The following is a 53,829-nucleotide window of genomic DNA, read 5'->3' as shown; positions in this document are numbered from 1 at the left end:
GAGCAACAGCACGCGCTGCTGCGGATCTGCCGACAGTCGATTGGCCAGCAAACACCCGGCAGGGCCGGCACCGACCACGATGTAGTCGTATTCATCAAGGGAAGTCTGCATTCCCTGACCTCGCTTTTTGTTTTTATTGTCGGACACTCTAGTTGTTAGCTTTCGTTAAAAGAATGTTAGTTTTTGCGCAGCCGCTGTGCGTTTTTAAACAGCCTGCATTGACCATAGCCGACAAGGACACGCCATGTTCGACTGGAACGACCTGCGGTTTTTTCTCGAACTGCAACGCAGCGGCCGCCTGCTCACCGCCGCCCGCCGTCTCAACACTACCCACGCCACTGTTGCCCGCCATATCGAAGCCATCGAAAAAAGCCTCGGCACCGCGCTGTTCGTCCAGCACGCCCAAGGCTACGAAATGACCCCGGCAGGGGAGGCGCTGCTTAAACACGCTGAAGCGATGGAAAACGTTGCGTTGCTGGCGCAGGAGGAAATCACCCAATCCACTGCGCCGTTGGGCAAGATTCGTGTTGGCGTCACCGAAGGGCTAGGCATCAAGTTTCTCGCCAGCCGCATGATCGGCTTGTTCGAGCGCTATCCGGGATTGGAAGTGGAACTGGTCGCGGTGCCGCGCTTTGTCAGCATCCTCAACCGTGAAGCGGAAATCAGTATTCATCTGGAGCGCCCGGCTGCGGACATGCTGGTCACGCGCAAGCTCACGGACTATCGCTTGGCGCTGTACGCCAGCCAGCGCTATCTCGATAAAGCCCCGCCCCTGCACAGCCGCGAGGACCTTGGGCGGCATGCGTGGATCGGTTATGTCGACGATTTGCTGTTCAGCCAGGAATTGATGTTTCTCAACAGTTTCTGTCGCAGCCCTCGGGTTGTGTTTCACAGCACCAGCGTCATCGCGCAGCAGGAGGCGGCGCGGTCGGGATTGGGCATTGCGGTGTTGCCTTGCTACATGGCCGAGTCGGATCCCGATCTGGTGCCGTTGCTGCCGGATGAAAGCATCGAGCGCAGCTACTGGATCAGTACGCGGCGCGAGTTGCACAAGTCGGTGCGGCTGCGGGTGGTCTGGGATTATGTGGTGGGGTTATGTGAGGCGGAGCAGGGGTTGCTGCTGGGCAGATCGCAGGTTGGCTCCTCTTTTGCTTGAAAGCGCCAAGGCCTTTTAACAATGGAGAGCAGCAATGAGGGAATGGCTTACCGTTCGCGACATCAATGCGGACACCTTGAAGGCCATCAGTGACGGCGTCTTGCGGCATGGCCGAGCCTTGTCTGAGGCTCGCGGCGGGCACGCTGAAGCCATCGCCTGTGCGCTGATGGAGGAGGGAACACTGATCGGCGGCGCTACCGGCAGAACCGAATTCCGGCGCCTGTTTGTCAATTACCTGTGGATCGACGCGCAATGGCGCGGAACCGGGCTGGGTACTCAGGCGTTGCACAAGCTTGAGGCGTTAGCGGTTGAAAGGGCGTGCGTGGATGCGTTGATCGAAACGCTGGATGACGACGTCGCCCGTTGGTACACCCGCTGCGGCTACCGATTGATCGCGCACGTGCCTGAATACTGCGGCCCGTGGAGTCGTCATACGCTGTTGAAAACCCTTGGTGCAACCCCAGGAAATGCCGCCGATGATCAGTAGCGATCTGGGCAGTACACCCAAAACCGGCAGGCTTCATCACGTTGAAATCAATGTCTCATCGCTGGAAGTCTCGCTGCGCTTTTGGCAGCCGTTGCTCTTGATGCTGGGTTATACGCAGCATCAAAACTGGCCCGCCGGGCGCAGCTTTATGCTCAACGGCACCTACCTGGTGTTCGTTCAGGCAAGCGATCTGCAACAGGGCTTTAACCGCCGGGGCGTGGGCTTGAATCATCTGGCGTTCCAGGCGGGTTCACAGGCGCAAGTGGATGAAATGGCGGATTGGCTGCGAACGTCCGGTTTTCGTCTTCTCTACGAGAGCGCCTATCCGCACGCCGGCGGCCCGGAGCACTACGCCCTCTACTGTGAGGATCCGGACAAGATCAAAGTAGAGATCGTCGCGCCGGTGGACACGCACCTGTAGTCCCGTTTGCAGGGCTGGCAGGAATGACGTTGCGTGCGGCATTGAAGACTGTGCCTTCTACAGCGCTTTGGCAAAAAGGAAATTCTTGGGGTTGATTAATATATGGATATCCGTATATTCGAATTTCCATATGTGCAGAGCCCATTCCATGATCACTCCCACCGAAGTCTTCAAGAGCCTCGCTGACGAAACCCGTGTCCGCGCCATGCTGCTCATTTCCGATCAAGGTGAACTCTGCGTCTGCGAGCTGATGTGTGCGCTCGACGACAGCCAACCGAAAATCAGCCGCCACCTCGCGCAACTGCGCAGCAATGGCTTGCTGCTCGATCGCCGTCAGGGCCAGTGGGTCTATTACCGGCTCAATCCGCAGCTGCCGACGTGGGTGCGCGAGATTCTGCAAGTGACGTCCAAAGCCAACGCCGATTGGCTCAAGGACAACGCCGCCCGCCTGCAGAACATGGACGGGCGTCCGGTGCGCGAAGCCGCCTGCTGCTGAATCCGGATTTAGAGAGTTCTGACATGTTGCTGGCTTTCGCTGTTTTCGTCTTCACCCTCGTACTCGTCATCTGGCAACCCAAAGGATTAGGCGTCGGTTGGAGCGCCACGTTCGGTGCCCTGATCGCCCTGGCTGTCGGTGCCGTTTCGCTGCAGGACATTCCCACAGTGTGGGCCATCGTCTGGAACGCCACCGCCACGTTTATCGCGGTGATCATCATCAGCCTGCTGCTGGATGAAGCCGGCTTCTTTGAATGGGCGGCACTCCACGTTGCACGATGGGCAAAGGGCAGTGGTTATCGATTGTTCGCGTTCTGCGTGTTGCTCGGCGCGGCGGTGGCGGCGGTGTTCGCCAACGACGGTGCGGCGCTGATCCTCACACCCATTGTCATGTCGATGTTGCTGGCGCTGCGCTTTTCACCGGCGGCGACGTTGGCATTCGTCATGGCCGCCGGGTTTATTGCCGACACGGCCAGCCTGCCGCTGGTGGTATCAAATCTGGTCAACATCGTCTCCGCCGACTACTTCGGCTTGGGCTTTGCCGAATACGCATCGGTGATGGTGCCGGTGAGTCTGGTCAGTGTCGCGGCGACGTTGCTGGTGCTGTTTGTGTACTTCCGGCGCGATGTGCCACAGCGCTACCCGGTTGAGGCGCTTCAGGAACCCAAAGCAGCGATTCGCGACCACGCCACCTTTGTGGTCGGCGGCTGGACACTGCTGATATTGCTGGTCGGACTGTTCGCTCTGGAACCGCTGGGGATTCCTGTCAGTGCCGTTGCGGCAGTGTGTGCGGCGATCCTTTTTGCGGTCGCTGCCAAGGGCCACAAGATCGCTACCCGACGGGTTTTGCGCGATGCACCGTGGCAGATCGTGGTGTTCTCGCTGGGCATGTATCTGGTGGTGTATGGCCTGAAGAATGCCGGGTTGACTGACCTGCTGGCCGTCGTCCTCGACCGCTTGGCCGAGCAAGGTTTATGGAGTGCCACCCTCGGCACTGGCCTGCTGTCCGCGCTGTTGTCATCGGTGATGAACAACATGCCCAGCGTGCTGATCGGTGCGCTGTCGATCCAGGCCAGCGACGCCCAAGGGCTCGTTCGCGAAGCGATGATCTACGCCAACATCATTGGCTGCGACCTTGGCCCGAAAATCACCCCCATCGGTAGCCTCGCCACGTTGCTCTGGCTGCATGTGCTGGAACGCAAAGGTCTGCGCATCACCTGGGGCTACTACTTCAAGGTCGGCATTCTGCTGACCCTTCCTGTTCTTTTGATCACTCTTTCGGCGCTAGCACTGCGCCTGAGCCTTTGATGTCCGCCAAAAGCGGTAGGAGCAATCCATGCGAGTTCTGTTCATGTGCACGGCCAACAGCTGCCGCAGCATCCTCTCTGAAGCCATGTTCAATCATCTGGCGCCAGCGGGATTCGAAGCGGTGAGTGCCGGCAGTTTTCCCAAAGGTCAGGTCTTGCCGCGCAGCCTGTCGACGCTGCAACAGGCCGGCATCGCCATCGATGGTTTGCACAGCAAGGGCAACGACGCTTTTGAAAGCAACCCGCCAGATATCGTCATCACCGTGTGCGACAAAGCCGCTGGCGAAACTTGCCCGGTGTATTTCGGCCCGGCGCTGAAATCCCACTGGGGGCTGGAAGATCCCTCCGAAGTGAAGGGCGACGAAGCCACTGTCGACGCGGCTTTTCACGCCACCCTTATGCGCATCGGCCAACGCTGTCAGGCCTTCCTCGATCTGCCTTTCCACTCGCTCAGCCGCGATCAACTCAAGGCTGAGCTCGACCGCATCGGCACGCTTTAAGGAGGATTTATGTCCGAACTGCCCAACCTCGATCTCAATCTGTTCGATAACGCCAAACCGTCGCAAGCGGACGCGCACAAACCGCGCATCCTGCTGCTCTACGGCTCGACCCGCGAACGCTCGTTCAGCCGTTTGCTGGTAGAAGAGGCCGCGCGCCTGCTCGAACACTTTGGCGCCGAAACGCGGATCTTCAACCCATCCGGTCTGCCACTGCCCGACGACGCTCCGGTCGACCATCCCAAGGTGCAGGAACTGCGCGAGCTGGTGCTTTGGTCGGAAGGTCAGGTCTGGTGTTCGCCAGAACGGCACGGCGCGATGTCCGCCGTGTTCAAGGCGCAGATCGACTGGATCCCGCTGGAACTCGGCGCCGTGCGCCCGACTCAGGGCAAAACCCTGGCGGTGATGCAGGTCTGCGGCGGTTCGCAGTCGTTCAACGTGGTCAACCAATTGCGCGTGTTGGGCCGCTGGATGCGCATGTTCACCATCCCCAACCAATCCTCGGTGCCGAAGGCCTACATGGAATTCGACGACGCCGGGCGGATGAAGGCGTCGCCGTTCTACGATCGTGTGGTCGATGTGATGGAAGAACTGGTGAAGTTCACCGTGCTGCTGCGTGATCAACAGGCGCATCTGGTCGACCGTTACTCCGAGCGCAAGGAAAGTGCCGAGCAATTGATGGCGCGGGTCAATCAGCGCTCGATCTGAGGCCGTCCCTCGGCGAGGGACGGCTGCGTTCAGTCGACCAGTACTTGCGGTGACACCACCCAGACGCTGCAGGGCATTTTGTACAGCAACTGTTCCACCGTGCTACCGATCAACCGACCGAGGCCGCGATGACCGATCCGGCCCATGACGATCACGTCGATGTCATAGGCATCGGCGTAGCTGCACAGCACGTTGGCCGGATTGCCCATGATCATGTGCTGGCGTTCCGGCGCGATGCCGTTGCGCTCGGCCAGTTCGCGGAACGCATCACCTTGCGCATCGAACAGGGTTTTCGCCTTGCCCGGGGTAAAAAACGTCGAGGCGTTGCCAAAACCGAACTCGTCGGCGCTGATCGATGACAGGTCGTAGGCGTAGATCACATCCAGTTCGGCATCGCAGAGGCTGGCCAGTTTCGCGGCCTCGCGCAGGATGCGGTCGTTGAAGTCAGCGTATTGCTCGTCGCGATGAAACGGATCAATCGCCGCGACGATCCGCCGAGGCCGGGCATGCTGAACATGGCTGACAAAGTGCAGCGGCACCCGGCATTCACGCAGCAAATGAACATCGAGCGGGGTGAACATCAATCGCGACATGAACGAGGCGTGCTGCAGATCCTTGATCAGCAGGGCCATCGGCTGCTCCTTGAGATGAATCTGAATCTCGCGCAACGGATTGTCGACCCACACCACTTCCGTGGTCACGGTCACGCCGAGGTGGCGCATCGGCCTGGCCTGATCCTCCAGCCATTGGTGGTGGCGCTCGACATAACCCAGGCGCATCTGTTCCAGGGCCTGCTCGTTGACCAATCCGGCGGTCGCCAGCCCTTCGAGGTAATCGAATGCCACGATATGCAGCGCCGCACCCGATGCCTTGGCCAGGGCAGCGGCCCGATCGAACGCAGGGCTGTGTTTCATCAGCGGTGAAGCTACCAGCATGAAACGTGCTTGCTCGGACATGACGAATCTCCTGTGGGTAGCGGCATTGGCCGGCCAGACGCAACGGCGTCAGTTCATGTTGCTCCGTGCCGCCGGGCGTGGCTTGATCTTTGTCAATGACGCAGCTGAGCAACGCCCGCGCCCGACGGGCGGTAACGGCGGGCGCAATCCTGCATTGATTGATCGTTATCAACCTTGTGTCGGTCAGTTCGGCGCAGCCTTGGAAAGGTGCTGAACTCACTGCAAACACCTGCACAGGAATCTTGATCATGACCATGATGAAAGCGGCGATATTCGTCGAAAAGAATCGCATCGTGCTGGATGACAAACCGATCCCCGAGGTTGGCCCGCTGGACGCGCTGGTGCGCATCACCACCACGACAATCTGCGGCACCGACGTACATATCCTGCGTGGCGAGTATCCGGTGGCCAAAGGTTTGACCGTCGGTCACGAACCGGTGGGCGTGATCGAGAAACTTGGCTCACAGGTGCGCGGATTTTTCGAGGGCCAACGGGTGATTGCCGGCGCGATTACCCCCAGCGGCCAAAGCTACGCCTGTCTGTGCGGCTGCGGCTCCCAGGACGGGCCGGACACTCGCCACGGCTTTCGCGCCACCGGCGGCTGGAAATTCGGCAACATCATCGATGGCTGCCAGGCGGAGTACGTCTTGGTGCCCGATGCTTTGGCCAACCTGTGTCCGATCCCCGACGGGCTCAGCGACGAACAGGTGCTGATGTGCCCGGACATCATGTCCACCGGGTTCTCCGGCGCCGAACGTGGTGAAGTCAGTATCGGCGACAGCGTTGCGGTATTCGCGCTGGGGCCGATCGGTCTGTGCGCGGTGGCCGGGGCGCGGCTCAAGGGCGCGAGCGTGATCATTGGCGTCGACGCGGTGGCCGAGCGCATGAGCGTCGCGCGGCAGTTGGGCGCGACCCATGTGGTCAACTTCAAGGATGGCGACGTGGTCGAGCAAATCATGGCGTTGACCGATGGGCGCGGCGTGGATGTGTCCATCGAAGCCTTGGGCACCCAAGGCACGTTCGAGTCTGCCTTGCGGGTGTTACGCCCGGGCGGACGCTTGTCGAGCCTCGGGGTTTACGCGTCGGACCTGCGCATTCCCTACGCTGCCTTCGCGGCGGGGCTGGGCGATTACAGCATCGTCAGCACCCTGTGCCCCGGCGGCAAGGAACGCATGCGCCGGCTGATGGCGGTGGTGCAAAGCGGTGGCGTCGATCTGTCGCCGCTAGTGACCCACCACTTCAAACTGGACGATATCGAAGCGGCCTATGAACTGTTCGCGCATCAGCGCGATGGGGTGATGAAGGTGGCGATCACGCCTTGATCGGCAATGCGCTCCGCACCTTTGGCGGGTACGGGGCGCAGGAATGTCGCTACAGACTCAGGCGATGAATGACCTGGTGGGCATCGTCAGGATCGCTGTGGGTTTCAAAGCCCAGTGATCGGGCGAGGTCGCGCATGTCCGTATTGCTGGCCGAATCCACCGAATACATATGCTTGAAACCGTTGTGCCGGGCGGTCTTGATCAGGTGTTCCATCAGCAGCGTGGCCAGGCCCAGATGCATCCATTCATCGGCGACCGTCACAGCGCATTCGCAGTCCTGTTCGCCCGTGGCGGCGTAGCGGCTGATGCCGATCTCGATCAATTCGCCATTTTCGTGAGCCAGTGCGATGAAGGCCGCGCGTTGTTTGTAATCGACGTCCATCAACTGATCGAGCAACGCGGTGCCCGGTTCACTGATCTGCGCGAGAAAACGCAGGTGTCGGGACTCGGGCGACAAGCGCTTGATAAACGCGTACTCGCGTTCGCGATCCGTGGCGGCCAGGGCACGGATCAAGACGTGGCGGCCATCCTTGAGCGACTCGATCCAGTATTCACCTTGGTGCGCGGCATAGGCCGGCGCCGCGCGGTCATTGTGGTCTTTGACAGTGAGCATGAGATGAGCCTCCATCGGGGCTGAACGAGCAACGCGCAGGAGAGTGCGCTGAGTCTGTTCTACACCGATGTCAGCCCCGGAAGCTGATCTGGATCAGATTCCGACGCGCGGCCACTGTTTTTTAGCGGGCGATGGTGCTTCTGTTTCCGCAACAGGCTCAGCCCTGAGGTGGTTCGCGGGTGCTGCGTTGCGATGCGGGGCGCGGTTGCCCGTCGGGAATCGACAAGGTCGCGCGCAGGCCGCCCTCAGCGCGGTTGACCAAAGTGATCCGTCCGCCCAACTGCGTGGCGATGGTGTTGACGATGGTCAGTCCCAGCCCCGCGCCGTGGGCATTGCCGCGACTGTAGAAGCGTTCGAACAAGCGCGCCCGGTCGGTTTCATCGATGCCCGGCCCCTGATCTTCAACGCTCAAGTGATAGAAACCCTCAGCCTGGCTGAGCAGCACGGTGATCACGCCGTGTTCCGGGGAGAAGTTCGCAGCATTGGTGATCAGGTTGTTCAGGGCAATGTCGATCGTGCCGGGGCTGGCCATGATGTTGAACGGCTGGGCGCTGTCTTCAAAGGCCAGTTCCAGGTGTTTGCTCAGCAACCATGGCGTCAATTGCACCAGGCTGTTGCGCACGGTTTCGCTGAGGTCGATGGGTTGCAGCGGCGGCGGATTGGGTTTCGGCTCCAGACGCGCCATGGTCAGCAACTGGTTGACCAGGCGACTGGTGCGGTCGACCCCGGCGATCAGAAACGCCAGCGATTCGCGGCGTTCCTGTTCGGTGCCGGCCTCCTGCAGGTTCTGCGCATGCACCCGCAGCACCGCCAGCGGCGTACGCATTTCGTGGGCGGCGTCGGCGATAAAGCGCCGCTCGCGGCCGAGCACTTCCTGGATCTGCGCGAGCATACGGTTGAGCGCCGCCTGCATCGGTTCCAGCTCACTGGGCAGCGGCGCCAATTGCAACGGTTCCAGCGAACCGCTGTGGCGGGCGCGCAAGGTTTCGGCCATGTTCGCCAAAGGTTTGAGGCCCCAGCCAATCGCCAGCCAGACCATCGCTGCCAGCAGCAGGCTGCCGACCACGTTCGGCCACAGCGTGTGACGGACGATGCGGTCGACCAGATCGGCGCGCACATCGTCGCGCTCACCGACCCAGATGCGCAGGCCGTTCTGTTTGTCTTCAAGGAGAAAGGCGCGCCAGTGCCGATTGTTCAGATCCACCACATCGCTGAAACCCGGCTGAGTCGGCGGCGCCTTGAAGGACGGTGCGCTGGCGGTGTGCACCAACACATCACCGGCAGGATTCCACACCTGAAAGGCGATTTTGCGTTCGTAAGGATGACCCTCGCCGCGCGGCACCGCTTCGCCCAGCGCCGAGTTGAACGCCTGGTAAAGCTCTGCGTGCTGTTTGCTGGCCAGGGGCATGCGCATCACCCCTTGCAACAAGCGCGCGTTCTGCGCCAATTGTGCGTCGTAGACTTCGGCGATTTCGTGGTTGCTGTCGTGCAGGTTGAAGGTGCTGAGCACCGCGAGGCCGGCCAGCAACAGGCCGATGATCAAGGTCAGCGTGCGGCGGCGGATCGAGGTCATCGACGCTCCTCCACCAGATAACCGACACCACGGATGGTGCGGATCAGGTCGGTGGAAAACTTCTTGCGCAAGTGATGAATGTGCACTTCGAGGGTGTTGCTTTCGGCTTCTTCATTCCAGCCGTAGAGCAGTTGCATCAGTTGATCGCGGGTCATCACCCGGCCCGGTGGCGACAGCAGCTCGTGCAGCAACTGATATTCCTTGGGCGTCAGGGCCACAGGCTGGCCCTGATAGCTGACTTGCTGGGTGCCGGGGTTAAGGCTGATGCCGGCATGCTCGATCAACGCCTGGGCGCGCCCGGCACTGCGCCGCAACAGGGCGCGCAAGCGTGCCTTGAGCTCGTCCAGGTCGAACGGTTTGATCAGGTAGTCGTCGGCCCCGGCGTCGAGCCCGGCGATGCGATCTTCGGTAGCGTCGCGCGCGGTAAGAATCAGCACCGGCAGATTCGAACCGCTGTCGCGCAGGCGGCGCAGCACTTGCAGGCCGTCCATGCGCGGCAGACCGAGATCCAACACGGCGACATCGAAGGTTTCACTGAGCAGCGCATGCAACGCGCTGCTGCCGTCCTTGAGCCAGTCGACGGTGTAACCCTCGCGGCCCAGCGCCTGATGAATGCCTTCACCCAGCGCCACGTCATCCTCAACCAGTAATAAACGCACGCGGACTCCTGTCAGTCGAGTTTCTTGTTCACGTCCACCAGCAGGGCGGCGATCTCTTTGCGACGCCCGGCATCGGCACTTTCCCGGCCCGGACGCGGCGCCGCTTGTTGGGCTTTGAGCAGGGCTGCTTTGGCTTCAGCGTAGCGCTTCTGACGGTAGAGGTGATCGCCCCAGAAGTACAGGCTGTCGATGCCGTTGGGGTTGAGTTGCAAGGCTTGCTTGAGCAGTTGCTCGGCCTTGTCGCTGTCGCCGAAACCGATGGGCCAGCCGGGCACGCGGTCATACAGCGCGGCGAGGCTGGTGTAAGCCGAGCCTTGCAGGGCTTTGGGGTCGAGGGTCAGGGATTTTTCCAGATCGGCCTTGGCGTCCTTGGTTTTGCCCAAGGCACCGAGACCGCCCTCGGCACCGGCCCAACTGCTGGTGACGATGCCTTTCCAGATCCACGCTTCGGCCAGCGCCGGGCGCTGGGTGGTGAACGCGTTGGCCTCGCTGGCCAATTGTTCGAACGCGGCGGCGCGCTGTTTTTCCGCCACTTCATATTGGATGTGCGCCCAGCTCTGCTGGATGCCCTCGAGACGTTGCTGGTCGGCCGGTTCCAGCGCCCAGACGCTTTGACTCAGGGCGGCGAGCAACAGGCATGCGGATAGTTTTTTCATGGCTTTGGCAACTCGTGGTCAGGTTTTTCACTGAGGCGGCGGATCAGCGGCAATTGCTTGCGCAGGCCTCGATCCACCAGATGCGGGAGCAGATTGTTCAGGCGGACGAAGAAGCGTTCCGGCCAGCCCAGGTAGAGGTCGCGACGATCACCGGCAATCGCATGGATCACCGCCGAAGCCACGGTTTGCGGATCGTCGACGTTGGCCTTGAGTGCGTCGTTCAACGCTTGTGCGGCGGCGCTGTTCATCGAGGTGCGCGTGGCGCGGGGCGCGACGTACAGCACGCTGACCCGGGTGTCAGCGAGCTCCCGGCGCAGTGCCTCGGAAAATCCGCGCAAAGCAAACTTGGTCGCGCAATAACTGGCGTAACCCGGATAGCCGATCGAGCCGTAGGTCGAGCCGACGTTGACCACCATGGCGCTGTCAGCCTGCTTGAGCAGCGGCAACAGCAGTTTGGTCAGGCACATCGGCGCACTGATATTCACCGCCAGCATCGCGTTGATATCGCTGTCATCGAGCTGTTCGAGCATGGCGAAGTGATTGACCCCGGCGGCATTGATCAACAGGTTGATGCCGCCGATGGCTTCGGCGGCGACCAGCACTTTGCGCCGATCGCTGAGGAAGGTCAGGTCAGCCGCGACCCAGCACAACGAGTCGGGGTAGCGCTTGAGCAACGGCAGCAGAGCCTCCTGATGCCGTGCCACGGCCAGCACGCGGGCGCCGGCAGCACACAAGGTTTCGGCGATGGCCAGGCCGATGCCGCCACTGGCACCGGTCAACACCACCCGCGCATCACGCAGCTGCATGTTGAGCCTCCGCGTCACGCGGCAAGCCACGGAACATGTCGGTGTACAGGCGATAGACGACCTTCGAGGCATGGATCACGGCGGCTTGATCGGCAGGATCTTCCAGCTGATTCATCAGGCGCCGATAGGTTTGCATGTGCTCGATGTCGAGCGAACCGTGGGAACTCAGGTAACTGAACGCCGTTTCCGGCAACGCCAGACGTTCGCGAATGCTGCCCGCCGCGTGGGTGGCCAGGGCGATGCTGGTGCCTTCGAGCACGTTGACCATGCCGAACAGACCGACTGGATTACCCCGGGCGATCAGGTCGTAAAGGAAGCTGACCATCAACTCGATCGACAACGACGGCTGACCGTCGCGCACTGCATCACGATCACCGCCACACGCGGCGATGTCGTTGAGCACCCACTGTTCGTGGCCGTATTCATCCTCGATGTACTCGCACACCGCTTTGCGCAGCCATTCCAGGCGCGACGGCAGCCGCGTACCGCAAGCCATCATCAGCGGCACGGTGTGGCGCACGTGGTAATACGCCTGAGCCAGAAACGCCCGATAACTGTCGAGACTGACCTTGCCTTGCAGGGCATCGACGATGATCGGCAGGTTGAACAGTTCGTGGCGTTCCTGTTGCGTGGCTTCTTGCAGGGTGTCAAAAAAACTCATGATGCGGACTCCTCGGAAACAGCGGATTCGGTCAATTGGGCGTGGTACTGCGCGACGATGGCGTCGCGGCGCGGGCGGCCATTGGCGGTGAGCAAACCATTGGCGGCGCTGAAGGGTTGCGGCAAGCGCATCCACTGATGCACCTGGGCGTAATCGGGCAAAGCGTCGTTGGCTTCGGCGACGGCAGCGGCCAGTTCGGCGTCGGTGCAGTCCGGGCGATGCGGCCAGAGCAGGGCGTGATTGCGCGGCAAGGCCTCGCCGTAAACGAACGCCTGGGCAATGTGGCGACGCTGGGTCAGCTCGGACTCGACCCATTCCGGGTTGACGTTGCGCCCGAAACTGGTGACGAACTGGTGCTTCTTGCGGCCCTTGAGATAGAGAAAACCTTCCGGGTCGAACTCGCCCAGATCGCCGCTCGGCCACCATTCCTCGGCGTACGGCGCGTCGCCCAGATAACCGAGCAATGTGGAACCCTTGATCAGCACCTCGCCGTCCTCGGCCAGGCGCACTTCAACATGTGGCAGCGGTCGGCCGACGCTGCCGGGGCGGCGTGCGCCGGGGCGATTGAGGCACACCACCGAGGCGCATTCGGACAAGCCGTAACCTTCATAAACCGGCAGCCCGACCCGTTGCGCGCGATGCAGCAGATCCTCCGAGACCCGCGCACCGCCGACAGCGGCAAAGCACAGGGTTTGCGGGTCGAAGGCTTTCTGTTCGGCGGCGCTGACCAGCAACAGCAGCAACTGCGGCACCAGGATCAGACTCTCCGGCGCACGGCTGGCCAGATAACCGAGCAAGCGCGGAATCTCGACGCCGCTGGCACCCTGAATGCCGAGGGTTTTCTGGCTCGGCAAACTCAACATGGCGCCGGCATACAGCGCGGCGTAACAGCCGAGGTTCTCCAACAGGATCGCCAACGGCAACAGCGCCAAGTGATGCTGCGGGCCGGTGGCTTCGCTGGCCTGATCCAGTTCCCGAGCAACGCGCAGCAGGCTTTCGGCGCTCAGGCACACACCTTTCGGCGTGCCGGTGGTGCCGGACGTGAAAGTGAGTTTCGCGGTGCCGGCCGGCATGCGACTGGGGCCACTGAACGAGCGGCGCCAGAACTCGCCACGTTGTTCATAACCAGCCGCGAGCAGTTCGGCGCCCAGTTCTGGCTCGGCGATCACCCGTTCGGCTTGGCTTTGTTGCAGACAATGAGCACGTTGCGCCGCACTGAAAAACGGCGGCAGCGTCACACAGGTCAGGCCTTCAAACAGCACGGCCAGGTCCCAGAGCATCGCGTCGACGCCGTTGTCCAACGCCAGCGCAATCACCCGCGCCTGCTCGTCGCGCAAACGCTCCTGGCGATACAACACCTCGGCATACAGCGTGGCGTAATCGAGTTTCAGCGTGTCGCCCCACAGGGCAGTGGCGTTGTCATTGCGCCGGGCATGGTCGCGCAGGGCTTCCTGGAAGCGTTGCAGTTCAAGCGACATGACAGGCTCCTTCAATCGAGCCGGGCAAACCCAGGCGAGTAAACAGGCCGATATCGCGCAAATGGACGAACCCGGCGCGGATGTTGCCGACGTGCACCCAAGGTTTACTTTCGTAATAACTGCCCCAGTGTTGACGCTCGTCACCCAATCGATCCGGGTCAGCGGCGCACAATGTCACTGGCTTCAAACCCAGGCGATGGAAGCTGTTGACCAGGCCGATGTTGCCGGTGAACGTCACCCATTCCAGGCCGCCCATGGCCAGCAGGTAGGTGATGGCGATGATGCTCAGGCGCGCGCTGCCGGTGTCGCTGGCGGCGAGGTTGCCGACTTCGACGATGGCGCTGCGCTCGACCGCACGATCTGCCGCCGCGCTGATCAACGGCTCGATCGGCTCATCCAGATAGCGCTCGAGAAACAGTGGCTGCCGATGCGCGCGACGCACCCCGGCCACGGCGCACAACTCGCCATCGCCGTTGTGCATGCCGAACAGCTCGGGCATGAAATGGCGAATGTCGGCGCCGTGGGCCTTGCGAAAGCGTTGCTGGATAAAGCTTTCAAACGTCGCTCGCAGAGTGTCGTCGGGCAGCGCGCCGGTCAGTGTCATCTGCGGCGTTTCGGCTTGACCGAAGCGCAGGGGCAGGGGGATGTTCCAGTCAAATTCGGGCATGGGCAGAACGCCTCCCTCAATAGGTTTGAGGCGAGTATCGGAGGCATTTCTTAACGAAGTCTGAAGGTGAAAAAAGGTTAACCTGAGGGTCTGTCTTCAGACTCTCTTAAGACTGGGCGGGCAGGGTAACGCCGTCGGTTCGCCCAACAACCGGAGCGAGGCGGTCGAACGAATCGGCCGTCACTCATGACAATCACGAGGCGCAGCTTATGACCCGCGACACCGCCGTAACCCGTTATGGAAAACTCTCAATCACCCTGCACTGGCTGATGCTGGCGCTGTTTGTCGGCGTCTACGCCTGCGTCGAAATCAAGGGCTACCTGCCCAAGGGCAGCGAAGCACGCGGCTTGCTGATGGGCTTCCACGGCCTGTTCGGCGCGAGCATCTTCGCCCTCGTCTGGATCCGCCTGCTCGGCCGCCTCAGCCCACGCCCGCCGATCACGCCCAAACCACCCGCGTGGCAGACCGGCATCGCACACCTGACACACCTGGCGCTGTACGTGCTGATGATCGCCACGCCGATCCTCGCCTGGCTGATGCTCGCCGCCGCCGACAAACCGTTCCCGTACTTCGGCTTCCACGTCCCGGCACCCGTGGCCATCGATCCGGACTTCGGCAAACAACTGAAGTACTGGCATGAACTGATTGGCAGCACCGGTTACTGGCTGATCGGGCTGCATGCGCTGGCGGGGTTGTTCCACCATTATTGGGTGCGGGATAACACTCTCGTGCGGATGCTGCCGGGCCGCACCGAATAACGCAGATATCACTGTAGGAGTGAGCCTGCTCGCGATTGCGGTAGTCCAGTCAATGTAAGTGTTGACTGAAAAAACGCCATCGCGAGCAGGCTCACTCCCACAGGTTTTTGTGGTGTCTGGCAGAGCGGGGCAGTTGCCGGAACCGCACTTCGCGTCCACTCTATGACCTGCCGACAAGGAGCGTCCGCCGACCCTCCGTCGTGACCACAGGGAGCTTGCAGCATGAGCGAAGACAACAAGGTAAAAGGCCCGGCGTCGTACTTCCCCTCCATCGAGAAAAAATACGGCCAGCCCATCGATCACTGGCTAAACCTGCTCGCCGGCATCAGCGACAAGAAACACATGGAACTGGTGGCATGGCTCAAGGAAGAACACGGCATGGGCCACGGCCATGCCAACGCCTTGGTGGCGCATCATCTGGCGGGTAAAAAGTGAGGGCAGGGCAGCGATGAACTTCACCCACCGGCCAGTGACCGCCGACGACGTCAACACCCTCTGCAGCTTTCCCCAAGGCGAACAAGAGCTGTTCTTCATGTTCCCGAAAGCCAACTTCCCGCTGACGGAAGAACAGATGCACAGCGCAATCAGCCAGCGCTTCGACTCCACGGCTTTTCTGGCCAACGGCGAGTTCGTTGGCTTCGCCAATTTCTACCGCGCTGAGCACGATGGTATCTGCTGCATCGGCAACGTCATCGTCGCGCCATACGCTCGTGGCCAGGGTGTGGCGCGGTACATCGTCGAGACCATGACCTCAGTGGGTTTCGAAAAATACCAGGCCAAGGAAGTGCAACTGTCCTGCTTCAACGAAAACACCGCAGGCCTGCTGCTCTACCCAAAACTCGGCTTCGTGCCGTACTCCATCGAAGAGCGCCCGGCACCGGGTGGTGGACGATCCGCCCTCATCAACATGACACGCCACCGCCCCTAACCATCCCCCAATCCCTGTGGGAGCCGGGCTTGCCCGCGATGACGCCAGCCCGCCCGCCGCGAACCCCGAGCCCAACACAAAACCTGTGGGAGTGAGCCTGCTCGCGAAGACGCCAGCCCAATCACCCCAAATCCCAAGCCAGACTCAATCCCCTGTAGGAGTGAGCCTGCTCGCGAAGACGCCAGCCCAATCACCCCAAATCCCAAGCCAGACTCAATCCCCTGTAGGAGTGAGCCTGCTCGCGATAACGCCAGCCCAGCCACCGCAAGTCTCACGCCAACCACAACCCCCCTGTGGGAGCGAGCCTGCTCGCGAAGACGCCCACCCAGTCACCCCATCAACCACTGACCGAAATAAACAGTAAAACCACCACTGTTTAAACCAAGCCTCAAGTAACCACCTAAACCCTACAACGCCTTGCGCCGTTACCTACGACTAAGCCAGAATCCGCCGGCTTGTGCGTCTAGGTCGCGGGTTCTATCGTCTGTCGGTCACTGAAAAACAGTGATCGGGTTTGGTAGCCCTGAGTTTTCGTAGATTGCATAAGCATCATGATTCGCAGTGTCTGTTCGACACGGCTTTATGGTGGTCATGCACAGGGCGTCTTCGGGCGCGCCGGTTTTCTACGTCCCGGTCTACCAACCTGCGCATGGCCGCCACCCTCGTTTGGTAGCGAGAGTGATGGCTCCTTTTTTTGACGTAGGAGCTTCATCAATGATCAAACCAACACCCAACCCACCAGAAACCGACCCCACATCCCCCTACGAATCCCCCGACTCCAAGCGATTCCACGAAGCCGCCGAACGCGCCCTCGACCACTACCTCAAACCCGCCAGCCAAATCATGGCCAGCACCCAACAGCCCGAACGCATGTACCTCGCCAACCCGAAGTACAACAGCGAATCCCTGCTCGCCAACGCCAGCGAAACCCTCGGCTCCGCCAGCGAAATGCTCCTCAACTTCGCCGCCATGCTCGACACCCCGCACCGCAAAACCGCACTGGGCATCGCCCAGGTTGTGATGCTCGGCGAAATCGCCGTCAACCAAGCGCTGGATAACGTCGAAATAGCCAGCTAACCCCCACCCCGACGAGGGGAAACCCTCGTCGAACCCCGCTGTCACAACCCGGCTGGCACACGGCCACGGCTTGCGCCCCAAAGTCGCGGCTGTCACCCTTCGGGCCGTTCTCAAGGATCAGAACCAGGAATCACGGATGAGTGGCTACGTACCCAACCCCCCGAAAAAATACCGCTACGAAGAAGCCAAACCCGTCGATATTCACGCCCAGCGTTGGGCGGAGTATGAGAAACATGGGAAAGAACCTGCGCGCGAACCTGAGAAAATCGGGATCGCGTTGAGGATTGGGGTTTTCTTTGATGGCACTGGGAATAATGCGAATAACACGGCGGCGGGATTGCTGTGTGGGGCGCAGCATCCGATTGCGCCGGAAGATATTCCTGCTAGTTGTCAGCCCTATATGAAGGATCCGGACAGCAGCTACGCCAATAGCACCACCAATGTTCAGAAACTGAGCGAACTGTACTTCGCACCTCAAAGGGCCGAAGGGGATAGTTCGCAGAAGCAAGCGTTCCGGATGATTTACATCGAGGGAATAGGAACTGAGTCAGGCAAAAAGGACAGTACGTTAGGTGGTGGTACTGGCCGAGGCGAAACAGGCGTGGCGGGCCGTGTTCAGTTGTCGTTTGCAGAGATCAAAACGCGTATCAAGGACGTGTTGGACAACAATCCCAATAGTGAAATTACGTCCCTGACCTTTGATGCATTCGGCTTCAGCCGCGGTGCTGCTGCAGCAAGACACTTTGCCAACGAGGTCGTACGTGGAAAGCAGGGGCCACTCGGGGAAGTGTTGCGCAGCAACGCCTACGCCCTCAGCCGGACCTTCATCGAAGAGTACAAAAGCAGCATCAACATGGGTTTTATTGGCCTTTTTGATACGGTGCCATCCATTGCTGGCTGGTCGAATCTGGGGGATATCAAAAGTCCCATCGCAACAGGAATCAAACTTTACCTCGACCGTCGCTTCTTCACAGATGTCGTGCAGCTATCCGCACGTGACGAATATCGGGCCAACTTCGCTCTGAGCCGCGTTAAAGCGGATCACTTGGAAATAACTCTGCCCGGGGTTCATTCCGACATCGGCGGTGGCTACCGCGATGAGGTCGAAGAGTGCGTGCTCGTCAGTCCGATGCAAACGCTTGAAGTGTCGCAATTTACCGATGTCTCCACTACGTCGATCTACCGTGATGCCGTGACGGTGAAGGCGCAGTGGCTTGCCAAAGGATGGCCAGAAGAGATGTTGGAGATCGTCACGCCTGACGCCCTTCCTCTGCCAATTGATCGGCAGGATCGGCTCAGCCCACGTATGAAGCGCGTGTATGCCGCAGTGCAACTCAAGCGTCCTGTGAGTGGCTTGCTCTCCAGGGTATATCTACGAGTGATGCACCGATTGGCAAAAGAGAAGGGCGTTCGGTTTCAAGACATTCCCGATACGCCTGAGTTGGCAGTGCCCGCAGAGCTTCAATCGCTGTGTGATCGATTTCTGGCGGGTAGTTACGACACCTCAATGCAAGAAGACCAACTGCTGAAGCTGAAGTACATTCACATGTCTGCAAATTGGAACCATCCTCTCGGGCGCAGAGATGGCACTGGCGTCCGCGCCGTTTACATCAATGCCCCGACGCCGGACTCGATACGTGTACAACACCCCCATGTAGCTGACTGGAAACTTTGGTGATGAAAGTACTTTTTACCCTTCTATGCGCGCTGTTCATTACTGGGTGCCAGTCTGCGGATCCACTTTCAGCAAAAAATGACCCGAAATCCGAGTGGTGGGAGTTGGCGTTTACCGAGCCGGACTACATGAAGGTCTGGGTAGAGAACAGTTCTGTTCAAGACATCAACGGCAGGATTTTCTACAAAACCGGCGGCGGCACTGCTGCGGGGGGAGAACCTGAAGATGGCACGGAGTCCGCCCGAGGTTGGACAGGTGGGGTAGGCGGCAGCGGAAGGAGAGTGGTGGGAGCAGATTTACCTGTTCGCATCTGGGTCCGTTGGCAATCGATTGTCGAACAGAAAACGTGGCAGGCATGGGTAGAAATCCCAGAGGAAGCCAGGCAGTTGATGGTGGCGTCCGTCAATCAACGTTGCCCGCAGACCCCTGATCAGGAAGCGAGATTTATGGCGTCGGTTTATCTAGGGTTGGCCCCCGGTGGTGTTGTGCAGGTTTGGGTAAGAGACTCTTGCCACCACCCGGTCAAAGTCGCTCGAGCGCAGGCAGAAATTGAGCCGCTAGGGCCGAGCCAAGGTAAGAACGAAGGGCGTTACGCTTATCCGGTGAGTGAAAAGGCAAAGCGGTATATCGATAAATATGGCATTCCATACGGAAGTTGGTAGTCGTGACACTTAACTGAATGGATCTTTTGTAATGAACGCAAGGATTGCGCTGCTGGGCGCTTTATTGATATCTGGCTGCCAAATCGGAGGCCCCGAAACCGGCGAAAATGACCCTAAATATCCATGGTGGGAGTTAGTGTTCGTTGAGCCGAATTACATGAAGGTCTGGGTAGAAGACAGCTCCGTTCAAGACATCAATAACAGAATTTTCTTTCGCGCTGGCAAGAGCACTGCTGCTAGCGGTGAGCCCGATATCCGCACAGAGTCTGCTCGTGGTTGGGGGAAAGTATCGGGTACCGGGAGACCTGTGACGGGCGCTGATCTTCCAAAACAGATCTTTGTCCGCTGGCAATCCATAACAGAGCAAAAAACTTACAAAGGTTTCATCGAGATTCCGGAAGAGGGCAGGCAACTGATGGTGAGGTCAACACACCAGCGTTGCCCGGAAACGCCGGAGAAAACCGCGCGGTTTATGGCGTCAGTCTACGTAGGGCTCGCTCCGGGCGGCGTACTCCAAGCATGGGTCAGAGATTCATGTCGAAATCCGGTTGAGATTTCTCGCGGTCAAGGAGAGATAGAGCCTCTGGGGCCGGAACAAGGGAAGCACGGTGGTCGTTATGCCTATCCGGTAAGTGAGAAGGCTAAACGATACGTCGAAAAGTACGGCATTCCGTATGGAAGTTGGTAGGAAAGAGGTAGGAGTCAATTCTCTTGCCTGCTTTCAGTGGTGTTGTCTGGAGTGAATCACCTTTGACCGCCACCGCGTCAATGCTGAGCTCAACGAAGGTCCGCTTTCGGCCAGAAGCTGCCGTTCACCACAAGAAGCTTCCGGTCAAACGCAACGGTCGACACAGTAGTGGCAATATGGTATTTCTCGGGGTGAAAAATTTTCACTGGCGTTTATTGTTGGGTGAGGTTCTGCATGTTGACGAGGCTTATCAGCGCAAGAGTAATTTGATCATGCCCTTGTTTGAGTACAAGGTTCAGTGAGGTTTAAATATTTCCTAGTCCGTTTAAATTCTATGAGATAGGCTGCGCTTGTTATCTCAGATAAACCAGAAAACCATGCGCGGGTGCGCACTCAGCGACCCCATGACGGCTTCAGCAAGGAGGCAAAATGAACTATACGGACTTAAAGTTAGAGTTCGAGAGCAAGAACATCCCTATCGATACACCATCATTCTACGACCATGAGAATTTTTTGGCTGCGGAAAGGGCGGATAGCAACTATCTCAACAACTACGCCTTGTTTGTCGCAGCAAAACCATATACTGAAGAATATTTGCATGAAGCAAAATTGAAAATAGTAAAAATCATTGAAACGCTACATACTCACCTAGTCAACAACGGGAGACAAGGTGCCTGTATCGACATCTCTTCAATTCTTATGCGATGCATGGAACTGGAAGGTATTTGGTGTGTATGCTTGAAGGGAAGCGTAACGCTAAATTTTCCGACGCATAGCGGCGAAGGCGACGTTCACTTCTACTCTATTACGAAAGACCAAAACTGCACTACAGGCCATTACTGGGTGTATGCCCCGCCATTTAATATTATTGATATTACTATAAAAGAACAGCAATATGGCGACTCAAAAAAACGCTTCATACCCTCTTTTGTCCTCGTTGAGGATGCTGAAACTGCAAATCCGGAGGTTGAAGATATTTTCAGCCCCGAGGCTACCCGCGAAATCTCTCGTACTTACGGAATCCCCAAGGAAAAACAAATAAAACAATACTGCAAGTCATTGAAGATGATAGAGCATTATTTTCCAGTTCGGAAAATTAATACAGAGCCTGGCGTCGTAATTAAATATATTCCATTAGCCGCTCACGCTTCAGTAGAGAAACTTAACGACTTTGGAAACTTTGACTTTAATGGTCTTACGCCTTACGAGTTTTACCAAAAATTTATTAAGGTATAGCCACAGCCTCATGTGTTCGAATGAGTTTTCCTATAAAATAGCCGCGCTCATACGACACAGTAGCCAGCATACAATCAGAGGCGGCAGATACCTGCCCACCTCTAACACTCAGGAATCTTGAGTGGTTTTGCGAGTCAACATCTTAAATATTACCTCTTAAAGATTTAAGCAGAAAAATGAAACGTGTAGAAATTATCGAATACCAGTTTAATTGGGGGGAGGCGTTTGTCTTGGAGGCTCAGTCAATAAGAAACAGACTACAGGATCTCTCTTTTTTTATCGATCATGTCGGGTCAACATCGATCCAAGGGCTATCTGCAAAACCAATTGTTGATATTTTGATATCTGTTGAAGAATGGGGTTCCGCTTGCTATATAGTTGAGGCACTGCAGAGCTTAGGCTATGATACGCGGGAAAATCTTCCAGATGTACCACGTTACTTCCTTGTAAAATATTCCTCGCTCAACAGCATAGGTTATCATGTGCACATCTGTAAGCCACATAGTGAGTGGGCACAAGATATGATAAATTTCAGGGACGAATTATATTCGAACGCAAAACTCTCAAAGGACTATGCAAATCTCAAGGCAGACCTAGCACGAACTTACCGTAACGATGTGGACGCTTACGCGTTAGGAAAAAAAGAATTTATAGAGCAGGCACTAAAGAGTCGCTCACCTAGATTCAGTGTGAATCGGCTTCTCGCACATCAAGAAGCAGAACTAAACAGAGCCGACAAATGTGGAAAGCACATGCTGCTTCTACAGTTCATTGTGGCGATAATCGCGGCCTTATCGGTATATGTAACATTAGGCTGGGGGCTCTTATTTATAGCTCTATTAGGCTTGGTGCTACTAACTAAATGGTTGTCATTAAATCAATCTCAACAAACGCATCGAGCAGCAGGGGATCAAGCGCGGCGAGCTTTATTGTTTATGAGTGGCCTCAACAAATATCCCTCTATAGAAGAGCAGCAGAGAATTCTAAAAAAATTTATCCTCCCCCTTCCTGATTCTGTTTTGAGTCTAGAGGAAAATCGCTTTGCCAGTCGAAAGTTTCCTGGCTACCCTCGTTTAGCTGAGCTTATTGAAGAGTCGGCATTTTGGACTGGCGGCTTTCACCATGCGAGCGCCGCATGGATGGGGAAATTTCTTTCTTGCTGTGTGCTACTTTGTTTTATTGGGAGTATTGCTGCAATAATTCTTGCTCCGCAAGATGACTTGATATCATTTAATAGGGCGCTCATAGCAGTGCTTGTATTCTTCATGTCGTCAGATATGCTTGGGTTGTATTTTTCTTACAAAAGATCAGCCGCTTCTTTCGATGAGATTTTTCACCGGGTAGAGATCGCCTCCTTGAGGGGGTATCTAGATGAAGATGTCTCACTTCTTGTTTCTGACTACAACGCCATTATCGAAAACTCTCCCCCTCCGGTACCCTTTCTTCCTAAATCCAAGTCGGAAGACCTAGGTCAAAGATGGGCTATTTACAAAGCAATGAAACGTATTGACTCTGCGTGCAATACAGAAAGTCGCCGTTCTTATTAAGAGATAAAAATCTGATATCGTATTGCAAATAAACTCTCTGACTGTATGGGGTTAGTCCATAAGCCAATAAGAGCAGCATTTTGGCCCGCTGCCCGAACGAGCCCATCCGTGACCAGCGTTGTACTGTGGCCTGGTCAGATGGCGCTAAAACGAATGGAGCGGCTGGCTTGGCCATGTGCACTACTGCTCAGTGACGTCGAAGTCTGGTCAGTCGACATGCTTTTCAATAAAATAATTACACGCTCAGGACGCTATGGGCGAGTCACCAGTAGCGTCATTCCAGGCTCAATGCCTACCTCTTTCAAACTTCTCATATCGGGGCAAGGAGTTCCTTTTTCAGTTCCTGTAATCATTCTTGAGTTTTTGATTGTCTCATGATTTGTGCCGAATTTTAAAACCCAAGAGTGACCATATTCAAAGGGTTTTACATGATCATTAATTAGAAAATATATTTCATCCGTTAGATTGTTGAGAGATGGAAATGCAACGAATGGCAGCTCATAAATGCAGCTATCATTTCCTGTCAGTGGGCGGGCATCTATTGTGATAAACGAGCTTTTCTTTATTGAGCTCTTAATTGCATCAGCAATTCTTGCTCTCTCCCCTGGGTCTTTTTCATTTTCTTTAAGTGCCGAGCCTAAGGCTGATTCAATATCGTGATCGATAGTCTCTTCTAAGTGCGATACTTCAGGGCGTGGGGATTTTGAACTTCTTATCCCCTCTAGGAAAGAAGCATCGCTGTTGTAGTCTGAAGGAGCATAAAGAGCTTTGTGGTTCCAGTTTAAGGTTGCGAAAAACAATATAACCAAGGCGAATGGGAATGACATCAAAAACCAAATATATTGACTTTGATTTTCTGGAGTTATGAATGGCAAAATTCCAGTCCCACTTATCTCAGCAATACCTGCAAATATTGCGATTACCGACAATGGGTTTTTGACGACTCCTGTCATGTTCATTTTTCTTCCTAGGTTATCTACGGTTAAGGCCTGATTACAGCATCAATCCTATTTTATTAAGACATTTCTACTAGGTCGGCACTTGTCGCTGAAACTTTAGCCTGCTATGGCGTCGTTGCATGGGGTGGATCATTCCTGATTTTCCAGGGGGCTGAGAGGCAGCTTTTGGCCGAAAGCAGTCGCTAACAAACGACGTTTCCGGCCACAAGCTGACGTTACAGTTCCAGTATCGTACCAGAACAGCGCAGATGGTAATCAGTACCGAAACCCAAGCAGGCTGCCACTCGGATCGGTATCGGTTAAACGCAGTCTCACTACCGCTGCATAGTCAAACTCCGCGGAAAAATCGCTTACAGGCAGCATGTCGGTATTGAGTGTGCAGATATATTGAAATCCATACTTCTTCGACATCTCGGCCGCTAGTTCCAACGCATGTGCTCTTTGTCGGGGATCGACGCCATCAAAGATCGTGCTGTCGTGGATGAGGAAATCGATACCGAGGCCCCGATGACGTGCGAAGCAAATGAGCATGAGGTCATAACAGAAGATCTTCATCTTGCTTATGCCCTCACTCGGGCTGCCAGCGATCTCCACGTCAAATTTGTAGCCAGTGTCGTCGATGTCAATGACCAGTCGTCCCGGGCTTTTGTAAAGGTGCTCAGAGAAGTCTGAAAACAAACTCAGCGCCTGGGACCACAATGGGCGGCGCTCATCATAGTCGAGGGTCGCTGCTCTCTTTAGCTCAACCGTTTCAACCTTTATCGTGTCAGCCTTGGTCGTCATTTGCCGTAGCTGTGTGATGCGGTTCGTAAGACCATCAACTTTCAACTTTGTAGCTGCGCGCAGCTCTTGGAGATGTGTAAGTTCCTCTAGCGCCCCATGACCCGCAAGTGCGTTCAGATAGGCTGCGCGCCGTTCTGTGAGGACGGCAATCTCGTCGCTTCTTTTCTCCAAAGCAGCCTCAAGTACGACGATCTCATTTGCTATGAATTCGCGCCGATTCACAACGATCTGTTCGTTGAAAGCCCGAGCATCTGCCAATGTCTTGAGGACCACACCCGGCAGTACCACCTTCGCTTCACTATATAAAGCTTCTAGGCGGTTATCCGAGGGTGTCTCCTCGGCCAACAGGGTTTTTCTGTATCGCTCTAATCTGCGCTTGTCGGTGATGTTGGCATTCACTCGCGAGTGGATCTCAGCGGTTAGTGCGTTGGCCTGAGTTTCAATCTCCCGATATTGCGGGAGGACTTCGAAAGTGTTAAGAGCCGACTGCTCACGATCAAGCTGTGCCAAAAGCTGAAGTCGTTCTGCTTCAAGCTCGCCGAGAGACGCTAATTCGCCATCGACAGCGCCGGTCTTGATTGCTTGCTTTAGTGCGTCCAGCGCGTTCTTTTGATCTTTTAGCTGTTGCCAAAGCGCCGCCTTCTCCCAGTCCAAACCGAGGAGGAAAGCGTTATGGAGTTGGATGTCCCAGACTTTTTGATTATCGAAATACTTAAAGGGGTTGTTGTAAGCCGCGGGTTGATTGCGGCAGAAGTAGGATAGAAGTGACCTGGCCGATGGCCTATAGCCGCGCTCTGCCAAACCTTCGGCACCTCCGAACATCGCCCATGCGAGTACGGTCTTCCACGACTTTGCATCAAAGCCGGTTACGCCTTCCTTATTTTCTGTTGGCTGGACTGGCCAACGTTCTGTTGGACCTTCAATCGAGAAGAAAGAGGGAGTGTCCGTTGCGCGGGTGACTGACACCTCGTGTCCACTGATACATAGGTCGAGACTGAATGCCCAACCCTTTAGTGCTTCTATGCGAAGTCCATGATTTGGCTTGGTGTTGCTTGCTAGGCAGAAATCGATGATGGCAATCAGCGCAGATTTTCCGAGTGCGTTTGTCGTGTCCTTATCGCCCGAGCCCTTCGATCGATCGGCGAGCACGAGATTGACTCCCGGAGTAAAACTGACGCTTCTGAAGCTCCGGTGGTTAGCGCGTACACCTTTGATCATGTATTGACCTTCACTATCATCCCATCCTTCAGATCGATGGCACCGATCATGTATAAGAGGTTTGCTGCCAAGACAAACCGCTCAAACGTCCCCACATTGGGCTTATGCTTAAGACGGGCCCATAGCCCAGACACTGTCATTGGCGCCACGAGCTGGGTTAGAAGCGTCGCTCCCACGCCGATTAGTGCCTCATTTTGAGCAATATGTTTAGTGGGCAGGATCATTTTTCAAACACGTCGCAAATCTCAAAAAGATAAATCAGGACCGCCACTCCAGCCGTTCGATCAGCGGTTTTTCGAAGCCCTCGCTGCGCAAACGAACACATCAGCTCGAACAGTTCATCTCCCTTATGCCCCTTGGCTCGGAGCGCGTAATATTCGGCTAAAAAACCAGCCTTGAGCCGCTCAGGAAAGTCGGAGTCTAGCTGCGTCTCAGTCTCGACATAGGCCGCGACTGTGGCACGTGACATCAGTCCGGCAGCAATGATGTGCCGAGAACCATTAGACAGGTCATTCTTTTTGATCTTTTCGTCTGGCGGAATAAGATCAAACGAACCGTTTGCTGCGGGCACCTGCAATGTCACCCAAGAAATTGCCCGCTCGAGCTCAGGAAATTCAACGTCCACAAATGCCTTTTCCATAGCTTCACGAACTTGCACTTCATGGGATGTCTTAAGAGTCTGAAGTGTAGCTGTAGACCAGTCTGCCTCAACTTTGTCGATGATGGTGTGGTGATCGGTGCACAAGAAAATCAGATTATGAACGCTGTCTCGCTCCTCGTCGGTCATTGAGGCGTCATAGCGAGCAGCGTTCGGTTTTTCCCCGCGGATGTGTGCCGCCTCGGCGACATAAGTGTCGTCACCGAGTTTCGCCTGATAAGAGAGGTTTTTTCCGCATTTTGGATAGGCGCAGATGCCGCCACTTCGAAAGGCCAAAAGTACCTTGGTTGGATAGGTGGCCGCCATGACTAGCTCAACTCCCGATTAGGCCTGACCTCGATGTTGAAAAAATCAGCTTCATCGTCTGGGAAGAACTCACACTCGATTACTTCTCCGACCACCTCAACAACAGTGGTGAAGGTATTAGGATGCAGCCAAATCGATTTACCCTCAGCATAGAAGGGAAATGGCTTGGTGATGTTGCAGATATCCATATCGAGTATGCAGGGCATATGAGATCAACTTAATCCTTTTATCACTAGGGAAAGCCACTCAAAAAGTCTAGCGTTGGGAGACGTTTAATCGTAAGCAGTGTCACGATGCCACGAAAGTGACACTATAACAAATTGCTATATCGCTTAAGTGCACGTGCGACGTTTGCTGAGTCTTTCAGCTTTAAGTGATCATAGTCGGAGAAAAAGTGATGTCTGTTTTTTTCGGCCTAACGTTGACACCAGCGACTGACCGCTATTGGCCGAAAGCTGCCCCATCCGTAATTCCCTATCAGTCCGAGTACTGCCAGATCAGCGTTATCCATTAGCGGTATCAATCAGCGACGATGTTGAATGCGGCACTCCCCAAAACCTCTCCATTAACCATCACCCGCACCCCATGCCGCCCTATAAAATGCTTCCGAGTCGTAAAATCCTTAATCACCTGCCGCCTCCCCACAACCACACTCCCAAACCCCGCCAACCCCACCGTCTTCAACTTAAAAACCTTCCCCGAAACCCCACCATTCGCCTTCACATAGTCAATCGCATAATCAATCACCAACCGCTGTTCATGCACCACCGTCGACTTCACCACAAACGACAAAGTAATCGCTTCCCCCAACCTAACCACCGCCGGCTCAACCCGCACATCCAACAACTCAACCTCAGCCTTCGCCCCTGCACCAATCACCGTCAGCGCCCGCAATTCACCCTGCTTAATCAAACTCCGCAACGCATGCTTCGCAATCCAGCTCGTATGCTTGTTCTCCAACGACCAACCCTCAATGGTGTCCAACACCCACTCCGGATGCACCTTCGTCACATCATTCAAATGATTCGCCACGGACTTGCGCACGTACAAACTCTCATCCGCCTTCAACCGATCCAGTATTCCGGCGGCTAACCGCGGATCCGCCTGCACCGCGTCCAGCCGAAACGACCAAGGCAGGCGAGGGCGGCTACCTTCACTGGCTAACCGTCGAACGTGGTGGTTTTCGTCTCGGGTCCAGTCGTGCATCAATTCCAGTGAGCGCTCGAGGTCGCTGCGCAGAAAATGGCGGATGGCGAATTCGGAGGAGCCGAAGGTGGTGAAGTACTTCAGGGCGTCCATGGAGGTGTCGAACGCATGCCCGCCGTAGCTCGCGACGTAGTGCGGCAAACACATGCTGACGAATCCGCTGTTCAACCTAGGCGCGAGTTCACGCAATACATCGAGGGAATCTTGGTAATCCAGCGGCAACACGGCGTGCAGGCTTTCGCTGACACGCGCCATGCGTTGCATCACTGATAAATCAGCGAGTCCGTCCTGGGCGTGTTTGAGAAACGCCTTGGCCTTGAACGCCGGGTACACGGCGCTCATTTCGCTGGCGATGTGCTGCAGGCGTTCGGCGTTGAAGATTTCCTTTAACGCCGGGGCGGCGGTGTCGGTGGTGCTCATGGTCAGGTCATCGGGGTGCTGACGAACGCTTCGAGGGTTTCAGCGTAGGCGGTGTATTGGGCGATGTGGGGGTAGCGGCGGGTGTCGATCTGGTCGGGGACGACGAGGTCGGTGAAGCTCCAGGCGACGGCGAGGCTGATGCCGGCCTGGGTGAGGGTGCCGTCGGTGGGCAGGCCGGTTTTTTCCAGTTCTTGCTCGAGGGCGGTGAAGGCGGCGGCGAGTTGGCCTTCGACGCGTTCGACCCACGGCTGGTATTGAATGTCGGCCGGGCGCAGGTTGCGTTCGTAATAGAGCTGCACGGCTTTTTCGCAGGCGGCGAGGCTGAGGCCGATCAGGCGCAGGGCTTGGGCGCGTTGTTTCAGGTCGGTCGGCAGCAGGCTTTTGCCGGAGCTGGCTTCGAGGTAGTCGAGGATGAGGGTCGAGTCCATCAGGACGACGCCGTCGTCGAGGATCAGCGTGGGGGCTTTGACCACCGGGTTGATCTGCTGGAATTGCTCGAAGTGGCGGAACACCGAGACCGACTCGTGTTCGAGGTCGATCCCCAAGCGTTTGGCGGAGATCGCCACACGGCGTACGTAAGGGGAGTCCAGCATGCCGATCAGTTTCATGACGCGTTCCTTCAAGTCAAACCGGTGGGAAGGCATAACCTAGCCGACGTTGAGGCAATTGTCAGTCGTCAAAGCCGGGTTGTTCGTGAATCTCATCAACATTCAGTTCCAGCCGATACGCCACCGCCACAAACAACGCCTGACACAAACACAGCGTCGCACTCAGCGAACGAAAGGCGAGGGCGCTGCCTTCGTTGACCAGCAACACACTGTTGGCGAGTTTCGCGAGCGGCGAGAGGTGGCTGTCGGTGAGGATCAGGGTGTTGGCCTGTTGCTGGCGGGCGAAGCGCAGGCAGTGTTGGGTTTCTTTGGCGTAGGGCACGAAGCTGATGGCGATGACCAGATCGTTGGCGCGCACGCTGCGCATTTGCTCGCGATAGCTGCCGCCTAGCCCGGACACCAGATGAATTTTTTTCTGAGTGTGTTGCAAGTTGTAAACGAGGTAGTCGGCGACGGCGAAGGAGCGGCGCACGCCGACGACATAAATGTTGTCGGCGTTGACGATCAGGTCGACGGCTTTTTCGAACGCGGCGTCGTCGAGTTCGCGGCCCAGGCGTTCGATGCCGGAGCGCGTGGCGTCGATGCATTCGCGGGCGAGGTCGCCGGCGCTGGCTGGCTGCGACTGGTTGGCGATCATGCTGCGGATGCGTTGCTGGTAGTTTTGCACCGGCGAGGCTTTGTGCGTGTAGGCGCTGCGGAACAGCGCCTGCATTTCGCTGAAGCCGCTGAAACCGAAGCGTTGCGAGAAGCGCACGATGGCGGACGGGTGGACTTCGCACTCGCGGGCGATGTCGCTGATGCGGTCGACCATGATCCGGTCGCTCTGTTGGCTGATGTAGCTGGCGATGCGTTTGAGCTGGCGCGGCAGGGCGTCGTATTCGTCGGTGATCAGTTGCAGCAGGCGCTCGGCATTGATCGGGGGGCTGGCGAGTGAAACCTCGTCGATGGCCGGCAGATCGGGGCGGGGCATAGGTCATCCTTCAGGCTGATTGATCACACGGTGCGCCTGATATTAGGGGGGCTTTTGCAGTTCTGCTTTGCTGAAACGATGCAGTGCGTGGTAAAAAATTGCGTCTGAGCGCTGTGTGGTTAGCCGTTTGTCTTCTATATACAGCCGCTCGACTGAATTTCTTGCTATAAACGCACTCCGATGGCCGTGTGAACCCTGTGTCAGAGCAGTTTCCGGGCGTTGTCGGACAAATTCCCTGTATTTACAGTTGCTGAGGCCTCGATCGGGCCTTAGACTGCCGCCCCTCGTAAATTGAGTGCCGGGTGGCATTTGCAATAAACGATGCCTTTTCGCCGACCGCACGCGGTTCGCCGAAACGCTCCCTAATTCGCCTTAATGCACGTTTTTTTATAGAGATATCAATGACAAAGGACAAGTTGCTGGCCATGCCGGCAGATGACTACATGAATGCAGAGCAGCACGCTTTCTTCACTGAGCTGCTGCAGAACATGAAAGTCGAAACCCACGAGCGCATTGAGCAAAACCGTATCGCCATCGAAAGCCTGGACACCCCGGCTGACCCGGCAGACGCGGCTTCGGTTGAAGAAGAGCGCACTTGGCTGGTGAACGCGATCGATCGCGACCAGCGCATGCTGCCGCAACTGGAACAAGCCCTTGAGCGCATCAAGGAAGACAGCTTTGGCTGGTGCGACGACAGCGGCGAGGCCATTGGCCTGAAGCGCCTGCTGATCAGCCCGACCACCAAGTACTGCATCGAAGCTCAAGAGCGTCACGAGCAGATCGACAAGCACCAGCGTCAGGCCTGATTCTGTGGGGTGACCCTTTCAACAGGGCACCTTGAAAAGATCGCAGCCTTCGGCAGCTCCTACATGGGCGTTGCTGAAGGCTGCGATCTTTGTTTTTGCTCGTCTGCAATAAGCCCGCGCCGTTCCATTGACCTGCCACAGACCCCACGACTAACGGACCATGGATAATGGCGTTGTAGTGGCGTTTAATGCAGTCACAATAACGAAAACAAGCGTGGGGTGTTGATATGACGAGAGACGGATCTCTGGTTGGGGCTTTGCCTGCACCAGTGCTTTTGCCGAAAAACCGCTGGATCGCGCCGACCCTGCAAAGCATCGCCCTGATGCTGTTGCTGGCCGGCATGACGCTGGGTGGATGGTCGCTGTACATTGGCATGCCGCTAGCGGTGCTGATTGTCTGGCTACCGCGCTTGCGTTCCCGCGCCATCCCCGATGCCCAGCCTACCGACACGGGCAGCGCCATGTCCGAACTGACCCGCGACCTTTCCTACACCACCAGCCATAACGCCTTGTCGGCGGCCGGCGTGGCGTTTTCGGTCAAGGAACTGGCGAGCAAACTCGCATCGCAACTCGATGCGGCGGCGCAGATCGTCAGCAACGCCGAGGTGATGATCGCAACTGAACACGCCACTTCACAACTCAGCCGTGCCGCGCTTGAGGCGGCCAGTCAGGCGCATCACAGTAGCGCGGCGGGGCGCACGGAACTGGTGGATTCGATCGCGCGCATGCATCAACTCAGTCAGCGCGCCAATGCCAGTCGTGAATTGATCGAAGCCTTGAGCCTGCGCAGTGACGATATTCAGCGCGTGACCCTGGTGATTCAGTCGATTGCCAGTCAAACCAACCTGCTCGCATTGAACGCGGCGATCGAGGCAGCGCGAGCCGGTGAGCATGGGCGCGGTTTTGCCGTGGTCGCGGATGAAGTGCGTGGATTGGCGGCGCGCACGGCGTCGGCCACCGGTGAAGTGGGTGAGATGGTCGCCGACATTCAGCAACGCACGGCGCAGGTGGTGGAGCAGATTCGCGAGTTGTCGAGTGATCTGCAGATCGGTGTCGAGCAGGTCGAACACACCGGCCAGCATCTGCAGAACATCGCGCGACTGGCCGCCGGAGTGGAAACTCAGGTCGGTGAAATCGCCCAGGGCGCGGAAACCAATCGCGAGCAACTCGACAGCCTGTTCAAGGCCATTGAGCAGATGCGCAGCGATCTGGCGATCAGCGATCAACAGACTCGCCGCCTCGCTGAAGCGGCGGTGCAAATGGAAGGGCAGGCGGAAACCATCAGCGAGCGGCTGGCCGCAGTCGGTCTGGATGACTATCACCAGCGCATCTACGATCTGGCTCGCGAAGGGGCGAGCCAGATTGCCGCGCGCTTCGAGGCGGATGTCGAGCAGGGCCGGGTCAGCCTTGAAGACCTGTTCGACCGCCAGTATCAGCCGATCCCGAATACACAACCGGCGAAGTTTCAGACCCGTTTCGACCGTTATACCGATCAGGTGCTGCCGGCGATTCAGGAGCCATTGTTGCCGCGTCACGAGGGGTTGGTGTTCGCCATTGCCTGCACGCAGCAAGGTTATGTGCCGACGCACAATCAGCAGTTCAGTCAGCCGTTAACTGGCGATGCGCAGGTCGATGCGGTGAACAATCGCACCAAACGCAAGTTCGCGGATCGCACCGGTATTCGCTGCGGCAGCCATCAGCAACCGGTGCTGTTGCAGACTTACACCCGCGACACCGGTGAACTGATGCATGACCTGTCGGTGCCGATCATGATCAAGGGGCGGCACTGGGGTGGATTGCGCTTGGGCTATAAGCCGGAGAAACCGCGCTGAGGGATTGTTACTTGCGGTGCAATGAATCTGTGCACGGAGCTTGCTGTTTCCGCTCGAAAGAAACCATTAATCTGCCCGCTTAGTTAGGTTGCTAATGATTTCGGGGGCTGCATGCAGTGCAGAGTTGATGTTGCCGTGATGATCGGCAGTGGCGTGCCGGCCGGTTTGCGCGCAATGGGGCAGAGCGTGTGCTGGGTGGTTTTGCTCAATGGCGAGCGTCGCGGCACCGCGTTTGCCAGTCGTAACGAGGCCGAGGAGTGCAGGGCTGCATGGCTCGCGCAATTGCAAGCCGAGTGTGGTGACAGCCTGCACTGAGTTCGGTTACTTGCCGTCGTGAAGGCGTACGTTCAGCTCGTCGAAGACGATTGCCCTGTCATCGTCTTTGCCGATCCACTCTTGCAGCGTTTGCCTTTGAGAGTCCGACCAGAAAGGGGCATCGACTAGTTTGGTGTCAGCGTCGAGAGGATGCGCGTCGATGAAATCGTCGATCTCCGGTCCTTCTGAAGGAAGACCTAACTGATCGAACAGAGTTTTCAAGTTATAACCTTCCAGATCCATCGTGTTCTCCTTTTTGATTTGCGCCGGGATGGCACAATCGGTCGCTCTCTTTATCTGAGGCAGCCATTCGCCAGGAGTTCGATCTTCGACTCAAGTGAGCGGGCGAGGGCGCAGGCTTCGTTGTGATCTTCACGGAAACCTCTTACGCGCCCGGTCGATGTTTCCTTTATATGGAAGAAAGCGTTGCCGGCGGGTACCACTTGGAAACGCGGGTAATCGTCGTTGATCGTGGTGGCACTGAGTATCAGCGACGATTCGATCCGGGCGTCAACGGTCATGGCAAAGTGAGTCCGAGTGCACATATGAAGTCCTTTTCATCAGTTGGCCGGTATTTACCGGCCGTTTCGGGTAGTCGGAATGAGCATCGCTGCTCTAGAATCGCCAGTACCTGTTGACGACAGGGCTTATCTAAAGCAATTTTTCGCCAGCGATATGTCGGAGAAGTGCTTTTTTTCGTGAGAATTTTCCCTAAAGTTCGTAGTCAGACTGCTCTTGCCGACGCTGAGGATTTTTCCTTCAGGTTTTGGCGACATCGGGATGAGTTTCCCGAGTGACAATCCAGTAGTCTTACCAACCTCGCGTTGAATGAGCACTCTGCTCGATTCGGGCTTTATTGATTTGTTTGCAGTGACATCGGCCTGGCCGTTTTTTTGCCGTGCGCGTTTTCCGTGTGCGGTTTTTTCAGATGTGGGGATGTTTCTTTGGCAGTCAGTAATCTCGATATGCATGCTTTGTTCGTGTTGGGTGATTTGCGTGCAAAGCTGGTCAAGCTGTTCCAGTCGCGTTTTGTTTACATCACCGAGCAGAACGCCGAAGGCATTTACGTGGCCGAGATCGACACCGAAAGTGCCTTGGTGGTCGATGACAAACCGGGGCTCAAGCTCAAGGTCGGCGATCATTTCAGTGCATCGGTCTTGCCCAGCCGCGAAGGCGGCAAGATGGATCTGCGTTTTCGCGAAATCAAACTCACGGTCTATGGACTGGGCGATTACGCTTTCGTCGATACCGTTGACGGGCACGCCATCCTGTTCAAGGAAGGCCATAGCGTGGTGACCGTGTTCGCCGCCCATGAGCAATTGCAGGAAGGCCTGACCAAGACCCTGAAAGCCGTTACGGCCAAAGCCGCCAAGTGGCGCAAGGGCGAACTGGTGACGTTCAAGGCCAGCGAGTGAGCCGCGCGGATTTCCATGCGCAGAACCTCGACACTGCACGCGAGGAAGCCCAGCGATTGTTCGCCGCCAAGGCGGAACTGCAAGGTGCCTGGCTGAATTGGGTGGCTGCGCAGATCTATCAGTTGCGCCCCGCGGAATACGCCAGCATGGTCAGACGCGAGCTGCAAAGCCTGCAGGAAAAGTCTGATTCATAACCTCGTCCGCAGCATGGCCCGGAAAAAGCAGGAACCTCGGCTACAGTCAGTTGACTGAGTATTCAGAGGCTTGCGGTCTTCTGTCAGGCCATCCTGCCATTGCTGTGAACAGCACGAGGTGCAATGCATGAACGGATTTCGACGGTTATTGGCTGCCAGCGTGGCCACGTTTGGTTTGCTGGCATCAGCGCCATCGGTGCTGGCCGCGCAGGCGCCGATCCATTTTGCCGACCTGAACTGGGAAAGCGGCAGCCTGATTACCGATGTTCTGCGGGTCATCGTCGAGAAGGGCTACGGCTTGCCGACCGACACGTTGCCCGGCACCACCATCACGCTGGAAACCGCACTGGCCAACAATGACATTCAGGTCATTGGCGAGGAGTGGGCCGGGCGCAGTCCGGTGTGGGTCAAGGCTGAGGCCGAAGGCAAAGTTGTCAGCCTGGGCGATACCGTCAAAGGCGCTACCGAGGGCTGGTGGGTGCCGGAGTACGTGATCAAGGGCGACCCGGCCAAAGGCATCAAGCCGCTGGCGCCGGATCTGCGCAGCGTCAGTGATCTGAAAAAGTACAAGGACGTGTTCAAGGACCCGGAAACCCCGAGCAAGGGGCGGTTCCTCAATAGCCCGATCGGCTGGACGTCGGAAGTAGTCAACAAGCAGAAGCTGACGGCTTATGGTCTGCAGGACGATTACACCAATTTCCGCAGTGGCTCCGGTGCGGCACTGGACGCTGAGATCAGTTCTTCGATTCGTCGCGGTAAGCCGGTGCTGTTTTACTACTGGTCGCCAACACCGCTACTGGGCAAGTTCAAACTGGTGCAACTGCAAGAGCCGCCATTTGATGCCGAAGCCTGGAAGACGCTAACCGATGCGGATAATCCCAATCCGAAACCGACCCGGTCGCTGGCTTCGAAGCTGTCGATTGGTGTGTCTACGCCGTTTCAGAAGCAATATCCGCAAATTGCCGAATTCTTCAGCAAAGTGGACTTTCCGATCGAGCCGTTGAACAAGGCGTTGGCCGAGATGAGCGAGAAGCACACGGCGCCGCGTGATGCGGCGGTGGCGTTCATGAAGGCCCACCCGGATGTGTGGCAGGCGTGGTTGCCGAAGGATGTGGCGGAGAAGGTTTCGGCTGATCTTAAATAGAGGCTGTAGCGGCCGGCCTCTTCGCGAGCAAGCTCGCTCCCACAATGGATATGTGTCGTTCACAACACTGTGGGAGCGAGCTTGCTCGCGAAGCTCTTAAAATTTCGTCATCACCGCCAATTCGAAGGTACGCGGTGTTCCGAGGTAATACGCCGGCGAAACATGCGCAAACTCGGCATACACCTCATTGGTCAGGTTACGCACGCGCCCGGTGACGGTGGTATGCGAATCAACCTTGTAGCTGAGAAAGCTGCCGAACAATGTGTACGACGGCACGGTCATGGTATTCGCAGTATCGGCATACACCGACGCCACATATCGTGCATCCACCCCACCTTGCCATTGCGGCGAAAAATCATAAGTCAGCCACAGATTGCCAACCCGATCCGGCACGTTGGTCGGCGTGTTGCCCTCGCGTGATACCACCACGCCGGCGGCATTCTTTTCGGTGAAATCATCGTATTGCGCATCGACCCAAGCGAAGTTGCCTTCAGCCAGCAGCTTGTCGGTGATCCGCAACGAGCTGGCGATTTCTAACCCTTTCGACGTCTGCTGACCGACCGGAATACTGCTGGTCGGGTCCAGTGGATCGGTCACGGCGAAGTCCTTTCGCTCAATGGTGTAGGCCGCAATCGTCGCCGAGCCGCGCCCGTTCAGATAATCAAATTTGCTGCCAATCTCCCATTGCTTGCCGGTGGAAACGTCGAAGTCCTGCGTGCCGTTCGGTTGCTCGGCGGCGGTGCTGTATTGCACGTAGACGTTGGCCGACGGAATGAATTGGTACGTCAGGCCGGCGCGGCCGGTGACTGGTTCCCAACTGCGCTTGAGGTGTTTCGGGTTGGTGGCGGTTACCGTGCGATGGTTGGTCACGTCGAGGTCAATGTCGTCATAGCGCAGACCGGTGAGCAGCGACAGTTTGTCGGTCAGCGCCAAACGGTTTTCCACGAACAATGCTTTGGTGGTGACCTCGTTGGTTTTGTCGCTGATCAGTTTTGGGTTGGTGCCGGGAATGTCGTAGAAGTGCCCCGGACGGTAGTTGTCCGGATCCACCGTGCTCGCACCTTTGACGTTCAGTGGCGAATTGGTGGTCTGGTTGACCTTGTATTCGAAGCCCCCCGACCACGTCGTGTCGAAACCGAACAGCGTGTTGTCATGGCGCAACTCGAACTGGTTGCCGTTCTGCTCACCCTGATGGCGCACCTGATAGGCGGTCGAGCGGTTCACCGCGGTGTTGTCGGCGGTGTACTGGTAAGTCTCGAGGTTGCGGTAATCGCGTTGGCTGTCGAGGTGGTACAGCGTGTTGCGAAGAGTGGTGCTGTCGTTGATCCGGTAGTCGACGATCGAGCGAATCCAGAGCGTTCGCTGCTCGTAACGACCGTCCTCGACGTTGTAGTTGTTGAAGCGGTTATGTTTATCGATCTTCAACTCGCCGGCCTTGGGATTGAGCACGGGCGTGCCCCAGTACGGACTGTCTTCGTGTTCATCCTGATATTCCAGGGCCAACGTGTGCGACAGGTCGGGGGTGAGGTCACTGAGTAGCGAGAACGCCACGCTCCAGGCATCGCGCTCCTGGCGGTCGATGTAGCCGTTGCTGGTGTTGTGACTGACGTCGAGGCGCGCGTAGTGCTGCACGTCGGCGCTCGGGTCGGTGAGGGCGTGGTTGAGGCCGAAAGCGGTTTCGCTGGTGTCGTAGGTGCCGTAGCTGACCCGGCCTTCAACCGCTTGTTCATCACGGGTGGCGAGTTTGCTCACGTAGTTCAGTGATCCCCCCACCGAGCCTGCGCCGTTGATCAGCGACGACGGGCCGCCGACCAGTTCCACCCGATCATAGATCCATGAATCGACGGGTCGCGCGAGTCCGCCGGAGACGTTGATGCCGTTGAACATCTGGGTGATCTGGCTGCTGGTGAAGCCACGATAGGAGACGAAGCCGCCGAACCCCGGCGGTGCGCTGGCGTTGACCCCGGGCAAGGTGTTGGCGGCGTCCTGGAAGTTCTGCGCGCCATGGCGTTCGATGTCGTTGCGATTGGCGATGGCCACCGAGGCCGGCGTGTCGCGCACGCTCAAACCCAGTCGCGAGGCCATGCCGCTGGATTGGTCGAGGCTCAGACCCGGTTCTGCGCCGGACTCGCCATCGATGGTGATCGGCGCCAGATCCACGGTGGATTGCGCCCAGACGTTAACGGACAGGCAGCCGCACAGGCTCGCCAGCAGAGTGAGTTGTTTCATCATTGAATCCTGAATGCTTGTCTAGGAGTCAGCGCACAGGCAAACGCCGCGCGTTGGCGCAGTGGGCTGACAAATCAAAAAGGTAGAGACACTCAGGCGAGCGGTGGGGCGCGAGGGTTGGCCGACGGCCAGGTGAAGCGGGCAGGGAGGTCGGCGCTGACGATGGGCACCAGTGGTGGGCTGTGTTGTTCGGGCAGGATCGCCAGCGTCAGGCTGGAGTTGAACGCCGGGCCCATGCCACCGCCGACCGAGCACAGCGGGCAGCCAAATGCCTTGGACAGGGTCGGCAGTTGTTCTTCAGTGGGGTTGCTGGCGAGCGGCGCTTGAGTGGCCGGGTCGACTGTACAGAACTGGCCGCCGATACCGTTCAGCTGCATGCCGACCATTTGTCCGTGACCGATGCTGCAGGCGAACACGTTGAACAGGACGCAGCAATAAAGCATCCAGGCCAGTAGTGAGCGATCGGAACGGGAGAATTTCATGGGGCGGCACTTTACCGTACCGCTGATCGGTCGTGCACTTGGAAAAAATGCGACTAGGCTGATTTGTTCAAATCCCTTTCCAAGGATTTCAACCATGACCTTTGTATTGGCTCAATGGCTGGTGACAACGTTTGCGGTGATCGCCTTGATGCACGTGTATTGGGCGCTGGGTGGGCAGTGGGCGGCAGCGGTGGTGGTGCCGCAGGTGCCGGTGCGCGGATTTGTCGCAACGGTGCGGCCGGCGTTCAAGCCGTCAGGCTGGCTCACGTTGATCGTGGCGGCGGCGTTGCTGGTGATTGCTGCGTTGGTGTGTATGCGGGTTGGCTGGGGAGTGCCGGCGGTGACACACAAAGCGCTGCAATGGGTGATCAGCGCGATCGCGCTGTTGATGTTTGCCCGGGCGATTGGTGATTCGAATCTGGTCGGATTCTTCAAGGACGTGAAGGATTCGCGGTTTGCGCGACTGGACACCTGGGTGTATTCGCCGTTGTGTGCGGTCTTGGGGGCGGGGTTGTTGGCGGTGGCTTGGGTTTGAGGTGAGTCGGATATCGCTATCGCGAGCAGGCTCACTCCTACATTTGGAATGCGTTCCCCTGTAGGAGTGAGCCTGCTCGCGATGGCGTCATATCAGCCCCTACAAATCTTCAGCTACCACTCTCGGTGCGGCGGCTACTGACTTCTGCCGGCACATCATCCCCAGCCATGCGCTTGCGGAACAACGCCGCCCGCGCCAGCAACAAAGTAGTCACCGGCACAGTAATCGCCAGCAAAACCGGAATCAGCCAGGCATGTATGACCGGCCCGGACTTCAGCGCCGAAAAACAGATGATCGACGCCAGCGCCACACACCATGCGCCTAGCGTCGAAGCCAGTGCCGGCGGATGCATGCGCTGGAAGAAATCCTTCATGCGCAATAACCCGATCGCACCGATCAGCGCAAACAGGCCGCTGAGCACCAGCAGGATCGCCACTGGAATCTCGATCCATAACGACAATTCAGCATTCATTCGATCACCTCGCCACGCAGCAGGAATTTCGCCAGGGCAAACGAGCCGACGAAGCCGAACAGCGCAATCAGCAGCGCCGCTTCGAAGTAAGTGTCACTTGAATAACGAATGCCCAGGGTCAGCATCATCAGCATCGCGACGATGTACAGGTAGTCCAGCGCCAAGACCCGATCTTGCGCCGACGGGCCTTTGAACAGGCGCACCAGGGTCAGCACCATCGCCAGCGAGAACAGGAACAGCGTCAGCAGGATCGCGTTCGACAGTAATGGGCTCATTCGAAAATCTCCATCAGCGGCCGCTCGTAGGTGCTCTTGAAGTGTTCGATGAACTGCGCTTCGTCATCCAGATCCCAGACGTGCAACAACAAAATGCTGCGATCCAGCGACAGTTCCGACCATACCGTGCCGGGCACCACCGTGCAGATCATCGCCAGCGTTGCGAGGCCGTGAGCATCGCGCAGGTCCAGCGGGACTTTGACAAAACCCGAGCGCGGAGGGCGGCGACCGGCATTGAGCACGCCCCACGCGACGATCAGGTTGGACATCACCACGTCACGACCGACGAGCAGGAACAAACGCAGAATCGTTCCCGGACGGCGAATGCGTACCTGTTTCGGACGCAGTTTGCGCATCATCAACGGTGCAGCAAAACCCAATATTGCGCCGAGCAGCAGATTGCCCGGGCTGATCGACAGGTTCAGGGTCAGCCACAGGGCGCACAGCGCCAGCGACAACAGCGGTGCAGGAAACACACGCTTCATGGCTGCACCTCCAGCATCGCCGATTTGGCTTCCGGACTCGGTACGGCGCGGGTGCCGAGCACCGCCATCACGTATTGCTGCGGATTGTTCAGTGCCTCAGCGGTGGCCTGGGTGTAACGCAACAGGGGTTCAGCCTTGAAAGTCAGGACGATGCTCAGCCCCAACAACAGGAAGATCGGCGCGCATTCGAGTTTGCGCAGCAGTGGTGACGGCCGCTCTTCGGGCGTCCAGAAGCGCTGGATGCCGAGGCGCGAGAACGCCATCAACGACGTCAGCCCGGTGAGGATCAGCAACGCCAGTAACGCCCAGGCCGCGTTGGATATCGGCGCGCCAGTGCCCAGGCCTAGCGGGTTGAGCAAGGCGCCGATCAGGCTGAGTTTGCCGATAAATCCGGACAGCGGCGGCATGCCGATAATCAGCAAAGCGCAGGCGATGAAGCTCAGGCCGAGAAACGCCATGGTCCACGGGATAACCTGGCCGACCACGGCTTTCTGCTCGTCATCGAGGTTGATGCCTTTGGGTGGTTGCAGGGATTCCTGTGGACGTGGCAGCAGTTCGCTTTCGTCTTCCAGCGGGATCTCGTTGGCCGAACGGGAGCGTTCGATCAACTCGGCCAGCAGGAACAGTGCACTCAGCGCCAGGGTCGAGCTGACCAGATAGAACAGCGCCGCGCCGATCAGGTTTGGCTGGGCGAAACCGACGGCCGATAACAGAATCCCCGCCGACACCAGAATGCTCAGGCTGGCCATGCGCTCCAGCCGTTGCGCGGCCAGAATCGCCAGCGCCGCACAGGCCATCGTCGCCATACCACCGTAGATCAGCCAGCCGCCACCAAAGAATGCCGACGCCCCAGCCTGCCCGGAAAACAGCAACGTCCACAGGCGTAGCAACGTGTACACGCCGACCTTGGTCATGATCGCGAACATCGCCGCCACCGGTGCACTGGCGGAAGAATAGGCGGGTACGAGCCAGAAGTTCAGCGGCCACATGCCGGCCTTGGCCAGGAACGCGACGGCGAGAATCCCCGCACCGGCGTGCAGCAGGCCACGGTCGGCTTCCGGCACCAGTGGAATCTTCAGCGCCAGATCGGCCATGTTCAGCGTGCCGGTGACACCGTAGATCAGGGCCGCGCCAATCAGAAACAGCGACGAGGCAAGCAGGTTGATCGAGATGTAATGTAGCCCCGATGAGACCCGCGCCCGACCCGAGCCGTGCAGCAACAGGCCATAGGACGCGGCGAGCAACACTTCGAAGAATACGAACAGGTTGAACAGATCCGCCGTCAGGAATGCACCGTACAGGCCCATCAACTGAATCTGGAACAGCGCGTGGAAGCTTGAACCGGCGCCATCCCAACGGGCCATGGCAAACAGCAGGGCGCTGACGCCGATGATTCCGGTCAGCACCAGCATCAGCGCCGACAGACGATCAATCACCAGCACAATGCCGAACGGCGCCTGCCAGTTGCCCGGCAGGTAAACCCCGATGGAGCCAGGCACGCCGGTGGTTTGCGTCCAGTGCAGCAACAGCACCGAAATGAACAGGCCGACGAGGCTGGAGAACAGGTTGATTTTTGCCTTCAACGGTCGGTGCCGCTCACCGAGCATCAGCATGATGGCGGCGGTCAGCAGCGGCAGCAGGATCGGTGCGGCGATCAGGTGAGTCATCGCCATCATTCCTTAGGCTCCCGGCCGTCAACGTGGTCGGTGCCGGTCAAACCGCGTGAAGCGAGCAGCACGACGAGGAACAGCGCGGTCATGGCGAAACTGATGACGATCGCGGTGAGTACCAGTGCCTGTGGCAGCGGGTCGGTGTAGTGCAACAAATCCTGGGTGACACCGTCCTTGATCACCGGCTCCTTGCCGATGAACAGGCTGCCCATGCTGAAGATGAACAGGTTGACGCCATACGACAGCAGGCACAGGCCCATGACCACCTGGAATGTCCGTGGCCGCAGGATCAGCCAGACGCCGGAGGCGGCGAGCACGCCGATGGCGATTGCGATGACTTCTTCCATCAGACGGCTCCTTTGCTGGCGACGGACTTGGGCAGCGATGCGGTCTTGTGACCCCGCACCGATTGGTGGGCGAGGGCGGTGAGGATCAACAGCGTCGAACCGACCACCACGCCGTACACGCCAATGTCGAAGAACAACGCGCTGGCGACATGGATGTCACCTAGCACTGGCAAGCTGAAATGCCAGGTGTGCGTGGTCAGGAACGGATAACCGACCAGCATCGCGCCCAGACCTGTAGCGGTGGCGAATAGCAATCCGGTGCCCATCCAGCGCAACGGCCGCAGGCTCATTTGCGCCTCGACCCACTGGGTGCCGGCGACCATGTATTGCAGGATGAACGCCACCGACATCACCAGACCGGCGACGAAACCGCCGCCCGGCTGGTTGTGCCCGCGCATGAACAGGTAGCACGACACCACCAGCGCAATCGGCAGCAGCAGACGCACCAGCACTGCCGGCACCATCATGAAGCCGAGCGCGGTATCGCTGGCCGAACGCGGGTTGACCAGATCGGTGACCACGTCCGGTGCCAGCAAGCGTTGCTGGGCTGGCAATTGCAGGCTTTCTTTCGGTGGGCGGAAACGGCGGAGCAGGGCGAATACGGTCAGTGCCACGGCGACCAGCACGGTGATTTCGCCGAGGGTGTCGAAGCCACGGAAATCCACCAGCATCACGTTGACCACGTTGCTGCCGCCGCCCTCGGGCATGGAGCGGCTCAGGTAGAACGAGGAGATGTCGTTCGGCGTCTGCCGCGTCAGCATCGCGTAGGACAGCAGCGCCATGCCGCCGCCGACGGCAATCGACAATAGTAAGTCGCGCAGGCGGCGAATGCGTGCCTTGCGCAGGCTGCTCGGCAGTGGCGAGACTTCTTCGATGCGTCGTGGCAACCAGCGCAGGCCGAGCAGAATCAGTACGGTGGTGACCACTTCCACTGCCAGTTGCGTCAGGGCCAGATCCGGTGCGGAGAACCAGACGAAGGTCACGCAGGTCATCAACCCGCAGACGCTGACCATGGTCAGGGCGGCGAGACGGTGATACTTGGCTTGCCACGCGGCGCCGAGCGCGCAGGCGATGGCCAGCAACCACAGGGTCACGAAGACGATCGAACCGGGGATTTTCGGCCGGTCGCCCCAGCTCAGGCTGCTGTGCAACATCGGGATCAGACCGGCGAGCACCGCCGCCAATACCATCAGGAACAATTGCATCTGCAGACGCTTGGTGCCGAGGCGCCGCTCCAGGCGTCGGGCCAGGCGCATCATCACCACGAGGCTGCGCTCGAACAGGCGCTTGCCGTTGAAGCGGCCCACCAGTGGCGGATATTTGAAACGTCCGCGCTTGAGCTGATTGCGCAGCAACAGATAGACGATGATGCCGCCGGACATGGCGATCAGGCTCATGATCATCGGTGCGTTCAGACCGTGCCAGATCGCCAGGCTGTATTCCGGCAGTGTGCCGCCAACCACTGGCAATGCCGCCGCCGCGAGCAATGGGCCGACGATCTGCGCCGGGAAAATCCCCACCAGCAAGCAAGTGAATACCAGCAGTTCCACTGGCGCGCGCATCCAGCGCGGCGGCTCGTGCGGTGTGTGCGGCAGGTCGGTGGCCGGCGGGCCGAAGAACACATCGACGGTGAAACGCAGGGAATAGGCAACGCTGAATGTACCGGCGATGGTCGCAACAATCGGCAACGCCGCTTCGACCCACGCTGTGGCATTGATGAACACGGTTTCGGCGAAGAACATCTCTTTCGACAGGAAGCCGTTAAGCAGCGGCACGCCTGCCATCGAGGCGCTGGCAACCATGGCCAGCGTCGCTGTGAAGGGAATCAGTTTGATCAGGCCGCTGAGTTTGCGGATATCGCGAGTACCGCTTTCATGGTCGATGATGCCCGCGGCCATGAACAGCGAGGCTTTGAATGTCGCGTGATTTAGGATGTGGAATACCGCCGCCACAGCGGCCAACGGGCTATTGAGACCCAACAACAGCGTGATCAGGCCGAGGTGGCTGATGGTCGAGTAAGCCAGCAGACCTTTGAGATCGTTCTGGAACATCGCGCAATAGGCGCCGAGCAACAGCGTACACGCACCAGCGCCGCTGACGATGTAGAACCATTCTTCGCTGCCGGACAGCGACGGCCACAGACGCGCAAGCAGGAAAACCCCGGCCTTGACCATGGTGGCCGAATGCAGATAGGCCGAAACCGGTGTCGGCGCCGCCATTGCGTGCGGCAGCCAGAAGTGGAAAGGGAACTGCGCACTTTTGCTGAGGGCGCCAATGAGAATAAGCGGAAGGAGGATAGGGTAGAGGGAATGTGCACGAATCATGTCGCCGGCGGCCAGGACCTTGTCGAGGTCATAGCTGCCGACGACATGGCCGAGAATCATGACCCCCGCCAGCAGGCATAACCCGCCGGCACCGGTGACCATCAACGCCATATAAGCGCCGCGACGGGCGTCGGCGCGGTGGTGCCAGTAGCCGATCAACAGGAACGAGAAGAGGCTGGTCAGCTCCCAGAAAAACACGATCTGAATCAGATTGCCGGAGATGACCAGGCCGAGCATGGCGCCCATGAACGCCAGAAAAAACGCGAAGAAACGCGGCACCGGATCGTCCGGCGACATGTAATAACGGGCATATAAAGAGACGAGGGTGCCGATGCCGAGCACCAACATCGAGAACAGCCAGGCGAAACCGTCCATGCGTAGAACGAAGTTCAAACCGAGGCTGGGCAGCCACATGAACTCTTCGCGAATGACGCCGCCGTGGGCAATTTGCGGGTACAGCATCGCGACCTGGACGGTGCCGATCAGAGCGACCAGACCTGCCAGCAGGGATTCGGTATTACGCGCATTGTGTGGCAGCACCGCTGCCAGACAGCTGCCAATGAATGGCAGAAGCAGTAGAACTATCAGGGACATAGGCTTCTAATCTGCGGAAGTTTGTGAAGCATCATACGTGCCAGCTCCCCGATCACCAAACGCCAGGATGTCTCAGAATCCTACAAAGTAGTCTGGAATTTTCTGTTTGGCATTGTTTCAGGTAGATCGATGTTGCTTGGAATGGCCTCATCGCGAGCAGGCTCATTCCTACAGGGGGGAACGCATTTCAAGTGTAGGAGTGAGCCTGCTCGCGATAGCTATAGTCCAGGCACTCAAGATATTGCAGATTAACCCTGGGTTTCCCGCTCCAGCTCAACGTCTGCTGGGGCAACCTTCCCCTTGGTCTTCAACTCACTGACTATAACCGCCGCAACAATCAACCCGGCGCCCACCAGCGCAATCGCCGGCAAGCGCTCGCCAGCAATTCGCCCGACAATCCCGGCCCACACCGGCTCACCGGCATAGATCAATGTCGCCCGGGTTGGCGAAACACTTTTCTGCGCCCAGTTCATCGCCACCTGAATAGCCGCACTTGCCGCGCCCAACCCCAGCGCAGTCACCAGTAGGGTCCAGGAAAAGTCCGGAATCAATTCGCCAGTCGGCACCACCAGCAGGAACGACAACACCGAAGTCGTGGCCAGTTGCACCACAGTGACCCGACGCACATCCACCTGGCCGGCGTAGGTACTGATCAAAATGATTTCAGCGGCAATCGCGATCGCACTGATCAATGTGGCGATCTCGCCCGGACTGAAATTCAGCGCAGCCCCGGACGGCCCCGACAACAACATCAACCCGGTAAACGCCAGCATGATCCCGATGCTCGGCATCAAGCCCGGACGACGCCCGAGCACCAGCCATTGCAGCAACGGCACGAACGGCACATACAACGCAGTAATGAACGCCGACTGACTACTCGGAATGGTTTGCAGCCCGACCGTCTGCAAGCCGTAACCAAGCATGATCGCCACGCCAATAAAGGCGCCGGCCTTGAGTTCGAACAGGGTCAGTTCGCGTAGATGACGCCATGAGAACAGCGCAACGATACAAGCCGCTGCCGCAAAACGCAGGCCGACAAAAAACATCGGGCCGCTGACCGTCATCGCGTGCTGCACCAGCAGGAACGTGCCGCCCCAGACCATGGTAATTAGCACCAGCACGCACTCGGCTTTGCTGAAACGAGAGAAACGGAGGGGAGTGGGGGAGCTGTTCTGCGACGTCATGACCTTGCGCACTATAAAAAGGAGGCCGCACAATGCGCCCAACGTTGCGCAGTATACTGCCCAACCTCACCGAGTGAGCAATATAGTGCACAAAGATTCAATGCAAAGGGCATCCGTCCTGCAACACGTCAGCCAGAACGTCCGGCGTCTGCGGCATGCCGCCGACCTGAGTCAGACCGCGCTGGCAGAAAAATCCGGTGTCAGTCGGCGAATGCTGGTGGCGATCGAGGCGGGCGAGAAGAATGTCAGTCTGACCACCCTTGATCGCGTCGCCGAAGCGCTCGATGTCGCGTTCAGCGATCTGATCCAGGCGCCGGATGCCCGTGATCCGAGCCGCATCAACGAGGTGGCCTGGGCGGGCACTCACCCGGGCAGCAAAGCGGTGCTGCTCTCCAAAGCCACGGCGACGCGCGAAGTCGAGCAATGGGAATGGTGCCTGCAACCCGGCGAGGTCTACCCGTCGCAAGCGGATGCCGAGGGCTGGAGCGAGCAGATTTTCGTCTTTGCAGGTTGCCTGACCCTGATGCTCGGCGACCAGCCGCAGCACATCGGTACAGGTGAGTTTTTCATGTTTGCCAGTAACCAGCCGCACTCCTATCGCAACGATGGCGATGTGCCGGCGCGGTTTGTTCGTAATGTGGTCATATGACCGTTCGTCGGTAAATCGTGGTTACCTGTAATTTCTGACAGTAGACGAACTGACCCTTCCAGCATTTGATGGCTTGGCGGATGCAAACGTTATTCGCTCCCGGCACGGATATCTTCCTTGCCGGCTCAAGTTTCTTTGAATCATCAAAAGGAGTTTTGATATGCGGGACTTATCAACTGCATTGCCTGAAGCACTTCGAGTTAAAGAGGCAAAGGAAGGCTTTATATCCATGAAGGATATTCCCAATGGCCCGACTGCCATTATTCCCAAGCAACCAATTGAAGATGATGGCGATGGCATTCATATTCTGGTTGGAAACATGAAGACTGACTACATTGAGCTTGGTCCAGTTGTTGATCGAGTGTATGAATTCACCCTGCCGCGGGAGTGGCTGATCGATTTTGCAGGGAGTTCAGAACCCTTGGTTTTCCAGTACACATACTTTGCGGGTGGTATAAACGAAATCATTTCTGAAAAAACCCTTTACCGTATCCTTCACTGATAAAAACACGAAAAGTTGAAATGCTCGACCGGCTCGTATCGGTCGGGCATTTTTTTCGTTATGGGATAGAAAAAATACTTTTTTCTATAGATATTCTTCACGCGGTTGTTTGCTGACCCGAGTTGCGCATTTTTCATTTGATGTAATGGCAGCAGTGGTCGGCCATTTTGGTAGCGAGCGAGTGGTATGAGCGAAGTACTCAGCGAACAGGCAATAACTCATCAGAGCAACGCAGATATCCTGATCATCGGCGGCGGCCTCAGCGGTACGATGCTCGCGGTGCAATTGCTGAGGCGGCCAGGCCAGCTAAAAATCCTGATCATCGAGCCACGCGCCGAACTGGGGCGGGGCGAAGCGTACAGTGCCATCGAGTTGGGTCACACGCTCAACGGCAACGCCGCGCGTATGAGCGTTGATCCGGATAATCCCGATGATCTGACGCAGTGGCTCACCGAGCACATTACCGCTGGCGGCTGGCCAGAGTCTGCCGAGCAGAAGGTGCCGATCAGTGAACTGTTTCCGCCGCGTGGATTGTTCGGGGTCTATGTGCAGCAGCGCTTGGCCGAAGCGCGCCTTGTCGGTGCGAGAAATGGCTCAAGCGTTGAGCACATTCGCGCGGAGGTCGTCGACCTGCAAGTCGAGGCCGATTCGGTACAGCTCACACTGAGCAATGGTCAGGCACTGCGCGGTGGCTACGCGGTCCTGGCGACTGGAATGTTCCCGGCCGCGCGAACTCCGCAGAAAACCTCCAGTGGTCTCAACGCCGCAGCGCTCGATCCTTGGGACGTCGCTGCCATGCGTCAACTCGACCCGCAATCGACCGTGCTGATCATCGGCTCCGGCCTGACCATGGTCGATGCCGTGGTGTCACTGGAGCAAGCCGGGCATCGCGGGCCGATCGAAGTGTTTTCCCGCCATGGTTTGTTGCCCCATGTGCGCCGACAACCGCCGGCCTGGGTGGATTTTCTTGGTGACGATCACAGCCTGCGTACGCCTCGGCAGCTGTTGCGTGAATTACGCCAGCAATGCCAGGCAGCCATCGCACAAGGCATCGATTGGCAAGCGCCGCTGGACACGGTTCGCGTGCACATCGCCCGGTTATGGAGCCAGGCGACTGACACGCAGCGTCGACAATTCGTACGACATGTGCGGCCGTGGTGGGAATGCCATCATCACCGTTCGCCGCCGTTGAGCGCGAAGCTGGTTGAGCGATTGCACAAAGAAGGGCGATTGCGGATTCAGGCGGCGTCTTTCAAGGGGCTGGAGCCGAATGTGGAAGGTGGCGTGAGTATTCGCGCTCGGCGTCGCGGTGAGTCGCAAACCTGCGTGGTGCAGGGCGCCGCGTTGATCAACTCCAGTGGCATCGAGTACGACTGGCGCCGGGTAGCGCGACCGTTGCCGCAGCAGTTGTTGGCGCGGGGTTTGGTGCAGCCGGGGCCGTTGGCGTTGGGAATCGCAGCGGCCGTGGATGGCGCGGTGCTGGATGCCGAGGGATGTGCCGCTGACCGGTTATTTGCCATGGGGCCGCCATTGCGCGGGATGTGGTGGGAGAGTACGGCGGTGACGGATGTCGCGTTGCAGGCCAAGGCGCTGGCTGTGCGATTGGCGGGTTGAGGTTGTTCTATCGGGCCCCTTCGCGAGCAAGCTCGCTCCCACAGGTTCTGTGGCGTGGCACAAATGGTATTTGCAACCTGAATCCCCTGTGGGAGCGAGCTTGCTCGCGAAGGGGTCATCTGATTCAACATCTCTGTTGACTGGAAGACCGCTATCGCTGGCAAGCCAGCTCCCACATGGATTGTGTGATGGCTTAAAGGTTACGCCACCACTCGATAACACGGCACATACGCCGCGCCACCCGGCAGTTTCATCCGGTGCTGGGCGACGAAGGCTTTGAGCAGCGCATCGAGCGGTTGCATGATCGCCGCGTCACCACGGATCTGGTACGGCCCGTGTTCTTCGATCAGGCGAATGCCCTTGTCCTTGACGTTACCGGCGACAATGCCCGAGAACGCCCGACGCAGGTTGGCCGCGAGTTCGTGCGGTGGCTGGTCGCGGTGCAGTTTGAGGTTGGCCATGTTTTCGTGGGTCGGATCGAACGGGCGCTGGAAGCCTTCGTCGATTTTCAGCAGCCAGTTGAAGTGGAACGCATCGTTACGCTCGCGGCGGAATTGCTTCACCGCTTTCAGGCCCTGAGTCATCTGCCGCGCCACTTCGGCCGGGTCGTCGATGATGATTTCGTAGTGCTGCTTGGCCGCTTCGCCGAGAGTGGCGATGACGAAGGCGTCGAGTTGTTCCAGATACGGCGCGGCATGTTTCGGCCCGGTGAGGATCACCGGGAACGGCAGCCCCTTGTTGTCCGGGTGCATCAGGATGCCCAACAGGTAGAGGAACTCTTCAGCCGTACCGGCGCCGCCCGGGAAGATGATGATGCCGTGGCCAACGCGCACGAAGGCTTCCAGACGTTTCTCGATGTCCGGCAGGATCACCAGCTCGTTGACGATCGGGTTCGGCGCTTCGGCAGCGATGATGCCTGGCTCGGTCAAACCCAGGTAACGACCGCCATGAATACGCTGTTTGGCATGGGCAATGGTCGCGCCTTTCATCGGGCCTTTCATCACGCCGGGGCCGCAGCCGGTGCAGATGTCGAGGCTGCGCAGGCCCAGTTCGTGGCCGACTTTCTTGGTGTATTTGTATTCTTCGGTGTTGATCGAGTGGCCGCCCCAGCACACGACGATTTTCGGCTCGACACCCGGACGCAACGTGCGCGCATTGCGCAGCAGGTGGAAGACGTAATCACTGATGCCTTGCGAGGTGCTCAGGTCGATGCGTTGGCTGTCGAGTTCGTTTTCGGTGTAGACGATGTCGCGCAGGGCGCTGAACAACATTTCGCGGGTGCTGGCGATCATTTCGCCGTCAACGAAGGCGTCGGCCGGAGCGTTCAGCAGCTCCAGGCGTACGCCGCGATCCTGTTGGTGAATGCGGATTTCGAAGTCCTTGTAGGCTTCGAGGATGGTCTTGGCGTTGTCGACATGGGCGCCGGTGTTGAGGATGGCCAGGGCGCACTGGCGGAAGAGGGTGTAGGTGCTGCCGGAGCCGGCTTCGCTCAGTTGCTGAACTTCACGTTGAGAAAGGGTTTCCAGGCTGCCTTTCGGGCTGACCGAGGCATTGATTACGTGTCGTTGGGTCATGCAATGATCCTTAAAACGATGTCATCTCAAGACTAGGCGATGGCATCCGAATAGTGTGTATCCATGAATGAAGATGGCACGATCTGCGCTGTACCGCCATGTCCCCGTTGGACGCTGAATAGATGAAAAGGAGCCCCAGCATAGCTAAATCCGCGGTAGAGGCGATAATGCGCCGGCCGGTTTTTTCAGTTAGCCCTTTTGTCGCTCAAGGAAGTCATTTGTGATGTTCGAGATTCAGCCGATGGATGCCGCCACTTTTCGCCAGCAGACCCGCCGCAGCACGATCATCATCGCCGTGCTGTTCCTGGTGCTGGCGATGTTGTTTTCCAGCGTGGCGGTGGCGCTGTTCGGCGAGCCTGGCGGCGATAACCTGCGCTTCAATGTCGGCGGCGTGTTTGTGGCGTTTCTGCTGACCGCAGCGTTACTGCGCGGGCGCTTCTGGAATCAGAGCTGGATGGCGCCAGCGGTGTACAGCTGGCGGCTCAAGCGCAATCTGATGAGCATCACCAACGTCATGCATCAGGTCACTGCAGCCGTGGAGCAGAATGATCCGACGGCTATGAAGGTTCTGCGCTTTTACCATCTCGGCTTGACGCAAATGCACGAACTGGACGGCAACTCCAGTGATCACGGGCAACTGTGGCGGGAAGTTGAAACGCACAAGGAGCGGATGCAGGCGCTGGGACTCGATACCGAGCAGACGCGCCTGGATCCGGTCTGGCTGGAAGCCTTGAAGACTTCGCGTTGATTACACCGCTCGACGCAGTTTCCACGAACGGATTAAACGGCCATACACCAACAGGTTGACCGCCAGCACCACACTGCCGAGCGCCAGTTGAATCTGCGGGGTAAGGCCTGCCGGGTAGATAATTGGCCAGATGTAATGCTCGATGAAGCCGCCGGCATATTCAGTCTGCCCGGCCGCGTGGCGCATGAGGTTTTCCCAGTAGGTCAGCGGGCAGGTCAGGTGCAGCACCTCGACCGCCACGCCCCAGGCCGCAGCCGGCAAATGCAGCCACATCAAACGTGGCCATTTGAGGACCAGCAGCCCGCCAAACAGCACAAACAGAATGAAGGACAAATGAAACAGCACCAGCCCGTCGGCTGCGATTCGGTACAGCATGTCGTCTCCCTGACGCATTTGTGAATGGCTCACATGGTACGCCGATGGCTGTCCTCAGTCGGCGCGATTTAGCGCAATTGCGCAAGATTGTTCAAGCCGGACAAGGGGATTTGCTGGCAGAGTCTGTTGCTGTTTCCACTGTTGAAGAGCGATATGTCTGACTCACTTATGCCGCGCAGTGCGTTCCTTCGCGGCGCTGTGGCGATCATGCCGTTGTCTCTGGCCACCGCGCCTTGGGGATTACTGGCTGGCTCCATGGCGATCGAGGCCAACCTCACACCGCTGCAAGGGCAGGGCTTGTCGAGCATTGTGTTTGCCGGCGCGGCGCAATTGGTCGCGATCGGCATGCTCAAGGGCGGCGCGGGGATTTTTTCGATTCTGTTGACCACGCTGCTGCTGACTTCACAGCACTTGCTGTATGGCATGAGCATGCGTTCGGTGATTTCGCCACTGCCGGGGCGCTGGCGCATCGGGCTGGGCTTTTTGCTCACCGACGAGTTGTTTGCACTGACCAGTCAATATGATCGTCAACAATTCAATCGCTGGTATGCGCTCGGCGTCGGCCTGACGTTCTACATCGCGTGGAATCTGTTCACCCTGGCCGGCATTGTCCTTGGCAGCAGCATTCCGGGGCTTGAGCACCTGGGGCTGGACTTCTCGATTGCCGCCACCTTCATTGCCCTGATTACACCGGTGGTGCGCAACGTGCCGACAGTGGTTTGCGTGGCAGTGTCGCTGTTTTGTTCGGTGCTGTTCAGTTACTGGCAATGGGGCTCGGCCCTGGTGTTGTCGGGGTTGGCAGGAATGACCGCAGGGTTTATCTGCAACAAGTTGTATCGGGAGCGCACATGATGGTTTGGGCGGTGATTTTCGGCATGGGGATTCTGGTGTTTCTCAATCGCTACGTGTTTCTTGAACCGCGTTTGCCGGTGCGCTTGAGTAGCAATGCGCGGCAGTTTCTCGGTTTTGCAGTACCGGGGATGCTCACCGCGATCTGCGGGCCGATTGTCTTCATGCCGGACAAACAGCTGAATCTGCAGTGGGACAATCCGTACCTGCTTAGTTCGCTGGTGGCGATCGCTCTGGTGATTTACACGCGCAGTACTTTGCTCAGTATGTTGTTGAGCATGGCGTTCTTCTTTTTGCTGCGGTGGTGGTTGTAAGTTGTGCGTTTGAAACTGTTCTACGCTTCAAGGATGACGGGTAACTGATGACGGGAGGTGTACATGACGACTGAGCCAAAGCAGCCAGAGACGGATGACCAAGACACGGATCAACCGACGCAAGAAGAAATAGAGCGGGAGAAACACAACGAACAGACCTGGAAGCGCGATGAATCCACAGAGCTTTCAGATCCAGACCGCAAGTTTTGAAGATTTTTACGAAAAAGCCCCGCACATGCGGTAATGCTGTTCACTTAAGTATTTGAATCCTCGCCGGGCTTCTTCGAAAATCCGATGTCAGATCTCTGGCATCGGATTTTTTATGTCTGTTCAACAGGACTTGCTCGACCTCGGCGACCTTTTCAACTTCTGTGACTTGAGTACTTTCACTCAAAATATTCCCATCGAGTGGGTTGCGTCTGCGCTGGGTCTGTCTAGCCAGGCCACTATCCGGCGGCGTCGCTTGCCTGCCGACCAAGTGCTCTGGCTGGTGCTAGGCATGGCATTGTTTCGCGACGAGCCCGTTCATGAGGTCGCCCGACGTTTGAACATCTGCGCCCAAGGTCTGGCTTCTGACCATCTGTTGGCCCGTAGCGGTGTGACCGAGGCCCGCAAGCGGCTGGGGGCCGACCCGGTTGAGTGGTTGTTTCGCAAAACGGCTACTCAATGGGGCGCGCAGCGCTATCCCGATGATGCCTGGCAGGATCTGCAAGTATTTGCAGTCGATGGTGCGCTTCTGC

At 57.8% G+C, this 53,829-nt stretch carries 65 protein-coding genes (1 of these 65 only partly in view); 34 read left to right on the top strand and 31 right to left on the bottom strand.

Annotated features, from left to right (window positions below; translation table 11 throughout):
- A protein-coding gene (locus tag AC0ZWN_RS20420) for a GMC family oxidoreductase (RefSeq protein WP_476336292.1) crosses the window boundary here: on the bottom strand, nt 1–111 show its beginning. The gene continues 1,536 nt to the left of window position 1, outside the view; only the first 111 of its 1,647 coding nucleotides appear in the window; it begins with the start codon at nt 109–111; its stop codon lies off the left edge, out of view.
- Nucleotides 112–244: 133 nt separating this feature from the next.
- On the opposite strand from AC0ZWN_RS20420, the gene AC0ZWN_RS20415 reads away from it, so the two are divergent.
- From AC0ZWN_RS20415 to arsH, 7 genes are all read left to right on the top strand, one after another.
- A complete protein-coding gene (locus AC0ZWN_RS20415; protein ID WP_122607131.1) occupies nt 245–1,156 on the top strand; it encodes a LysR family transcriptional regulator in 912 nt (303 codons plus the stop codon).
- A gap of 34 nt (nt 1,157–1,190) precedes the next feature.
- A complete protein-coding gene (locus AC0ZWN_RS20410) occupies nt 1,191–1,643 on the top strand; it encodes a GNAT family N-acetyltransferase (protein WP_476336291.1) in 453 nt (150 codons plus the stop codon).
- Nucleotides 1,633–2,064 carry a VOC family protein gene (locus AC0ZWN_RS20405; RefSeq protein ID WP_476336290.1) on the top strand — a complete coding sequence of 144 codons (432 nt, stop codon included), beginning with the start codon at nt 1,633–1,635 and terminating at the stop codon, nt 2,062–2,064. Before AC0ZWN_RS20410 ends, AC0ZWN_RS20405 begins: the two co-directional genes overlap by 11 nt.
- Before the next feature lie 148 nt (nt 2,065–2,212).
- On the top strand, nt 2,213–2,560 hold the full coding sequence (locus tag AC0ZWN_RS20400; protein ID WP_476336289.1) for a metalloregulator ArsR/SmtB family transcription factor: 348 nt from the start codon (nt 2,213–2,215) through the stop codon (nt 2,558–2,560).
- A gap of 23 nt (nt 2,561–2,583) precedes the next feature.
- The gene (locus tag AC0ZWN_RS20395) at nt 2,584–3,867 is read left to right on the top strand and encodes an arsenic transporter (RefSeq protein WP_095047441.1); all 1,284 of its coding nucleotides are present in this window, start codon (nt 2,584–2,586) and stop codon (nt 3,865–3,867) included.
- Between the two features lie 28 nt (nt 3,868–3,895).
- Nucleotides 3,896–4,366: an arsenate reductase ArsC gene (locus AC0ZWN_RS20390; protein WP_476336288.1), complete on the top strand. Its 471-nt coding sequence runs from the start codon at nt 3,896–3,898 to the stop codon at nt 4,364–4,366.
- A 9-nt stretch (nt 4,367–4,375) separates the two neighbouring features.
- Entirely contained in the window at nt 4,376–5,071 is a 696-nt protein-coding gene (arsH, locus tag AC0ZWN_RS20385; RefSeq protein WP_476336287.1) for an arsenical resistance protein ArsH, read from the top strand.
- Nucleotides 5,072–5,100: 29 nt separating this feature from the next.
- Here the strand turns inward: arsH and AC0ZWN_RS20380 are convergent, their stop codons facing one another.
- On the bottom strand, nt 5,101–6,027 hold the full coding sequence (locus AC0ZWN_RS20380; RefSeq protein WP_476336286.1) for a universal stress protein: 927 nt from the start codon (nt 6,025–6,027) through the stop codon (nt 5,101–5,103).
- Here AC0ZWN_RS20380 and AC0ZWN_RS20375 point away from each other — a divergent pair.
- Nucleotides 6,026–6,241, top strand: a complete 216-nt coding sequence (locus tag AC0ZWN_RS20375; protein WP_095125752.1) for a hypothetical protein — start codon at nt 6,026–6,028, stop codon at nt 6,239–6,241. The genes AC0ZWN_RS20380 and AC0ZWN_RS20375 overlap by 2 nt on opposite strands.
- Nucleotides 6,242–6,275: 34 nt before the next feature.
- Nucleotides 6,276–7,349, top strand: a complete 1,074-nt coding sequence (locus tag AC0ZWN_RS20370; protein ID WP_476336285.1) for an NAD(P)-dependent alcohol dehydrogenase — start codon at nt 6,276–6,278, stop codon at nt 7,347–7,349.
- A 49-nt stretch (nt 7,350–7,398) separates the two neighbouring features.
- On the opposite strand, the gene AC0ZWN_RS20365 is transcribed toward AC0ZWN_RS20370, so the two are convergent.
- The 8 genes from AC0ZWN_RS20365 to AC0ZWN_RS20330 form a co-directional block, all read right to left on the bottom strand.
- The gene (locus AC0ZWN_RS20365; RefSeq protein ID WP_476336284.1) at nt 7,399–7,962 is read right to left on the bottom strand and encodes an N-acetyltransferase family protein; all 564 of its coding nucleotides are present in this window, start codon (nt 7,960–7,962) and stop codon (nt 7,399–7,401) included.
- A gap of 157 nt (nt 7,963–8,119) precedes the next feature.
- Nucleotides 8,120–9,535, bottom strand: a complete 1,416-nt coding sequence (locus AC0ZWN_RS20360; protein ID WP_095125750.1) for an ATP-binding protein — start codon at nt 9,533–9,535, stop codon at nt 8,120–8,122.
- The gene (locus AC0ZWN_RS20355) at nt 9,532–10,194 is read right to left on the bottom strand and encodes a response regulator (RefSeq protein ID WP_007910671.1); all 663 of its coding nucleotides are present in this window, start codon (nt 10,192–10,194) and stop codon (nt 9,532–9,534) included. Before AC0ZWN_RS20355 ends, AC0ZWN_RS20360 begins: the two co-directional genes overlap by 4 nt.
- A gap of 11 nt (nt 10,195–10,205) precedes the next feature.
- A complete protein-coding gene (locus tag AC0ZWN_RS20350; protein ID WP_476336282.1) occupies nt 10,206–10,850 on the bottom strand; it encodes a tetratricopeptide repeat protein in 645 nt (214 codons plus the stop codon).
- Nucleotides 10,847–11,656, bottom strand: a complete 810-nt coding sequence (locus AC0ZWN_RS20345) for an SDR family oxidoreductase (protein ID WP_476336280.1) — start codon at nt 11,654–11,656, stop codon at nt 10,847–10,849. Before AC0ZWN_RS20345 ends, AC0ZWN_RS20350 begins: the two co-directional genes overlap by 4 nt.
- Nucleotides 11,643–12,317, bottom strand: a complete 675-nt coding sequence (locus tag AC0ZWN_RS20340) for a TenA family transcriptional regulator (RefSeq protein ID WP_476336279.1) — start codon at nt 12,315–12,317, stop codon at nt 11,643–11,645. The genes AC0ZWN_RS20345 and AC0ZWN_RS20340 overlap by 14 nt, the downstream gene beginning before the upstream one ends.
- Nucleotides 12,314–13,795 (bottom strand): AMP-binding protein, encoded by a 1,482-nt coding sequence (locus AC0ZWN_RS20335; RefSeq protein ID WP_476336278.1) that lies wholly within the window; start codon nt 13,793–13,795, stop codon nt 12,314–12,316. The genes AC0ZWN_RS20340 and AC0ZWN_RS20335 overlap by 4 nt, the downstream gene beginning before the upstream one ends.
- Nucleotides 13,785–14,462: a thermostable hemolysin gene (locus AC0ZWN_RS20330; protein ID WP_476336276.1), complete on the bottom strand. Its 678-nt coding sequence runs from the start codon at nt 14,460–14,462 to the stop codon at nt 13,785–13,787. Before AC0ZWN_RS20330 ends, AC0ZWN_RS20335 begins: the two co-directional genes overlap by 11 nt.
- 209 nt (nt 14,463–14,671) lie before the next feature.
- Here AC0ZWN_RS20330 and AC0ZWN_RS20325 point away from each other — a divergent pair, with 209 nt between their 5' ends.
- The 10 genes from AC0ZWN_RS20325 (at nt 14,672) to AC0ZWN_RS20280 (ending at nt 23,033) form a co-directional block, all read left to right on the top strand.
- A complete protein-coding gene (locus AC0ZWN_RS20325) occupies nt 14,672–15,220 on the top strand; it encodes a cytochrome b (protein WP_476336275.1) in 549 nt (182 codons plus the stop codon).
- Between the two features lie 222 nt (nt 15,221–15,442).
- On the top strand, nt 15,443–15,655 hold the full coding sequence (locus tag AC0ZWN_RS20320; RefSeq protein WP_034152439.1) for a DUF4287 domain-containing protein: 213 nt from the start codon (nt 15,443–15,445) through the stop codon (nt 15,653–15,655).
- Between the two features lie 13 nt (nt 15,656–15,668).
- Nucleotides 15,669–16,148, top strand: a complete 480-nt coding sequence (locus AC0ZWN_RS20315; RefSeq protein WP_476336273.1) for a GNAT family N-acetyltransferase — start codon at nt 15,669–15,671, stop codon at nt 16,146–16,148.
- 714 nt (nt 16,149–16,862) lie between these two features.
- Entirely contained in the window at nt 16,863–17,225 is a 363-nt protein-coding gene (locus AC0ZWN_RS20310; RefSeq protein WP_016982978.1) for a DUF6124 family protein, read from the top strand.
- 136 nt (nt 17,226–17,361) lie between these two features.
- Nucleotides 17,362–18,903 (top strand): DUF2235 domain-containing protein, encoded by a 1,542-nt coding sequence (locus AC0ZWN_RS20305; RefSeq protein ID WP_476336271.1) that lies wholly within the window; start codon nt 17,362–17,364, stop codon nt 18,901–18,903.
- Nucleotides 18,903–19,562: a DUF2931 family protein gene (locus AC0ZWN_RS20300; protein ID WP_095111524.1), complete on the top strand. Its 660-nt coding sequence runs from the start codon at nt 18,903–18,905 to the stop codon at nt 19,560–19,562. Before AC0ZWN_RS20305 ends, AC0ZWN_RS20300 begins: the two co-directional genes overlap by 1 nt.
- Nucleotides 19,563–19,593: 31 nt before the next feature.
- Nucleotides 19,594–20,250, top strand: coding sequence for a DUF2931 family protein (locus AC0ZWN_RS20295; protein ID WP_476336270.1), 657 nt, complete (start codon nt 19,594–19,596; stop codon nt 20,248–20,250).
- A 23-nt stretch (nt 20,251–20,273) separates the two neighbouring features.
- A complete protein-coding gene (locus tag AC0ZWN_RS20290) occupies nt 20,274–20,552 on the top strand; it encodes a hypothetical protein (RefSeq protein ID WP_476336269.1) in 279 nt (92 codons plus the stop codon).
- A gap of 127 nt (nt 20,553–20,679) precedes the next feature.
- The gene (locus AC0ZWN_RS20285; protein WP_476336268.1) at nt 20,680–21,486 is read left to right on the top strand and encodes a hypothetical protein; all 807 of its coding nucleotides are present in this window, start codon (nt 20,680–20,682) and stop codon (nt 21,484–21,486) included.
- 176 nt (nt 21,487–21,662) lie between these two features.
- A complete protein-coding gene (locus AC0ZWN_RS20280) occupies nt 21,663–23,033 on the top strand; it encodes a GrpB family protein (protein WP_476336267.1) in 1,371 nt (456 codons plus the stop codon).
- 251 nt (nt 23,034–23,284) lie between these two features.
- On the opposite strand, the gene AC0ZWN_RS20275 is transcribed toward AC0ZWN_RS20280, so the two are convergent.
- The 7 genes from AC0ZWN_RS20275 to AC0ZWN_RS20245 all read right to left on the bottom strand — a co-directional run bounded on the left by AC0ZWN_RS20275 (nt 23,285) and on the right by AC0ZWN_RS20245 (nt 30,161).
- Nucleotides 23,285–23,992 carry a hypothetical protein gene (locus AC0ZWN_RS20275; protein ID WP_476336266.1) on the bottom strand — a complete coding sequence of 236 codons (708 nt, stop codon included), beginning with the start codon at nt 23,990–23,992 and terminating at the stop codon, nt 23,285–23,287.
- A gap of 255 nt (nt 23,993–24,247) precedes the next feature.
- Nucleotides 24,248–25,993, bottom strand: coding sequence for a DUF2326 domain-containing protein (locus tag AC0ZWN_RS20270; protein WP_476336265.1), 1,746 nt, complete (start codon nt 25,991–25,993; stop codon nt 24,248–24,250).
- Nucleotides 25,990–26,217: an ABC-three component system middle component 6 gene (locus tag AC0ZWN_RS20265; protein ID WP_476336264.1), complete on the bottom strand. Its 228-nt coding sequence runs from the start codon at nt 26,215–26,217 to the stop codon at nt 25,990–25,992. The genes AC0ZWN_RS20270 and AC0ZWN_RS20265 overlap by 4 nt, the downstream gene beginning before the upstream one ends.
- The gene (locus tag AC0ZWN_RS20260) at nt 26,214–26,957 is read right to left on the bottom strand and encodes an HNH endonuclease (RefSeq protein WP_476336263.1); all 744 of its coding nucleotides are present in this window, start codon (nt 26,955–26,957) and stop codon (nt 26,214–26,216) included. The genes AC0ZWN_RS20265 and AC0ZWN_RS20260 overlap by 4 nt, the downstream gene beginning before the upstream one ends.
- Nucleotides 26,958–27,476: 519 nt before the next feature.
- Nucleotides 27,477–28,583, bottom strand: a complete 1,107-nt coding sequence (locus AC0ZWN_RS20255) for a DNA alkylation repair protein (protein ID WP_476336262.1) — start codon at nt 28,581–28,583, stop codon at nt 27,477–27,479.
- A gap of 2 nt (nt 28,584–28,585) precedes the next feature.
- The gene (locus AC0ZWN_RS20250; protein WP_110720452.1) at nt 28,586–29,191 is read right to left on the bottom strand and encodes a glutathione S-transferase; all 606 of its coding nucleotides are present in this window, start codon (nt 29,189–29,191) and stop codon (nt 28,586–28,588) included.
- Between the two features lie 61 nt (nt 29,192–29,252).
- Nucleotides 29,253–30,161: a MurR/RpiR family transcriptional regulator gene (locus tag AC0ZWN_RS20245; protein ID WP_476336261.1), complete on the bottom strand. Its 909-nt coding sequence runs from the start codon at nt 30,159–30,161 to the stop codon at nt 29,253–29,255.
- A gap of 401 nt (nt 30,162–30,562) precedes the next feature.
- Between AC0ZWN_RS20245 and AC0ZWN_RS20240 the strand changes: the two genes are divergently transcribed.
- From AC0ZWN_RS20240 to AC0ZWN_RS20230, 3 genes are all read left to right on the top strand, one after another.
- Entirely contained in the window at nt 30,563–30,967 is a 405-nt protein-coding gene (locus AC0ZWN_RS20240) for a TraR/DksA family transcriptional regulator (protein WP_003225981.1), read from the top strand.
- Between the two features lie 227 nt (nt 30,968–31,194).
- On the top strand, nt 31,195–32,799 hold the full coding sequence (locus AC0ZWN_RS20235; RefSeq protein ID WP_476336260.1) for a methyl-accepting chemotaxis protein: 1,605 nt from the start codon (nt 31,195–31,197) through the stop codon (nt 32,797–32,799).
- A 111-nt stretch (nt 32,800–32,910) separates the two neighbouring features.
- Nucleotides 32,911–33,114 carry a hypothetical protein gene (locus AC0ZWN_RS20230; RefSeq protein WP_116255424.1) on the top strand — a complete coding sequence of 68 codons (204 nt, stop codon included), beginning with the start codon at nt 32,911–32,913 and terminating at the stop codon, nt 33,112–33,114.
- Between the two features lie 6 nt (nt 33,115–33,120).
- Here the strand turns inward: AC0ZWN_RS20230 and AC0ZWN_RS20225 are convergent, their stop codons facing one another.
- From AC0ZWN_RS20225 to AC0ZWN_RS20215, 3 genes are all read right to left on the bottom strand, one after another.
- Nucleotides 33,121–33,357, bottom strand: a complete 237-nt coding sequence (locus AC0ZWN_RS20225; protein WP_116255425.1) for a DUF2789 family protein — start codon at nt 33,355–33,357, stop codon at nt 33,121–33,123.
- 50 nt (nt 33,358–33,407) lie between these two features.
- The gene (locus AC0ZWN_RS20220) at nt 33,408–33,659 is read right to left on the bottom strand and encodes a hypothetical protein (RefSeq protein ID WP_095049997.1); all 252 of its coding nucleotides are present in this window, start codon (nt 33,657–33,659) and stop codon (nt 33,408–33,410) included.
- A gap of 102 nt (nt 33,660–33,761) precedes the next feature.
- Entirely contained in the window at nt 33,762–34,085 is a 324-nt protein-coding gene (locus AC0ZWN_RS20215; protein ID WP_139213432.1) for a hypothetical protein, read from the bottom strand.
- Here AC0ZWN_RS20215 and AC0ZWN_RS20210 point away from each other — a divergent pair.
- The 3 genes from AC0ZWN_RS20210 (at nt 34,080) to AC0ZWN_RS20200 (ending at nt 35,867) form a co-directional block, all read left to right on the top strand.
- Nucleotides 34,080–34,529, top strand: coding sequence for a hypothetical protein (locus tag AC0ZWN_RS20210; protein ID WP_186623547.1), 450 nt, complete (start codon nt 34,080–34,082; stop codon nt 34,527–34,529). The genes AC0ZWN_RS20215 and AC0ZWN_RS20210 overlap by 6 nt on opposite strands.
- Nucleotides 34,526–34,723 carry a hypothetical protein gene (locus AC0ZWN_RS20205; protein ID WP_476336259.1) on the top strand — a complete coding sequence of 66 codons (198 nt, stop codon included), beginning with the start codon at nt 34,526–34,528 and terminating at the stop codon, nt 34,721–34,723. Before AC0ZWN_RS20210 ends, AC0ZWN_RS20205 begins: the two co-directional genes overlap by 4 nt.
- Before the next feature lie 127 nt (nt 34,724–34,850).
- A complete protein-coding gene (locus AC0ZWN_RS20200) occupies nt 34,851–35,867 on the top strand; it encodes an ABC transporter substrate-binding protein (RefSeq protein WP_476336258.1) in 1,017 nt (338 codons plus the stop codon).
- Nucleotides 35,868–35,963: 96 nt separating this feature from the next.
- Here AC0ZWN_RS20200 and AC0ZWN_RS20195 read toward each other — a convergent pair whose 3' ends face one another.
- Complete coding sequence (locus AC0ZWN_RS20195; protein WP_476336257.1) at nt 35,964–38,096, bottom strand: TonB-dependent receptor; 2,133 nt, start codon at nt 38,094–38,096, stop codon at nt 35,964–35,966.
- 92 nt (nt 38,097–38,188) lie between these two features.
- The gene (locus AC0ZWN_RS20190; protein WP_127926812.1) at nt 38,189–38,578 is read right to left on the bottom strand and encodes a DUF2946 domain-containing protein; all 390 of its coding nucleotides are present in this window, start codon (nt 38,576–38,578) and stop codon (nt 38,189–38,191) included.
- A 94-nt stretch (nt 38,579–38,672) separates the two neighbouring features.
- Here AC0ZWN_RS20190 and AC0ZWN_RS20185 point away from each other — a divergent pair, with 94 nt between their 5' ends.
- Nucleotides 38,673–39,113, top strand: coding sequence for a DUF3995 domain-containing protein (locus tag AC0ZWN_RS20185; protein ID WP_093437296.1), 441 nt, complete (start codon nt 38,673–38,675; stop codon nt 39,111–39,113).
- A gap of 109 nt (nt 39,114–39,222) precedes the next feature.
- Here AC0ZWN_RS20185 and AC0ZWN_RS20180 read toward each other — a convergent pair whose 3' ends face one another.
- The 7 genes from AC0ZWN_RS20180 to AC0ZWN_RS20150 all read right to left on the bottom strand — a co-directional run bounded on the left by AC0ZWN_RS20180 (nt 39,223) and on the right by AC0ZWN_RS20150 (nt 46,464).
- Nucleotides 39,223–39,585: a Na+/H+ antiporter subunit G gene (locus AC0ZWN_RS20180; protein WP_093437301.1), complete on the bottom strand. Its 363-nt coding sequence runs from the start codon at nt 39,583–39,585 to the stop codon at nt 39,223–39,225.
- Nucleotides 39,582–39,860: a K+/H+ antiporter subunit F gene (locus AC0ZWN_RS20175; protein ID WP_007910754.1), complete on the bottom strand. Its 279-nt coding sequence runs from the start codon at nt 39,858–39,860 to the stop codon at nt 39,582–39,584. The genes AC0ZWN_RS20180 and AC0ZWN_RS20175 overlap by 4 nt, the downstream gene beginning before the upstream one ends.
- Nucleotides 39,857–40,345 carry a Na+/H+ antiporter subunit E gene (locus tag AC0ZWN_RS20170; protein ID WP_095125729.1) on the bottom strand — a complete coding sequence of 163 codons (489 nt, stop codon included), beginning with the start codon at nt 40,343–40,345 and terminating at the stop codon, nt 39,857–39,859. Before AC0ZWN_RS20170 ends, AC0ZWN_RS20175 begins: the two co-directional genes overlap by 4 nt.
- Entirely contained in the window at nt 40,342–42,021 is a 1,680-nt protein-coding gene (locus AC0ZWN_RS20165; protein ID WP_476336256.1) for a monovalent cation/H+ antiporter subunit D, read from the bottom strand. The genes AC0ZWN_RS20170 and AC0ZWN_RS20165 overlap by 4 nt, the downstream gene beginning before the upstream one ends.
- Nucleotides 42,018–42,362, bottom strand: coding sequence for a Na+/H+ antiporter subunit C (locus tag AC0ZWN_RS20160; RefSeq protein ID WP_007910763.1), 345 nt, complete (start codon nt 42,360–42,362; stop codon nt 42,018–42,020). Before AC0ZWN_RS20160 ends, AC0ZWN_RS20165 begins: the two co-directional genes overlap by 4 nt.
- A complete protein-coding gene (locus AC0ZWN_RS20155; RefSeq protein WP_476336254.1) occupies nt 42,362–45,280 on the bottom strand; it encodes a monovalent cation/H+ antiporter subunit A in 2,919 nt (972 codons plus the stop codon). The genes AC0ZWN_RS20160 and AC0ZWN_RS20155 overlap by 1 nt, the downstream gene beginning before the upstream one ends.
- A 248-nt stretch (nt 45,281–45,528) precedes the next feature.
- Nucleotides 45,529–46,464, bottom strand: a complete 936-nt coding sequence (locus tag AC0ZWN_RS20150) for a DMT family transporter (protein ID WP_476336252.1) — start codon at nt 46,462–46,464, stop codon at nt 45,529–45,531.
- Between the two features lie 85 nt (nt 46,465–46,549).
- On the opposite strand from AC0ZWN_RS20150, the gene AC0ZWN_RS20145 reads away from it, so the two are divergent.
- The 3 genes from AC0ZWN_RS20145 (at nt 46,550) to AC0ZWN_RS20135 (ending at nt 49,229) form a co-directional block, all read left to right on the top strand.
- Complete coding sequence (locus AC0ZWN_RS20145; RefSeq protein WP_194934378.1) at nt 46,550–47,113, top strand: helix-turn-helix domain-containing protein; 564 nt, start codon at nt 46,550–46,552, stop codon at nt 47,111–47,113.
- Between the two features lie 160 nt (nt 47,114–47,273).
- Entirely contained in the window at nt 47,274–47,615 is a 342-nt protein-coding gene (locus AC0ZWN_RS20140) for a hypothetical protein (RefSeq protein ID WP_460090557.1), read from the top strand.
- A 186-nt stretch (nt 47,616–47,801) separates the two neighbouring features.
- Nucleotides 47,802–49,229, top strand: coding sequence for an FAD/NAD(P)-binding protein (locus AC0ZWN_RS20135; protein WP_476336250.1), 1,428 nt, complete (start codon nt 47,802–47,804; stop codon nt 49,227–49,229).
- Nucleotides 49,230–49,429: 200 nt separating this feature from the next.
- Here AC0ZWN_RS20135 and ppnN read toward each other — a convergent pair whose 3' ends face one another.
- Entirely contained in the window at nt 49,430–50,803 is a 1,374-nt protein-coding gene (gene ppnN / locus AC0ZWN_RS20130; protein ID WP_007910770.1) for a nucleotide 5'-monophosphate nucleosidase PpnN, read from the bottom strand.
- A 223-nt stretch (nt 50,804–51,026) separates the two neighbouring features.
- Here ppnN and AC0ZWN_RS20125 point away from each other — a divergent pair, with 223 nt between their 5' ends.
- Nucleotides 51,027–51,551: a DUF3087 domain-containing protein gene (locus AC0ZWN_RS20125; RefSeq protein WP_099758710.1), complete on the top strand. Its 525-nt coding sequence runs from the start codon at nt 51,027–51,029 to the stop codon at nt 51,549–51,551.
- On the opposite strand, the gene AC0ZWN_RS20120 is transcribed toward AC0ZWN_RS20125, so the two are convergent.
- Nucleotides 51,552–51,926 carry a DUF2784 domain-containing protein gene (locus tag AC0ZWN_RS20120; RefSeq protein WP_093437340.1) on the bottom strand — a complete coding sequence of 125 codons (375 nt, stop codon included), beginning with the start codon at nt 51,924–51,926 and terminating at the stop codon, nt 51,552–51,554.
- Nucleotides 51,927–52,079: 153 nt separating this feature from the next.
- On the opposite strand from AC0ZWN_RS20120, the gene AC0ZWN_RS20115 reads away from it, so the two are divergent.
- The 4 genes from AC0ZWN_RS20115 to AC0ZWN_RS20100 form a co-directional block, all read left to right on the top strand.
- Entirely contained in the window at nt 52,080–52,778 is a 699-nt protein-coding gene (locus AC0ZWN_RS20115) for an AzlC family ABC transporter permease (RefSeq protein WP_476336249.1), read from the top strand.
- Nucleotides 52,778–53,089: an AzlD domain-containing protein gene (locus AC0ZWN_RS20110; RefSeq protein WP_174244501.1), complete on the top strand. Its 312-nt coding sequence runs from the start codon at nt 52,778–52,780 to the stop codon at nt 53,087–53,089. The genes AC0ZWN_RS20115 and AC0ZWN_RS20110 overlap by 1 nt, the downstream gene beginning before the upstream one ends.
- A 63-nt stretch (nt 53,090–53,152) precedes the next feature.
- Nucleotides 53,153–53,299, top strand: a complete 147-nt coding sequence (locus tag AC0ZWN_RS20105; RefSeq protein WP_175559648.1) for a hypothetical protein — start codon at nt 53,153–53,155, stop codon at nt 53,297–53,299.
- 112 nt (nt 53,300–53,411) lie between these two features.
- Nucleotides 53,412–53,829, top strand: a 418-nt coding sequence (locus tag AC0ZWN_RS20100; protein ID WP_476336248.1) for a transposase domain-containing protein, incomplete at its 3' end; no start/stop codon positions are given.

The organism is Pseudomonas sp. 3B-A001-10F, assembly GCF_056313565.1.
The sequence above is the reverse complement of the archived record's forward strand: the minus strand, read 5'-3'. Positions and strand labels throughout refer to the sequence as shown.

Coding starts and splice junctions, on each gene's coding strand:
- AC0ZWN_RS20120 (WP_093437340.1), bottom strand. CDS start 51,926: ATGCTGTACCGAATCGCAGCCGACGGGCTGGTGCTGTTTCATTTGTCC.
- AC0ZWN_RS20155 (WP_476336254.1), bottom strand. CDS start 45,280: ATGTCCCTGATAGTTCTACTGCTTCTGCCATTCATTGGCAGCTGTCTG.
- AC0ZWN_RS20115 (WP_476336249.1), top strand. CDS start 52,080: ATGTCTGACTCACTTATGCCGCGCAGTGCGTTCCTTCGCGGCGCTGTG.
- AC0ZWN_RS20415 (WP_122607131.1), top strand. CDS start 245: ATGTTCGACTGGAACGACCTGCGGTTTTTTCTCGAACTGCAACGCAGC.
- AC0ZWN_RS20105 (WP_175559648.1), top strand. CDS start 53,153: ATGACGACTGAGCCAAAGCAGCCAGAGACGGATGACCAAGACACGGAT.
- AC0ZWN_RS20190 (WP_127926812.1), bottom strand. CDS start 38,578: ATGAAATTCTCCCGTTCCGATCGCTCACTACTGGCCTGGATGCTTTAT.
- AC0ZWN_RS20160 (WP_007910763.1), bottom strand. CDS start 42,362: ATGGAAGAAGTCATCGCAATCGCCATCGGCGTGCTCGCCGCCTCCGGC.
- AC0ZWN_RS20180 (WP_093437301.1), bottom strand. CDS start 39,585: ATGAATGCTGAATTGTCGTTATGGATCGAGATTCCAGTGGCGATCCTG.
- AC0ZWN_RS20305 (WP_476336271.1), top strand. CDS start 17,362: ATGAGTGGCTACGTACCCAACCCCCCGAAAAAATACCGCTACGAAGAA.
- AC0ZWN_RS20220 (WP_095049997.1), bottom strand. CDS start 33,659: ATGTGCACTCGGACTCACTTTGCCATGACCGTTGACGCCCGGATCGAA.
- AC0ZWN_RS20135 (WP_476336250.1), top strand. CDS start 47,802: ATGAGCGAAGTACTCAGCGAACAGGCAATAACTCATCAGAGCAACGCA.
- AC0ZWN_RS20165 (WP_476336256.1), bottom strand. CDS start 42,021: ATGATGGCGATGACTCACCTGATCGCCGCACCGATCCTGCTGCCGCTG.
- AC0ZWN_RS20195 (WP_476336257.1), bottom strand. CDS start 38,096: ATGAAACAACTCACTCTGCTGGCGAGCCTGTGCGGCTGCCTGTCCGTT.
- AC0ZWN_RS20235 (WP_476336260.1), top strand. CDS start 31,195: ATGACGAGAGACGGATCTCTGGTTGGGGCTTTGCCTGCACCAGTGCTT.
- AC0ZWN_RS20320 (WP_034152439.1), top strand. CDS start 15,443: ATGAGCGAAGACAACAAGGTAAAAGGCCCGGCGTCGTACTTCCCCTCC.
- arsH (WP_476336287.1), top strand. CDS start 4,376: ATGTCCGAACTGCCCAACCTCGATCTCAATCTGTTCGATAACGCCAAA.
- AC0ZWN_RS20335 (WP_476336278.1), bottom strand. CDS start 13,795: ATGTCGCTTGAACTGCAACGCTTCCAGGAAGCCCTGCGCGACCATGCC.
- AC0ZWN_RS20390 (WP_476336288.1), top strand. CDS start 3,896: ATGCGAGTTCTGTTCATGTGCACGGCCAACAGCTGCCGCAGCATCCTC.
- AC0ZWN_RS20300 (WP_095111524.1), top strand. CDS start 18,903: ATGAAAGTACTTTTTACCCTTCTATGCGCGCTGTTCATTACTGGGTGC.
- AC0ZWN_RS20250 (WP_110720452.1), bottom strand. CDS start 29,191: ATGAAACTGATCGGCATGCTGGACTCCCCTTACGTACGCCGTGTGGCG.
- AC0ZWN_RS20325 (WP_476336275.1), top strand. CDS start 14,672: ATGACCCGCGACACCGCCGTAACCCGTTATGGAAAACTCTCAATCACC.
- AC0ZWN_RS20360 (WP_095125750.1), bottom strand. CDS start 9,535: ATGACCTCGATCCGCCGCCGCACGCTGACCTTGATCATCGGCCTGTTG.
- AC0ZWN_RS20255 (WP_476336262.1), bottom strand. CDS start 28,583: ATGAGCACCACCGACACCGCCGCCCCGGCGTTAAAGGAAATCTTCAAC.
- AC0ZWN_RS20365 (WP_476336284.1), bottom strand. CDS start 7,962: ATGCTCACTGTCAAAGACCACAATGACCGCGCGGCGCCGGCCTATGCC.
- AC0ZWN_RS20395 (WP_095047441.1), top strand. CDS start 2,584: ATGTTGCTGGCTTTCGCTGTTTTCGTCTTCACCCTCGTACTCGTCATC.
- AC0ZWN_RS20215 (WP_139213432.1), bottom strand. CDS start 34,085: ATGCATATCGAGATTACTGACTGCCAAAGAAACATCCCCACATCTGAA.
- AC0ZWN_RS20370 (WP_476336285.1), top strand. CDS start 6,276: ATGACCATGATGAAAGCGGCGATATTCGTCGAAAAGAATCGCATCGTG.
- AC0ZWN_RS20110 (WP_174244501.1), top strand. CDS start 52,778: ATGGTTTGGGCGGTGATTTTCGGCATGGGGATTCTGGTGTTTCTCAAT.
- AC0ZWN_RS20380 (WP_476336286.1), bottom strand. CDS start 6,027: ATGTCCGAGCAAGCACGTTTCATGCTGGTAGCTTCACCGCTGATGAAA.
- AC0ZWN_RS20375 (WP_095125752.1), top strand. CDS start 6,026: ATGACGAATCTCCTGTGGGTAGCGGCATTGGCCGGCCAGACGCAACGG.
- AC0ZWN_RS20350 (WP_476336282.1), bottom strand. CDS start 10,850: ATGAAAAAACTATCCGCATGCCTGTTGCTCGCCGCCCTGAGTCAAAGC.
- AC0ZWN_RS20185 (WP_093437296.1), top strand. CDS start 38,673: ATGACCTTTGTATTGGCTCAATGGCTGGTGACAACGTTTGCGGTGATC.
- AC0ZWN_RS20280 (WP_476336267.1), top strand. CDS start 21,663: ATGAAACGTGTAGAAATTATCGAATACCAGTTTAATTGGGGGGAGGCG.
- AC0ZWN_RS20410 (WP_476336291.1), top strand. CDS start 1,191: ATGAGGGAATGGCTTACCGTTCGCGACATCAATGCGGACACCTTGAAG.
- AC0ZWN_RS20230 (WP_116255424.1), top strand. CDS start 32,911: ATGCAGTGCAGAGTTGATGTTGCCGTGATGATCGGCAGTGGCGTGCCG.
- AC0ZWN_RS20150 (WP_476336252.1), bottom strand. CDS start 46,464: ATGACGTCGCAGAACAGCTCCCCCACTCCCCTCCGTTTCTCTCGTTTC.
- AC0ZWN_RS20315 (WP_476336273.1), top strand. CDS start 15,669: ATGAACTTCACCCACCGGCCAGTGACCGCCGACGACGTCAACACCCTC.
- ppnN (WP_007910770.1), bottom strand. CDS start 50,803: ATGACCCAACGACACGTAATCAATGCCTCGGTCAGCCCGAAAGGCAGC.
- AC0ZWN_RS20200 (WP_476336258.1), top strand. CDS start 34,851: ATGAACGGATTTCGACGGTTATTGGCTGCCAGCGTGGCCACGTTTGGT.
- AC0ZWN_RS20140 (WP_460090557.1), top strand. CDS start 47,274: ATGCGGGACTTATCAACTGCATTGCCTGAAGCACTTCGAGTTAAAGAG.
- AC0ZWN_RS20270 (WP_476336265.1), bottom strand. CDS start 25,993: ATGATCAAAGGTGTACGCGCTAACCACCGGAGCTTCAGAAGCGTCAGT.
- AC0ZWN_RS20310 (WP_016982978.1), top strand. CDS start 16,863: ATGATCAAACCAACACCCAACCCACCAGAAACCGACCCCACATCCCCC.
- AC0ZWN_RS20170 (WP_095125729.1), bottom strand. CDS start 40,345: ATGAAGCGTGTGTTTCCTGCACCGCTGTTGTCGCTGGCGCTGTGCGCC.
- AC0ZWN_RS20125 (WP_099758710.1), top strand. CDS start 51,027: ATGTTCGAGATTCAGCCGATGGATGCCGCCACTTTTCGCCAGCAGACC.
- AC0ZWN_RS20225 (WP_116255425.1), bottom strand. CDS start 33,357: ATGGATCTGGAAGGTTATAACTTGAAAACTCTGTTCGATCAGTTAGGT.
- AC0ZWN_RS20405 (WP_476336290.1), top strand. CDS start 1,633: ATGATCAGTAGCGATCTGGGCAGTACACCCAAAACCGGCAGGCTTCAT.
- AC0ZWN_RS20240 (WP_003225981.1), top strand. CDS start 30,563: ATGACAAAGGACAAGTTGCTGGCCATGCCGGCAGATGACTACATGAAT.
- AC0ZWN_RS20260 (WP_476336263.1), bottom strand. CDS start 26,957: ATGGCGGCCACCTATCCAACCAAGGTACTTTTGGCCTTTCGAAGTGGC.
- AC0ZWN_RS20345 (WP_476336280.1), bottom strand. CDS start 11,656: ATGCAGCTGCGTGATGCGCGGGTGGTGTTGACCGGTGCCAGTGGCGGC.
- AC0ZWN_RS20285 (WP_476336268.1), top strand. CDS start 20,680: ATGAACTATACGGACTTAAAGTTAGAGTTCGAGAGCAAGAACATCCCT.
- AC0ZWN_RS20275 (WP_476336266.1), bottom strand. CDS start 23,992: ATGAACATGACAGGAGTCGTCAAAAACCCATTGTCGGTAATCGCAATA.
- AC0ZWN_RS20400 (WP_476336289.1), top strand. CDS start 2,213: ATGATCACTCCCACCGAAGTCTTCAAGAGCCTCGCTGACGAAACCCGT.
- AC0ZWN_RS20210 (WP_186623547.1), top strand. CDS start 34,080: ATGCATGCTTTGTTCGTGTTGGGTGATTTGCGTGCAAAGCTGGTCAAG.
- AC0ZWN_RS20245 (WP_476336261.1), bottom strand. CDS start 30,161: ATGCCCCGCCCCGATCTGCCGGCCATCGACGAGGTTTCACTCGCCAGC.
- AC0ZWN_RS20330 (WP_476336276.1), bottom strand. CDS start 14,462: ATGCCCGAATTTGACTGGAACATCCCCCTGCCCCTGCGCTTCGGTCAA.
- AC0ZWN_RS20340 (WP_476336279.1), bottom strand. CDS start 12,317: ATGAGTTTTTTTGACACCCTGCAAGAAGCCACGCAACAGGAACGCCAC.
- AC0ZWN_RS20295 (WP_476336270.1), top strand. CDS start 19,594: ATGAACGCAAGGATTGCGCTGCTGGGCGCTTTATTGATATCTGGCTGC.
- AC0ZWN_RS20175 (WP_007910754.1), bottom strand. CDS start 39,860: ATGAGCCCATTACTGTCGAACGCGATCCTGCTGACGCTGTTCCTGTTC.
- AC0ZWN_RS20265 (WP_476336264.1), bottom strand. CDS start 26,217: ATGATCCTGCCCACTAAACATATTGCTCAAAATGAGGCACTAATCGGC.